At 44.5% G+C, this 57,671-nt stretch carries 51 protein-coding genes and 1 pseudogene (2 of these 52 running past the window's edge); 39 read left to right on the top strand and 13 right to left on the bottom strand.

The genetic code is table 11. The annotated features are described in order from the left end of the window. From MKX41_RS19115 to MKX41_RS19085, 7 genes are all read left to right on the top strand, one after another. A protein-coding gene (locus MKX41_RS19115; protein ID WP_076300484.1) for a phosphotransferase crosses the window boundary here: on the top strand, positions 1 to 714 show its 3' portion. The gene continues 216 nt to the left of window position 1, outside the view; the window shows 714 of its 930 coding nt (coding positions 217-930); the start codon falls outside the window, past its left edge; it ends in the stop codon at positions 712 to 714. A 294-nt stretch (positions 715 to 1,008) separates the two neighbouring features. Continuing rightward, the gene (locus MKX41_RS19110; protein ID WP_340972668.1) at positions 1,009 to 2,673 is read left to right on the top strand and encodes an extracellular solute-binding protein; all 1,665 of its coding nucleotides are present in this window, start codon (positions 1,009 to 1,011) and stop codon (positions 2,671 to 2,673) included. A gap of 89 nt (positions 2,674 to 2,762) precedes the next feature. After that, on the top strand, positions 2,763 to 3,668 hold the full coding sequence (locus tag MKX41_RS19105) for an ABC transporter permease (RefSeq protein ID WP_042191391.1): 906 nt from the start codon (positions 2,763 to 2,765) through the stop codon (positions 3,666 to 3,668). A 34-nt stretch (positions 3,669 to 3,702) separates the two neighbouring features. Then, the gene (locus MKX41_RS19100; protein WP_042191389.1) at positions 3,703 to 4,587 is read left to right on the top strand and encodes a carbohydrate ABC transporter permease; all 885 of its coding nucleotides are present in this window, start codon (positions 3,703 to 3,705) and stop codon (positions 4,585 to 4,587) included. A 46-nt stretch (positions 4,588 to 4,633) separates the two neighbouring features. Beyond that, positions 4,634 to 6,367 carry a sensor histidine kinase gene (locus MKX41_RS19095; protein ID WP_076286024.1) on the top strand — a complete coding sequence of 578 codons (1,734 nt, stop codon included), beginning with the start codon at positions 4,634 to 4,636 and terminating at the stop codon, positions 6,365 to 6,367. A 13-nt stretch (positions 6,368 to 6,380) separates the two neighbouring features. Then, on the top strand, positions 6,381 to 8,063 hold the full coding sequence (locus tag MKX41_RS19090) for a response regulator (RefSeq protein WP_340972666.1): 1,683 nt from the start codon (positions 6,381 to 6,383) through the stop codon (positions 8,061 to 8,063). 92 nt (positions 8,064 to 8,155) lie between these two features. Next, positions 8,156 to 9,430 (top strand): Gfo/Idh/MocA family protein, encoded by a 1,275-nt coding sequence (locus MKX41_RS19085; protein ID WP_340972664.1) that lies wholly within the window; start codon positions 8,156 to 8,158, stop codon positions 9,428 to 9,430. A gap of 227 nt (positions 9,431 to 9,657) precedes the next feature. Here the strand turns inward: MKX41_RS19085 and MKX41_RS19080 are convergent, their stop codons facing one another. Then, positions 9,658 to 9,843 carry a hypothetical protein gene (locus MKX41_RS19080; protein ID WP_042130754.1) on the bottom strand — a complete coding sequence of 62 codons (186 nt, stop codon included), beginning with the start codon at positions 9,841 to 9,843 and terminating at the stop codon, positions 9,658 to 9,660. Between the two features lie 523 nt (positions 9,844 to 10,366). Between MKX41_RS19080 and MKX41_RS19075 the strand changes: the two genes are divergently transcribed. From MKX41_RS19075 to MKX41_RS19010, 14 genes and pseudogenes are all read left to right on the top strand, one after another. Continuing rightward, positions 10,367 to 11,278 (top strand): dihydrodipicolinate synthase family protein, encoded by a 912-nt coding sequence (locus tag MKX41_RS19075; RefSeq protein ID WP_042191380.1) that lies wholly within the window; start codon positions 10,367 to 10,369, stop codon positions 11,276 to 11,278. 4 nt (positions 11,279 to 11,282) lie between these two features. Further along, positions 11,283 to 11,687, top strand: coding sequence for a GDSL-type esterase/lipase family protein (locus MKX41_RS19070; RefSeq protein ID WP_076286028.1), 405 nt, complete (start codon positions 11,283 to 11,285; stop codon positions 11,685 to 11,687). After that, a complete protein-coding gene (locus tag MKX41_RS19065) occupies positions 11,668 to 12,417 on the top strand; it encodes a carbohydrate ABC transporter permease (RefSeq protein ID WP_179086731.1) in 750 nt (249 codons plus the stop codon). The genes MKX41_RS19070 and MKX41_RS19065 overlap by 20 nt, the downstream gene beginning before the upstream one ends. A 24-nt stretch (positions 12,418 to 12,441) precedes the next feature. Next, complete coding sequence (locus MKX41_RS19060; protein WP_340972660.1) at positions 12,442 to 13,131, top strand: N-acetylmannosamine-6-phosphate 2-epimerase; 690 nt, start codon at positions 12,442 to 12,444, stop codon at positions 13,129 to 13,131. A 23-nt stretch (positions 13,132 to 13,154) separates the two neighbouring features. After that, positions 13,155 to 14,027 (top strand): ROK family protein, encoded by an 873-nt coding sequence (locus MKX41_RS19055; RefSeq protein WP_076286030.1) that lies wholly within the window; start codon positions 13,155 to 13,157, stop codon positions 14,025 to 14,027. Positions 14,028 to 14,050: 23 nt separating this feature from the next. After that, on the top strand, positions 14,051 to 14,905 hold the full coding sequence (locus tag MKX41_RS19050; RefSeq protein ID WP_076300453.1) for a MurR/RpiR family transcriptional regulator: 855 nt from the start codon (positions 14,051 to 14,053) through the stop codon (positions 14,903 to 14,905). A gap of 215 nt (positions 14,906 to 15,120) precedes the next feature. Beyond that, positions 15,121 to 15,594 (top strand): YhcH/YjgK/YiaL family protein, encoded by a 474-nt coding sequence (locus MKX41_RS19045; protein WP_076300454.1) that lies wholly within the window; start codon positions 15,121 to 15,123, stop codon positions 15,592 to 15,594. Positions 15,595 to 15,607: 13 nt separating this feature from the next. After that, entirely contained in the window at positions 15,608 to 15,784 is a 177-nt protein-coding gene (locus tag MKX41_RS19040) for a hypothetical protein (protein WP_179086734.1), read from the top strand. A gap of 347 nt (positions 15,785 to 16,131) precedes the next feature. Continuing rightward, positions 16,132 to 17,244 (top strand): amidohydrolase/deacetylase family metallohydrolase, encoded by a 1,113-nt coding sequence (locus MKX41_RS19035; protein ID WP_340972654.1) that lies wholly within the window; start codon positions 16,132 to 16,134, stop codon positions 17,242 to 17,244. Then, a complete protein-coding gene (locus MKX41_RS19030) occupies positions 17,210 to 18,313 on the top strand; it encodes a DgaE family pyridoxal phosphate-dependent ammonia lyase (RefSeq protein WP_340972652.1) in 1,104 nt (367 codons plus the stop codon). Before MKX41_RS19035 ends, MKX41_RS19030 begins: the two co-directional genes overlap by 35 nt. 1 nt (position 18,314) lies before the next feature. Continuing rightward, the gene (gene dagF, locus MKX41_RS19025) at positions 18,315 to 19,067 is read left to right on the top strand and encodes a 2-dehydro-3-deoxy-phosphogluconate aldolase (protein ID WP_340972649.1); all 753 of its coding nucleotides are present in this window, start codon (positions 18,315 to 18,317) and stop codon (positions 19,065 to 19,067) included. Next, on the top strand, positions 19,060 to 20,076 hold the full coding sequence (locus MKX41_RS19020; RefSeq protein WP_042191359.1) for a sugar kinase: 1,017 nt from the start codon (positions 19,060 to 19,062) through the stop codon (positions 20,074 to 20,076). Before dagF ends, MKX41_RS19020 begins: the two co-directional genes overlap by 8 nt. A gap of 8 nt (positions 20,077 to 20,084) precedes the next feature. Further along, positions 20,085 to 20,798, top strand: coding sequence for a GntR family transcriptional regulator (locus MKX41_RS19015; RefSeq protein ID WP_076286037.1), 714 nt, complete (start codon positions 20,085 to 20,087; stop codon positions 20,796 to 20,798). 2 nt (positions 20,799 to 20,800) lie between these two features. Further along, positions 20,801 to 20,944, top strand: a pseudogene (locus tag MKX41_RS19010) (LuxR C-terminal-related transcriptional regulator); the annotation flags it as partial. Between the two features lie 105 nt (positions 20,945 to 21,049). Here MKX41_RS19010 and MKX41_RS19005 read toward each other — a convergent pair. The 3 genes from MKX41_RS19005 to MKX41_RS18995 all read right to left on the bottom strand — a co-directional run bounded on the left by MKX41_RS19005 (position 21,050) and on the right by MKX41_RS18995 (position 22,580). Then, positions 21,050 to 21,259, bottom strand: coding sequence for a hypothetical protein (locus MKX41_RS19005; protein WP_081951193.1), 210 nt, complete (start codon positions 21,257 to 21,259; stop codon positions 21,050 to 21,052). Between the two features lie 287 nt (positions 21,260 to 21,546). Beyond that, the gene (locus MKX41_RS19000; protein WP_042191355.1) at positions 21,547 to 21,873 is read right to left on the bottom strand and encodes a branched-chain amino acid transporter permease; all 327 of its coding nucleotides are present in this window, start codon (positions 21,871 to 21,873) and stop codon (positions 21,547 to 21,549) included. Then, positions 21,870 to 22,580: an AzlC family ABC transporter permease gene (locus MKX41_RS18995; RefSeq protein ID WP_042191353.1), complete on the bottom strand. Its 711-nt coding sequence runs from the start codon at positions 22,578 to 22,580 to the stop codon at positions 21,870 to 21,872. Before MKX41_RS18995 ends, MKX41_RS19000 begins: the two co-directional genes overlap by 4 nt. Before the next feature lie 102 nt (positions 22,581 to 22,682). Here MKX41_RS18995 and MKX41_RS18990 point away from each other — a divergent pair, with 102 nt between their 5' ends. The 5 genes from MKX41_RS18990 (at position 22,683) to MKX41_RS18970 (ending at position 28,131) form a co-directional block, all read left to right on the top strand. Next, positions 22,683 to 24,080 (top strand): aminotransferase-like domain-containing protein, encoded by a 1,398-nt coding sequence (locus MKX41_RS18990; RefSeq protein WP_339266870.1) that lies wholly within the window; start codon positions 22,683 to 22,685, stop codon positions 24,078 to 24,080. Positions 24,081 to 24,324: 244 nt separating this feature from the next. Further along, on the top strand, positions 24,325 to 25,317 hold the full coding sequence (locus MKX41_RS18985) for an ABC transporter substrate-binding protein (protein ID WP_340972641.1): 993 nt from the start codon (positions 24,325 to 24,327) through the stop codon (positions 25,315 to 25,317). Beyond that, positions 25,298 to 26,074 carry an ABC transporter ATP-binding protein gene (locus MKX41_RS18980; RefSeq protein WP_340972639.1) on the top strand — a complete coding sequence of 259 codons (777 nt, stop codon included), beginning with the start codon at positions 25,298 to 25,300 and terminating at the stop codon, positions 26,072 to 26,074. The genes MKX41_RS18985 and MKX41_RS18980 overlap by 20 nt, the downstream gene beginning before the upstream one ends. Then, positions 26,068 to 26,820 carry an ABC transporter permease gene (locus MKX41_RS18975; RefSeq protein ID WP_042191349.1) on the top strand — a complete coding sequence of 251 codons (753 nt, stop codon included), beginning with the start codon at positions 26,068 to 26,070 and terminating at the stop codon, positions 26,818 to 26,820. The genes MKX41_RS18980 and MKX41_RS18975 overlap by 7 nt, the downstream gene beginning before the upstream one ends. A 180-nt stretch (positions 26,821 to 27,000) precedes the next feature. Further along, entirely contained in the window at positions 27,001 to 28,131 is a 1,131-nt protein-coding gene (locus MKX41_RS18970) for a low temperature requirement protein A (RefSeq protein WP_340972637.1), read from the top strand. A 100-nt stretch (positions 28,132 to 28,231) separates the two neighbouring features. Here the strand turns inward: MKX41_RS18970 and MKX41_RS18965 are convergent, their stop codons facing one another. Further along, positions 28,232 to 29,179, bottom strand: a complete 948-nt coding sequence (locus MKX41_RS18965; protein WP_340974978.1) for a serine hydrolase domain-containing protein — start codon at positions 29,177 to 29,179, stop codon at positions 28,232 to 28,234. Positions 29,180 to 29,348: 169 nt separating this feature from the next. Between MKX41_RS18965 and MKX41_RS18960 the strand changes: the two genes are divergently transcribed. Continuing rightward, on the top strand, positions 29,349 to 31,718 hold the full coding sequence (locus tag MKX41_RS18960; RefSeq protein WP_340972634.1) for a YcdB/YcdC domain-containing protein: 2,370 nt from the start codon (positions 29,349 to 29,351) through the stop codon (positions 31,716 to 31,718). Positions 31,719 to 31,878: 160 nt separating this feature from the next. Here MKX41_RS18960 and MKX41_RS18955 read toward each other — a convergent pair whose 3' ends face one another. The 4 genes from MKX41_RS18955 to MKX41_RS18940 form a co-directional block, all read right to left on the bottom strand. Next, complete coding sequence (locus MKX41_RS18955) at positions 31,879 to 32,700, bottom strand: TerC family protein (RefSeq protein ID WP_042130725.1); 822 nt, start codon at positions 32,698 to 32,700, stop codon at positions 31,879 to 31,881. 355 nt (positions 32,701 to 33,055) lie between these two features. After that, positions 33,056 to 33,946 (bottom strand): carbohydrate ABC transporter permease, encoded by an 891-nt coding sequence (locus tag MKX41_RS18950; RefSeq protein ID WP_081393202.1) that lies wholly within the window; start codon positions 33,944 to 33,946, stop codon positions 33,056 to 33,058. 25 nt (positions 33,947 to 33,971) lie between these two features. Continuing rightward, on the bottom strand, positions 33,972 to 34,856 hold the full coding sequence (locus MKX41_RS18945) for a carbohydrate ABC transporter permease (protein ID WP_042130723.1): 885 nt from the start codon (positions 34,854 to 34,856) through the stop codon (positions 33,972 to 33,974). Between the two features lie 254 nt (positions 34,857 to 35,110). After that, positions 35,111 to 36,475, bottom strand: a complete 1,365-nt coding sequence (locus MKX41_RS18940; protein WP_340972625.1) for an ABC transporter substrate-binding protein — start codon at positions 36,473 to 36,475, stop codon at positions 35,111 to 35,113. Positions 36,476 to 36,813: 338 nt separating this feature from the next. Between MKX41_RS18940 and MKX41_RS18935 the strand changes: the two genes are divergently transcribed. The 5 genes from MKX41_RS18935 (at position 36,814) to MKX41_RS18915 (ending at position 44,052) form a co-directional block, all read left to right on the top strand. After that, positions 36,814 to 38,628: a sensor histidine kinase gene (locus tag MKX41_RS18935; RefSeq protein WP_052404400.1), complete on the top strand. Its 1,815-nt coding sequence runs from the start codon at positions 36,814 to 36,816 to the stop codon at positions 38,626 to 38,628. Further along, positions 38,629 to 40,278: a response regulator gene (locus tag MKX41_RS18930; RefSeq protein ID WP_340972622.1), complete on the top strand. Its 1,650-nt coding sequence runs from the start codon at positions 38,629 to 38,631 to the stop codon at positions 40,276 to 40,278. Between the two features lie 71 nt (positions 40,279 to 40,349). Next, a complete protein-coding gene (locus MKX41_RS18925; RefSeq protein WP_042191334.1) occupies positions 40,350 to 42,041 on the top strand; it encodes a glycoside hydrolase family 13 protein in 1,692 nt (563 codons plus the stop codon). A gap of 154 nt (positions 42,042 to 42,195) precedes the next feature. Further along, on the top strand, positions 42,196 to 42,930 hold the full coding sequence (locus tag MKX41_RS18920) for a class I SAM-dependent methyltransferase (RefSeq protein ID WP_076286049.1): 735 nt from the start codon (positions 42,196 to 42,198) through the stop codon (positions 42,928 to 42,930). Between the two features lie 39 nt (positions 42,931 to 42,969). After that, positions 42,970 to 44,052 carry an MBL fold metallo-hydrolase gene (locus MKX41_RS18915; RefSeq protein ID WP_340972618.1) on the top strand — a complete coding sequence of 361 codons (1,083 nt, stop codon included), beginning with the start codon at positions 42,970 to 42,972 and terminating at the stop codon, positions 44,050 to 44,052. 777 nt (positions 44,053 to 44,829) lie between these two features. On the opposite strand, the gene MKX41_RS18910 is transcribed toward MKX41_RS18915, so the two are convergent. Beyond that, on the bottom strand, positions 44,830 to 45,438 hold the full coding sequence (locus MKX41_RS18910) for a phosphatidylglycerophosphatase A family protein (protein ID WP_339243346.1): 609 nt from the start codon (positions 45,436 to 45,438) through the stop codon (positions 44,830 to 44,832). A gap of 272 nt (positions 45,439 to 45,710) precedes the next feature. On the opposite strand from MKX41_RS18910, the gene MKX41_RS18905 reads away from it, so the two are divergent. From MKX41_RS18905 to MKX41_RS18895, 3 genes are all read left to right on the top strand, one after another. Further along, complete coding sequence (locus MKX41_RS18905) at positions 45,711 to 46,835, top strand: GerMN domain-containing protein (RefSeq protein WP_339248666.1); 1,125 nt, start codon at positions 45,711 to 45,713, stop codon at positions 46,833 to 46,835. Between the two features lie 164 nt (positions 46,836 to 46,999). Continuing rightward, the gene (gene rph / locus MKX41_RS18900) at positions 47,000 to 47,758 is read left to right on the top strand and encodes a ribonuclease PH (protein WP_340972616.1); all 759 of its coding nucleotides are present in this window, start codon (positions 47,000 to 47,002) and stop codon (positions 47,756 to 47,758) included. 1 nt (position 47,759) lies between these two features. Further along, on the top strand, positions 47,760 to 48,401 hold the full coding sequence (locus tag MKX41_RS18895) for an XTP/dITP diphosphatase (RefSeq protein ID WP_340972614.1): 642 nt from the start codon (positions 47,760 to 47,762) through the stop codon (positions 48,399 to 48,401). Between the two features lie 118 nt (positions 48,402 to 48,519). On the opposite strand, the gene MKX41_RS18890 is transcribed toward MKX41_RS18895, so the two are convergent. Continuing rightward, positions 48,520 to 50,760 carry a glycosyl hydrolase family 18 protein gene (locus MKX41_RS18890; protein ID WP_340972612.1) on the bottom strand — a complete coding sequence of 747 codons (2,241 nt, stop codon included), beginning with the start codon at positions 50,758 to 50,760 and terminating at the stop codon, positions 48,520 to 48,522. Between the two features lie 77 nt (positions 50,761 to 50,837). Continuing rightward, positions 50,838 to 52,766: a glycosyl hydrolase family 18 protein gene (locus MKX41_RS18885; RefSeq protein ID WP_340972610.1), complete on the bottom strand. Its 1,929-nt coding sequence runs from the start codon at positions 52,764 to 52,766 to the stop codon at positions 50,838 to 50,840. Between the two features lie 599 nt (positions 52,767 to 53,365). Here MKX41_RS18885 and MKX41_RS18880 point away from each other — a divergent pair. The 4 genes from MKX41_RS18880 to MKX41_RS18865 all read left to right on the top strand — a co-directional run bounded on the left by MKX41_RS18880 (position 53,366) and on the right by MKX41_RS18865 (position 56,280). Then, on the top strand, positions 53,366 to 53,794 hold the full coding sequence (locus tag MKX41_RS18880; RefSeq protein WP_076300470.1) for an NfeD family protein: 429 nt from the start codon (positions 53,366 to 53,368) through the stop codon (positions 53,792 to 53,794). After that, entirely contained in the window at positions 53,794 to 54,729 is a 936-nt protein-coding gene (locus MKX41_RS18875; RefSeq protein WP_283908822.1) for an SPFH domain-containing protein, read from the top strand. The genes MKX41_RS18880 and MKX41_RS18875 overlap by 1 nt, the downstream gene beginning before the upstream one ends. A 101-nt stretch (positions 54,730 to 54,830) precedes the next feature. Then, entirely contained in the window at positions 54,831 to 55,286 is a 456-nt protein-coding gene (locus MKX41_RS18870; protein ID WP_042191321.1) for a cupin domain-containing protein, read from the top strand. Positions 55,287 to 55,443: 157 nt separating this feature from the next. Further along, positions 55,444 to 56,280, top strand: coding sequence for an aldo/keto reductase (locus MKX41_RS18865; protein WP_340972604.1), 837 nt, complete (start codon positions 55,444 to 55,446; stop codon positions 56,278 to 56,280). 63 nt (positions 56,281 to 56,343) lie between these two features. Here MKX41_RS18865 and asnB read toward each other — a convergent pair whose 3' ends face one another. Continuing rightward, on the bottom strand, positions 56,344 to 57,671 hold the 3' portion of the coding sequence (asnB, locus tag MKX41_RS18860; RefSeq protein WP_340972602.1) for an asparagine synthase (glutamine-hydrolyzing). It continues 517 nt past the right edge of the window; the window shows 1,328 of its 1,845 coding nt (coding positions 518-1,845); the start codon falls outside the window, past its right edge; its stop codon occupies positions 56,344 to 56,346.

Below are 57,671 nucleotides of genomic sequence, written 5' to 3'. Positions count from 1 at the left end.
TATTTAACACAACATGGAATTCAGACCCCAGCACTTTATGATCTGAACAAGGAAAGAGATCGTTACCCATTTGATTATGCGCTTGTTGAATATATAGATGGACGTAAGGCAGAAACCTTTTTCCAACTTTCCGAGTTAGCTGCTCAAGATAAAGTGTTTCAGCAGTTGGGGGATATGCTTACTACAATGCATACCACCGAAAGGCAGATTTTTGGGAAAGCCAATGCTAACGAGATCAGTACAGAACAATGTCATTCATTACAAATGAAAAATACGAAAGTACAGCTAGCTTACGCCTCTCAGCATATGGAGAAGATCGGGTCTAATCAAAGTAAATTGCTCGATAAGTTGTATGAGCTTGAATCAAGAATTAAGCCTAGAAAGCAGTATGGATTTATTCATGGGGAACTGGGTCCTGACCATGTATTGGTTAATGATAAGCTGGAGCCCTTTCTGATTGATATCGAAGGAGCAGCGTTCTTTGATATTGAGCATGAGCATAGTTTTTTGGAGATGCGTTTTGGAGATTTCTATCGGTATCTTAAGAACGATAAGCTTGATCCGGATAGGCTGTTATTTTATCAATTGCATCACCATATATCATTAACTTCAGCGGGTTTAAAGCTACAGCATAGAGGATTTCCCGATCAACAATTCGCAAAAGGTCTAGCTGAATATCAATCAGAACGTGCGCTTAGGTTTATCGAAAAATGAAGAAATGGAAATGAAGCAAGAAGCGGCGCGTCATCTCTTGTCAAATATCGTGGGGAGCTGAATATTCGAGTTAATACACGGTAACGTTTCAACGAAGGGGGAGTCAACCTAACCTAGGGAGACTCCCTCTCTCTTGTGCGTTCTAGGGACAAGCCTGACGGTAGTCAAGAGGTGTATACGAAAGTAAAGACTAGTATATAGATGGGGGTCCTTTCCTTTCCTATACTAGAACTAGGAAGAGAAGTAGCATGAAGTAGATGCACGACCTATTTTGAGACAATGTGGAGGGGTAATATGAAGAAAAAAAGTAGAATACTTCTGATCGTCGCATTGATCCTAAGTTTAACTATCACGGCATGCGGCAAAATCACAAATGAAGGCGAGAAGCAGCCTGAGAAGCAGCCTGAGACACCTGTGGAACAAAAAAATGAAGTGATTGAAGTTTCAACAGTTTCGGCAAGCGATCAGTATCTCAAATTCGATGAGGGCGAAAGCTTTGAGAAGAACTCGGTCTATGATGCGTATGAGAAAGATATCGGTGTGAAGCTCACGAATAAATGGGTGTCCGCCGATGACGTTCAATTCAAGGAAAAAGTGAAGATGTCCATCGCCTCCAATGATCTTCCGGACTTCATGAAGGTTAATGCTACACAGCTGAAAGAGCTGACCGAAGCGGATATGATTATGGATATCACGGACGTATATGACAAGAATGCGACGGATGAGACGAAGGAATTCTTGTCGATGGATGGTGGAATGCAACTGAAGACCGCCACTTTCGACGGTAAACTCATGGGGATTCCAAGTTCTTATAATCCGTACCAGTATCAGTTCCTCTATGTACGTACGGACTGGCTGAAGAAATTGAACCTGCCGGAACCGAAGACGATGGCGGATCTCTTGACGATCGCAGAAGCGTTCAAAACAAAAGATCCAGGCGGCACTGGGAAACCGTATGGAATTGTAATTAGCAAAGATCCATTTAACAACCAGTCCACAGCTGTTACAGGACTAATAGCATTCTTGAATAGTTACCATGCTTATGAAAATCTTTGGATGGAAGACGGAAATGGCAATTTGGTCAACAGTGACATTCAGCCTCAAGTGAAAGACGCACTTAAGGCGCTGCAGGAAATGTTCAAGAAAGGATTAATTGATCCTGAGTTCGTCGTTAAAGATGTGGAGAAAGCAGCAGAGCTCCTCTATAACAACAACGCAGGTATCGTATACGGCCAGTCTTGGGTACCGGCTCAGCTCGCTAAAGGCGCAGTAAAGGATGGTAAAGTCGTACAAGAGTGGGGCGTATTCCCGATTCCATCGGTGGATAGCGAACCTGCACTATCGCAGATAGGTTTGGGTGTTGACGAATATTATGTTATCTCCAAGCAAGCGAAGCATCCGGAAGGCGTTATTAAATTGCTGAACCATTGGATTGTCGTGGATAATCATCCGACGCCAGAACAGAAAGTGTATGAGTATGGTAAAGACCTGAAGGAGAAAGGCAACAACTACTGGCTTCTAAGCCCGCTTCGTGTTGGTAAACAAAAGGATAATAACGGTGAAATATTGCCAAAAGCGATCGAGAACAAAGACGAGAGCATTTTGGAGACGAAAGATCAAAAAACTCGTTACGAGCGTGCCATGAAGTATGTTGACGGTACCGATATCAACATGTGGTGGGAATATCTGATCTCAGGTCCAAAAGGTGCATATTCACTTATTCCTGAAATTCAGAACAATAAACAGTACCTACAAAACAAATTCTACGGCGCACCGACTCCAACCATGGCAGATCGACAAGAAATCCTGAAGAAGAAGCGGGATGAAGTATACTTCAAGATTATGATGAATCAAGTATCCGTGGATGAATTCGATAAATTCGTAGAAGAGTGGAAAAAGCTTGGCGGCGACGAAATGACCAAAGAAGTCAATGAATGGTACGCGACTCACAAACAATGATAGCAGGAGAATCGAGGGGTTGAACACAAACGACCTCTCTTTTCTTTAACCTAGTTCTTCATTTTTAGTCCTATAGCGAGGTGGATGGCATGAATGTATTAACGCGTATGTGGAAGAGGGAGTGGCCACTTCACTTGATGTTGGTTCCTGGGATCGTATTGGTCCTCATCTTCAGTTATATCCCGATGGCCGGCATTATGATGGCCTTTCAGAAATACGTACCGAATAAAGGGTTGTTCGGCTCACCATTTATTGGTCTTAAAAACCTTCAGTTACTGATGGATTACCCCGATATCGGCCGGATATTCTTCAATACAGTATACATTGCGGTGATGAAAATTGTAGCAGGTATGATCGTTCCGGTCACCATAGCGATACTTCTGAATGAGCTGCGGAAAGAATGGGTCAAACGGACCTTCCAGACGCTCGTGTACTTGCCGCATTTTCTATCGTGGGTCTTGTTAAGCGGTATTCTAATCGATGTATTGTCTCCATCTTCCGGTATTCTCAATCAAGTGCTTGGCTTGTTTGGTATAGACCCTGTTTTTTTCCTGGGAGACAACAAATGGTTCCCTTATGTCATGGTCATATCGGATGTATGGAAAGAGTTCGGATTTGGTACGATTGTCTATCTGGCTGCGCTTACCAGTATTAATCCGTCACTGTACGAGGCAGCGGAGATCGACGGCGCAGGACGCTTTAAGCAGACGTTACATGTGACGCTGCCGGGGATGCTTCCTATTATCGTTCTCATGTTTACGCTTAGTATCGGGAATGTACTGAATGCCGGATTTGATCAAATCTTCAACCTATATAGTCCTCCGGTCTATGAAAGCGCGGATATTATCGATACCTTCGTATATCGTATGGGGATTGAGCAAGCACAGTTCGGTTTCGCTACGGCCGTAGGACTGCTGAAATCCGTCATCTCTTTCATATTCGTATCTATGTCCTATATCTTAGCCTATCGTGTAGCGAATTACCGCATTTTCTAATGCTATCGGCGGTAATTCAGAAGGGAGACACATCGTGCGTACTAACAGATCATTCGGAAGAAAATTGTTTTTGATATGTAATTTTATTTTTCTGGCATCCGTATCTTTGTTATGCCTCATGCCTATTATTCATATTTTGGCGCTCTCGTTCAGCTCCGGGCAGGCAGCATCCGCCGGAAAAGTCATCCTGTGGCCAGTTGAATTCACAACGGCTGCTTATGCTAACGTATTTGGAAAACCTGAATATTTACGCGCATTCTGGGTATCGATTCAGCGGGTCCTTATGGGAACGACAATCAGCATGTTCCTGACGATTATCACGGCCTATCCATTATCCAAAGATTCTCGCCAATTTCGGCTGCGGACCTTCTATTCATGGTTCTTCGTATTCACGATTTTATTCAGTGGCGGGCTTATTCCAAACTATTTAACCGTGAAGAACCTTGGGATGCTCGATACAATCTGGGCTTTGGTGCTGCCAGGAGCGGTCACGGTGTTCAACGTTATTCTGCTGCTGAATTTCTACCGCAGTCTGCCCAAAGAACTTGAGGAATCTTCGCTGCTCGATGGGGCGGGTCAATTTACTACCTTATGGAAAATATATGTGCCGCTATCGTTGCCGGCATTGGCAACGACAGGTCTTTTCACTATGGTGGGGCATTGGAATAGCTGGTTTGATGGTATGATTTACATGAATCATCCCGAGAATTATCCGCTGCAGACCTTCCTGCAGACGATCATTATCAAAATGGATTTCCGCTTTATTAAACCTGAGAGGGCAGAATTAATGATCAAATTGTCCGATCGTACGAGCAGGGCAGCTCAAATATTCGTAGCAGCATTTCCGATTCTTATCGTGTATCCGTTCTTGCAGCGGTTCTTCATTAAAGGAATTGTGATGGGGAGTGTCAAAGAATAAAATAGGGCACTCAAAACTATGACATTGCATTGCAGGAGAACAAACGATGAAAATCCGATTCTTGATTAAAGATTCCTCTATATTCCAGAAAATAATGGCTGCCTTTCTGGCAGCCTTGTTTCCGCTCATGGCGATTACCTGGTTGATTAATGAGAAGGGTTCGGACAATATTCGGAGTGAAATTTCCGAGTCTATTCTAAATACGACTCGCTTCTATCTGGATTCACTCGACAAGGAAGCAGACCGGATCAGCCGTTATTTGCCGAACTATGTGATGGACAAAGACTTGATGGAAATTGCAACTACAGGCAATTACATGAGTTATTACGATCGTGCGCAAAAAATATTAGATATCCAAAGACGGCTTGAATTGATGAAGAACTCAAGTCCATTTATTCAAGAAGCAAGGGCGTATATCCCTCTTATCGACCGAACGATTCTTAGCAATAAATTTGAAACTTCGATGAATAAGCAGGAATATGCTTCTATGCAGCAAAACAAGAGATTATACGAAGAACCTTTCATTTACTGGAACGATCGATTATTTATTTCCATGCAATACCCCATTAATACCGTTAAAAATCCGATTTATATCGTAGCGGTTGAATTATCGACTATCAAAATCAGAGAAACGTTATCTCAAATCGGCAGCTCGCGTGGTGGACAGAGCGTATTGCTCAATCTGGAACGTGGTTGGGAGATCGAGAGTGACATGGATCCGGAACTGCTGGAACAAATGAAATCCTTCGCTGCGGATAAGCGGGAATTGCAAAAAGACGAAGGATACGAAACGATTATGTATAATGGTAAGCGGTTTCTTACGGTATATAAATACTCCAGTCTCTGGAATTCCTATTCGATTATGTGCATTCCCGAAGAGACGATTTTGGGTTCTCTTGAGATCTATCGAACATTGTTCTGGTGGGCTTGCGCGCTAGCTGTGGGTATTGTCGTTTTCTTCTCCTACTTTCTATTACGATTTATCTATCGGCCATTAATGAAACTTGTGCATTCCTTTCGGCGCGTTCAGCAGAATAGGCTGGAACCGATCGTGATCGATCGTGGAGCAGATGAGTTCGGGTATTTGTACCAAGCTTTTAATAATACGATCCGATCCTTGAAAACACTAATCGAGGAAAATTACGAGCAGCAAATCAGGAACCAGCGTTCCGAACTGAAACGATTGCAATCGCAAATTAATCCTCATTTTTTATATAACTGTTTTTTTGTATTGTGCCGGTTAATTAAATCCGAGAATCAGAAGGAAAAGGCTTATCAATTCTGCCTGTACATCGGACAATATTTTCAGTTCATTACTCGTGATGACGAGGATGATATTCCGCTGGGGCTGGAGGTCAATCATTCTCGCACGTATGTAGACATGCAAACCATATGTTACGGAGACCGTATTCAAGTCAAGTTCGAAGGTGATGTTCCCGATCTCTTCGTGCCGAGGCTGATTCTGCAGCCGATCATCGAAAATGCTTATAAGCATGCCTTGGGCAATATGATTCAGCAGGGTGAGCTATGGGTTCATTGTGAGCGGGTGGGTGATGTCTTCTCCATCTATGTCGAAGATAATGGCCGAAGCATCTCCGATGCGGAGATCGAACAGCTTCAGAAGCGACTGCGTCAATCCACCACTCGGATGGAGGAAACAACCGGAATCATAAATGTGCATCGCAGAATACAGCTGCGGTACGGTGAGGAATATGGCATTACAGTGTCACGTTCTGCTCTTGGTGGACTTCAAGTAAGAATCAATCTAAGCGCGAACTAGAGGAGGAATCAGCATGTACCGACTGCTAATCGTCGATGACCTTCCCATTATTGTCGATGGTCTTCTGGAGCTATTCAATGAGACCGATCATTTACAACTCGAGGTTATGAAGGCATATTCAGGTGAAGAAGCACTGGAGGTACTGTCTCATCATCGTATTGATATCGTGATTTCCGACATTAAGATGCCTGGACTGGAAGGGATTGAGCTGCTTCGGGAAATCAAATCCCAGTGGCCGGCCTGCAAAGTTATTTTCTTAACAGGATACAATGATTTTCATTATGCTAAGAGCGCAATTACGTACGGTGGGTTCGATTATATTCTGAAGGTCGAAAGTGATGAGAAAATTATTCAGTCCGTAGAACGGGCGATTGAGAAAATTGAAGAAGAAAATAACCAAGAACAGATGATCGCTAGAGCGCAATCCAAAATGAGACTGGCATTGCCCTCCCTGCAAAAGGAGTATGTGTGGGAGCTCTTTCAAGGCAAGCATGTATCGGATAGCCAATTAAAGCAGGCGTTCAAAGAAATCGATATCCGGCTTGATGCGACATTGCCGGTTTACTTGCTCATAGGCAGGGTAGACGCATGGAAAGAAATGTTCACGACGCCGGATAAAGCGTTATTGACTTACGCCGTACAGAACATTTGCGATGAGTATTTGTCCACGCAGGTCAGATGCTATTCCGTTGTATTCGAGTTATCCAAAATCGTCTGGATGATTCAACCGAAAATCCCGGATGGATCGTCTATCGAATATGGGGATCAGGATTGGATCAGAGCTCATCGGTATACGAGCGGAATTCTGGAGACTGTGCAGGGAAATTGCAAGCGATTGCTGAGTTTATCGGTTTCTTTCCTTCTTGGAAGTGAAGCAACGACATGGGATAACATATCTGATCGGTTTCACTCGATCAAATACGGCCTGGTACAAGGACATGGATTATTTAATGAGGTCATATTGACCGATAAAGACATTCAAAGAGAAGTGAACGGTGATCTGAGTGGGAACTACCACGATGCCTTCTATCACGCCCGTGTTCAATTGCTGATGTCTTGTCTCGAGAATAATCATCGGGAGCAATTCAACAAGCTGTATGCCGAACTAACGTCCATTTGGAATGATGAAGAGTCGCCGAATGAGCGGAAGATCGAACTGTATCATTCGCTTTCAGCTATTTTTCTGTTCTATATCCATAAGAATCGGGAAATTCGGGATTACATCAATACGCTGATGGATCTGGATAAGTTATATCGCTATGGAGATTCCGCATCATGGTCGGAGCTGATTCAATACTTCTCGCAAATGGCGGATTGCTTCTTCGAATGGAATGCGCTGCGGGGTACGCAATTGCCGACAGAGGTCGTGAATAAGGTACATCGATATATTGAAGAACATATTTCCACTGATATTTCCTTAAATGCGCTGGCCGATTACGTGAGCTTGAATCCATCGTATTTGTCCCGACTTTATAAGCAAATCACTGGAATAGGGTTATCTAAATATGTGAACGACTATCGTAACCTGATTGCCAAGGATATGCTGCTCAACACATCGATGAAAGTGAATGAAATTGCTGCTGCCCTGGGGTACAACTCAGCACTTGCGTTTATTCGCTTCTTCAAGAAGCAGAACGAAACGACGCCGCAAGATTTCCGTATGACAAGGATCCATATACAGAATCAAGGTCAATAAATGTATATGAAATGTCAGTAACGATCTCTTTTGCCTCCGTTCCTACCGCCTTACAATGGAAGTACACTAGGTGCGCAAGAGGAGGAGTAGTCTTGAGAACATTAACAGCTGTATTACTTGGCGCTGGCAGTCGAGGAAGATATATTTATGGGCCCTACGCGGAGAAGTTCCCGAATGAATTAAAGATTGTTGCCGTAGCTGAGCCGGATGATGAACGTAGAAATCGATTTGCAGAGATTCATAGAATTGCCCCAGAACATGTCTACGATTCTTGGGAGAAAGTATTCGATCAGGGTCAAATGGCGGACGTGATGATAATTGCTACGCTCGATCGGATGCATTATATACCAGCGATGAAAGCGATGGAGCTAGGCTATCATGTCATGTTAGAGAAGCCGATGTCTCCTTCCATGGAAGAATGCATCGAATTGGAGCAAGCTTCGCTTCGGTATAAGCGATTGCTCGTCGTAACTCATGTCCTGCGATATTCCCCGTTCTGGTCTGGGATCAAAAAATGCATCGAAGACGGTGAACTCGGAACGATAGGTACGATTCAATTAACCGAAAATGTGGGCTACATGCATATGACACACAGTTATGTCCGCGGGAATTGGCGCAATTCGGAGGAGACGAGTCCCATGATCCTGGCCAAATCATGCCATGATCTGGATCTCATCTCATGGCTTATGAATCAATCGTGTACAAGCGTGAGCTCGTACGGATCATTACTGCATTTCAGGGCGGAGAACGCTCCGGAAGGCTCCGCGGATCGCTGTATCAACGGCTGTGAGGTTGAGAAGGAATGCGCCTTCTCGGCGATGAAAATATATATTCAGCCCCCGGAACACCCTTGGGCACGCTATATGACGAATGATTTGTCGCAAGAGGGGATCTTGAAGGCGCTGAAGGAAGGACCGTGGGGTCGCTGCGTGTATCGCTGCGATAATAATGTCGTGGATCACCAGGTAGTCAACATGGAGTTCGAGAACGGAGCGAATGCATCGTTCATCATGTCAGGGCTGACACTGAGCGGCACGCGCCGGGTTCAAATTATGGGAACACAAGGCGAGATCATCGGGGATATGGACAAAGGATCTTTCACGCTGTACCGCTATGTATCGGGCGAGAAGGTTGAGATTGGCTGCAATGTGGAAGGCGATGGCCATGGAGGCGGCGATGACCGTATGGTAAGCTCATTCCTGCGGAATGTGCGTCAATTCGACAACAATCCATCGGAAGGTTTGACCTCGGCGACGGCATCCCTGCAGAGTCATTTGATCGCATTCGCGTCGGAACATTCGAGATTGAACGCAGGTCAGGCGGTCAAGCTTTCGGACTTGCAGAAGAAAGGACAAATGTCTGTATAAGATCAAATGATACTAGGAAGCCTCTTTCGAAGTGATGGGATGCCGTCATGGAGAGGGAGGTTTTTTAGTATGTATTTGATTCAAGAAATCGAGTCAATATGGAAAAGGTTTTTCGTTACATAATCTCAAGGCATAATAAAAGACCGCTCTACTGGAATGACTTCCGGATCTGCGGCCTTAGGACAAGATTCTATTATAGGGTCAATCTGTATCTAAAGGTGGTGAAATTAATGGAATTTAACAGTCTTGATACGAGCTTCTTCTTCATAGGTGAGTGGTTTTGGGGATCTTGGAGTGTGCAAGTGGCGTTGCACAGAATATTCCATTTTTTGATAATCCTCATTACCTGAATTCATCGTTGGATTCCAATTTTCCGTTACCCAATTTTTAAGTTCTTTAAGACCTGCTAGCATTTCCTCCAGCCTCCTTTGGCGAAGAAACAATATATTTTGTATTGTTCTGGTTACGCTTTCATTATATCATAGAAATTAGTTTTTTAAAGCTGTGTCCACGTGAAAAACACAGTTTTTAAGTGAACATTGTGTGTTAATTAGGGTTTGTGCTTCCTATGGAGAAAAGTGTCTCCTTGTAGGAGACACTTATATTAGATTTAAAAGGATAATCTATTGCCCTTGAGAGCCGCAAAGGATTTCTAGTAATTACCAATACGGCAGATGACTTTAAGGTCGTAGATAGTGTTACTCTGATAATAACTAGAGCTGCATATATCGTCCGATATTCTATTTTTAATTGGAAAATAAGGTCTTATTTTATGGGCATTTACTTAAATGAAACTATTTTTCTAGTATGATCGTTCTTCTGGTGGAAATAAATTTTATTTTTTAAAAAATAGAGAAAATAATTTACAGAACTAAATTTAAGTGATATCTTGAATATGTAGAAAAGAAACCGTTCACATCTTAAGGGGGATTATCAATGACACTCAACAAGTTCCACGGAATTATACCTGCCTTCTATGCTTGCTATGACGATCAAGGAAATATTTCCGAATCCCGGACACATGCCTTATGTGATTACTTATTTGAAAAAGGAGTTCAAGGTGTTTATGTGGGAGGTAGTTCTGGAGAATGTATCTACCAGAGTCTGGACGAACGCAAAGCGGTACTTAGCTATGTAGCTAGTAACCTGAAAGGTAAAATGACACTGATTGCTCATGTAGGAGCCCCTTCTACTAGAGATAGTATCGAATTAGCAAAACATGCGGCGAGCTTAGGATATGATGCACTATCCGCAATCCCACCTATATATTTCAAATTACCTGATAGTGCAGTAACTAAATACTGGAGCGATATTATGGAGGCAACTCCTCTACCGTTCATTATCTACAACATTCCTCAGACTACGGGATATACACTAACTCCAGCTTTATTCGAGAAACTGCTTACTAATAAAAAAGTTATCGGCGTTAAGAATTCTTCTATGCCACCTATGGATATTGAACGCTTCAAAAGAGTGGGTGGAAAAGATGTAGTGGTCTTTAATGGACCGGATGAACAGTATGTTGCGGGAAGAATCATGGGAGCCGATGCTGGCATTGGTGGTACTTATGCAGTTATGCCGGAGCTGTTCTTGCAAGCTAATACATTTGTACTTGCCGGCAAGTTTGAGGAAGCAGGACAACTTCAAAGTGAGATCAACGATATCATCATCGCGCTTTGTTCCCTCAAGGGTTCTATGTATGCGGAAATTAAAGAGGTTCTGAGATTAAGAGGCGTAAACATTGGTAGTGTAAGAGCACCGCTTGAAGGGGTAGCCGCTGAAGATGCTGGTCCAATCGCAGATATTATGAAATTGATTGATCAAGCGATCGAAAAATATTGTGGTTAATGCAATGAAGAGAACCATCGTATGCTTTGGTGATTCCAATACTTGGGGCTACGACGCAAAGACGGACCAAAGGTTTATTGATGAAATACGTTGGACCGGACTTCTACAATCAGAACTGTACAACACTTACCGGGTCATAGAGGAAGGGCTTCCTAGTAGAACTAGTGTTAGTGACGATCCGCTATTTGAAGGGTTAGCCGGAATATCTTATCTCTATCCATGCCTCATGTCACATGCACCACTTGATTTGGTAGTGATCATGCTTGGGACGAATGATACGAAAGAAAGATTTGCACTAACTTCTTATAACATCGCACAAGGTATTGTTAGGCTCGCTCATAAATCTAGAGGGAGCGGGGCAGGTCCAGCCGGAAAAGCTCCAGAAGTGCTTGTATTGGTTATTCACTAGTTCTCTTAAGAACAGTTCAGATGTTGTGAAGATGCCTCCAGACTGGTGGCCTAAATCGATCACATTCTCCAACTATGTGGATGTGTTTCAGAACCAACCGGCTTTAAGATGGACGTTTAATAGTATTTATGTCTCAGGCGTATCTACGATTATCGTTATTATTGTAGGCGCTATGGCTGCCTATGCATTCTCAAAGATCAATTTTAAAGGTAAAGATATCATCTTCATTATTTTCATATCGAGCTTGATGATTCCTAAGGAAATTATGATCGTGCCTTTATTCCGGATTACACAGCAATTTGGAATGGTGAATTCGTATAACGGTATGATTTGGCCGAACGTCGCGGGTGCATTTGGAGTGTTCCTATTAAAAGGATTCTTCGATTTAACCCCTAATGCTTTAAGAGAAGCCGGAAGAATAGATGGTGCAAATGAATGGAGAATCTTTACTCGCATCATGGTGCCTATTATTAAACCTGGTATTGGAGCCTTATTTATTCTGAATTTCGTGCAAGTCTGGAATGATTATTTGTGGCAGCTGGTTATAGGCCAAGAGAACAAAATGAAAACATTAATGGTTGGTACTGCAACCTTAATGCAGGATCTGAATCCTAATTTCGCATATAAAATGGCCGGAGCCACCATTGCTGCAATTCCGATGTTGCTAGTGTTCATGTTATTCCAACGTTTCTTCACCAATGGAATTACAGCAGGAGCAGTCAAAGAATAAATAAAAATGTGGAGTGGGTTACTGATGAATACTGAAAATAATGTACTTAAAAAGATAAAACATAAACTAGTCGTCTCCAGTCAAGCCTTACCTGAAGAACCGCTGCATAGTCCGTTTATAATGGGAAGAATGGCTTATGCAGCATACTTGGGCGGTGCTTCAGGTATTCGGGCAAATAGCGTAGCGGATATTCAAGAAATTAAGAAAACAGTGGATCTACCTATCATTGGGATCATCAAAAGGGTATACGAAGGTTCTGAAGTGTTTATTACACCAACCCTGAAGGAAGTAGATGAGCTTTACCGCGAAGGGGTAGATATCATTGCTATGGATGCGACAGACCGGACTCGTCCGGATGGATCAACTATCTCAGAACTATTTCCTCACATAAGAGAGACCTATAAAGATCAACTGTTTATGGCAGATTGCTCTACATTTGAAGAAGCTGCTAAAGCCGTTGATCTGGGGTTTGATCTTGTGGGAACTACCTTAAGCGGATATACAGAATACACCAAAGAGCGGTCACTTCCAGATTTCGAGCTAGTCAAGCAAATCGTAAGCAACTTCTCTGTGCCTGTGATAGCTGAAGGCGGTGTTTCCACTCCTGAAGAACTGAAGAAAATGTTTGATCTAGGTGTTTTTTCAGCAGTAGTCGGCTCAGCGATTACAAGACCAATGGAGATTACCAAAAGGTTTGTAGACGCTATTCAGTAGATTGCCGGAGAGGGTAGATAAGGATGAGAATTCTCGCTGTAGATATTGGCGGTACCAATACCAAGATGTGTATATGCGATAAACTTGGGAATGTTCATAACTTTAAGGAGTATGCAACTGAGAGCCACTTGGGAGGGCCGCATGTAATCTCAAGATTGCTTGATAAGATTGCAGAAAATGATGATTTTGATGCCATTGCTATAAGTACAGCCGGTCAAGTCAATGCTGAAGAAGGAATTATAGTCTATGCTAACGAAAATATACCTAGCTATACAGGGATGAAGATTAAGGAAATTGTAACTAATCATTTTCATAAACCTGTTATGGTAGAGAACGATGTGAATTCAGCAGCATTAGGCGAGGCTTATTATGGTGCTGCCCAGAACTTTAACAATTTCTTATGCTTGACGTTTGGCACGGGCATTGGTGGTGCCATTGTATTGAACCGCCAAATCTATAAAGGAGCAGATGGGGTGGCGGCCGAATTTGGTCATATCCTGACACATCCATTGTCAGATGCGGTGGAGGGACTGCCTTTTTATGAGAAGTATGCTTCAACCACTGCTTTAGTCAAGATGGCTCAGCAAGCAGATCCCGAATGTACAGACGGAAAAGTCCTTTTTGATAAAATTCACAAAGGGGACGAAGCTCTGAAACAGATCTTGGATTCATGGGTAACTGAGGTGTCCGCGGGTTTAGCCTCAATTATTCATATTTTCAATCCATCCGCTATAATTATTGGGGGCGGTGTTATGGAACAAGAAGATTTAGTTCAAAGGGTAGAGGAACGGACGAAGTCTTTAATTATGGAGAGTTTTGCGGGTGTAAGAATTGTTAAGGCCTCACTTGGGAATAAGGCAGGCTTGCTTGGTGCTTCCTCTTTATTCGCACATTAAATCATTGTAAAGGAGGGGCTTATTTGCGAACAATCAGTATTTTTTCTTCTATTCATTCCAAGTACAATAATTTGACGAATACGGAGAAGAAGGTAGCGGACTACGTCCTGGAGAACACGAGAAGTGTTGTCTATATGTCGATTACTGATCTTGCAGATGCGTGCGATGTAGGTGAATCAAGTATTTTTCGATTTTGCAAATCTTTAAGTTATAAAGGGTATCAAGAGTTCAAGATTGCACTCGCTCATAGTATCACTGTAGAGAATGAGATCCCGCAGCTTACGGATCAAATTCTAATGGACGACACTACTGAAGCTGTGGCTTCCAAAGTGCTGACCACAAATGTAAGTGCACTGAACGAGACCTATAATTTAATTGATATACAGAAGATCAATGAAGCTATTGATTATATGATAAACGCGGAACGAGTATCATTTTTCGGCGTAGGCTCTTCATTAATCACGGCGATGGAAGCCAAAATTAAATTTATGCGCATTACTAACAAAACGGAGTGTTTGATGGATTCACATCTTCAGATGATGTCTGCGGCGCTAATGTCTAACCGAGATGTAGCTGTAATCATTTCTTACTCCGGTTCAACGAAAGATAGTATCGAGGTTGCTAGAAAGGCGAAGGAACGAGGCGCTAAGGTGGTGTCCATTACGAGATTTGAAAAGTCACCTTTAACGTCGTATTCGGATCTTACCTTACTTTGTGGTGCTAATGAGGGTCCTCTGCAGGGCGGTTCATTATCTGCTAAGATCTCACAACTCTATCTGCTGGATATTTTATATGTGGAATATTTCAAAAAGACTAGTGAGCAGTCCATTATCAATAAAGAAACAACAGCTGCAGCAGTTAGTGAGAAGCTCCTATAAGTGCGAGTTCAAAAAGTATGGTTTTTAACACCGAGAAGATTGGATGAAGGTAGAAACTGAGGAGCGGAGCGTAGTGGAAGCTACGTGAGCACCGGAAGTTTCGCCTGAATTCAATATTCGATGTCGAGTAAGCTTCTTGGGCTACTTCGTGATCAAAAGCGGACTTTTTGAACAACCTCTGTAAGATAATTGAGATGTGAGGAGAATGAGACAATATGATCTTAGGTTCATTGTCATCTTGGGAAGAGCATAGCAGATACGAGAATTCAGTCATTGTAGAGGCTATTGAGGAATTGAAAGTCATCTTACGACACGAACCTGATCTCGGGCGAATCGAGATGCGCGGTAACGAGATATACGTTTCGATTATGGCGCTTGAGGCGAAGTCGCTAGAGGAACAGGTTGCTGAAAAGCATGAGGCTTATATTGATGTGCATTATCTGATCGAAGGTGAAGAAACGATCGGTTGGTCCCCTTTGCAAGAAGGGATCGAGGCTACTAAGCCTTACGATGCCGAAGCAGATTATGCGCTTTATCCTCCGTCATCCGATGAAATTTTGTTAACTTTGAAGCCGGGGATGTTCGCAGTCTTTTTCCCGCATGATGTACACAGACCTGGTATGGGTCAACCGGGCATGAAGATTAAGAAGGCTGTTATTAAGATACATGTAGGGTTATTAAGTTCATAGATTTTGTACAAGAGTGACAGACACATTCGATATTCTGAACGGTAAAAGTCAAGAAAGCAGCGATTCTCCTTTTTATTGGAGGATCGCTGCTTTGCGTTTCGGTCATTTGCAGCTTGCTTCTGTAGATTATGGGCAGGTAAAAGCCAAATCGACTTCTAGCACTACTGAAGAAGTGAAACGGAAGCTCTGATAGATAATTAGGGGAAATCTCCGTAAAATTCTGCGATTTTTGCTTATTTGACTAATAATTAGGGAAAATCTCCCTCTAATTCAACTGATTCGTTGGTGAATATAGATATTACCACGATTTTTAGGGAGGAATTCCCTAATTCTATTCATTAAAAGCAATTATCGGCTATAATCAGGGAGATTTTCCCTAATTACTCTCTACAAAGAATCCGTCCGATAATCAGGTTTCTCTAATTTTGTGACAACCACGTCTAATTTTACGTATAAACATTATAACGTTATATTTACTTAAATCGCTATTCGTGGTATTTTAAACATTATAATGTTATATGGAAAAAGGTGAGAACAATGGATGAAAGATACGTGCTCCGTCAGGTGAAACGAGTAAGCGGAGAAGAGATCGACATTGTAATCGAAAATGGCAAGATCGCTGAGATCACCCCGGCAGGTGAGGCGCATGGGGGGCAGGAGTGGGAAGGTTCAGGCGCGTACGTATCCAGTGGCTGGATCGATATGCATGTGCATGCCTTTCGCGAATTTGATCCGTATGGTGACGAGATCGATGAGATCGGTGTCCGGCAAGGGGTGACCACCCTAGTCGATGCTGGTAGCTGCGGGGCGGATCGGATAGGTGATCTGGCTCTGGACGCGTCTCAGGCTAAGACGAATGTGCTGGCTTTCTTAAATATCTCGCGGATCGGACTGCTAAGAATTGATGAATTGTCCAACTTGGAATGGATTGATAAGGAGAAGATCCTGCAATCCATCCGAACCTACGGGGAGATAATCGTGGGATTAAAGGCTAGGATCAGCAAAAGCGTTGTGGGTGCCAGCGGGATTGAACCACTGCATATCGCACGAAGCCTTTCAATGGAGACGGGGTTGCCGTTAATGGTACATATCGGTTCAGCACCGCCAGATATCAGAGAGGTTATGCCCCTTTTGCAGCGTAAGGATATCGTGACCCATTATCTCAACGGAAAAGAGAATAATTTGTTTGCTGCGGATGGTCAGCCGCTTCAGGTACTGACTGAGGCCATTGAACGGGGAGTTCATCTCGATGTGGGACATGGAACAGCAAGCTTCTCTTTTAAGGTAGCTGAGGCTGCTAAACGTAATGGTATTGGACTGAATACGATTAGCACGGATATCTATCGAGTGAACCGAATGAAGGGACCAGTCTTTAGCATATCTAATGTACTTTCCAAGTTTCTATGTTTGGGCTATGCTCTGGATGAGATTGTGGCAGCGGTTACTTCCAATGCGGCGGAATGGCTGGGCAGGCCGGAGCTGGGCCGAATTCAGGTGGGAGATCCTGCAAACTTGACTCTCTTCACCCTGCAGCATAAGTCTGCAGTGCTTGTGGATTCTGAAGGAGAAGAAAGAATGACGGATAAAGTAATCCATGCAAAAGGAGTGGTTATAGGTGGGGAATTCATTAAATGCGAAATACGGGCTTAAACGCGTAATCAATGCAAGCGGCAGAATGAGTATCCTGGGGGTGTCGGCTCCGTCTGACACAGTGATGGAGGCTATGAAGCAAGGCGGACAGAGTTATGTGGAAATAGCGGATCTGGTGGATAAAGCCGGAGATTACACGGCACGAATTCTCGGCGCTGAAGCAGCGCTTATCGTTAACTCAGCCTCCAGCGGTATTGCATTGTCCGTTGCGGCGCTAGTGACCCAAGGCAATCGGCGCCGCAGTGAACGTTTGCACCAAGAAGCCATTCCACGCAATGAAATCATCATTCTGAAGGGGCATAATGTACAGTACGGAGCTCCTGTGGAAACGATGGTCTATCTAGGTGGTGGGAAACTAATTGAGGTCGGTTATGCGAATGAAGGCCGTGCCGAGCATATAGAGGATGCCATTTGTGAGCAGACGGCTGCCATTCTGTACGTAAAGTCCCACCATGCAGTTCAGAAAAATATGTTATCCGTCGAAGAAGCATGGGAGATCGCAAACCGTAGGGGCATTCCACTAATCGTAGATGCCGCAGCGGAAGAAGACCTCTGTAAATATGTGAAATACTCTGACCTGGCAATTTATAGTGGTTCTAAAGCTATTGAAGGGCCTACATCCGGTATTATCGCCGGAAAACGTAATTATGTGGAATGGGTTACGGTCCAATTGTATGGAATAGGACGCAGTATGAAGGTTGGTAAAGAAACTTCCTTTGGTCTGCTGCAAGCACTAGAGGAATACATGGTCAAGGAAGACAAGAGTGACACCGAGAAAGCGTCTTTGCAGGGATTGATGGTGTTGAATGAACTTCCGGGAATTCGTGTAACCATTGTGCAGGACGAGGCGGGCCGTGCCATCTATCGCGGCCGGGTTCAGGTTGATCCACAGCAGGCCGGAATTACGGCGAAAGAATTGGTGGAGGGGTTGCAGAAGGGCGAGATTGCGGTCTACACTCGCGATTATGGAGTGAAGCAGGGATATTTCGATATTGATCCACGGCCGCTTCTGGGGGATGATCTGCACGTGATTGTAGACAGCATTCATAAATTAATAGGGGGACAATAAGATGACGATTTCACAACGTTTTTATAAGGGCCGCACCGCATTAAATGTACTCGCTAAAGATATCGCTAATGCTAAAGAAATTTATGAAGCGGCGGAAGGTTATGTACTGGTCGGTGTGCTCTCTAAGGATTATAGGACGGTAGAAGAAGCCGTAACCGCCATGAAGCAATATGGTCAAGAGATTGAAGATGCGGTATCCATTGGCTTAGGTGCAGGGGATAATCGCCAAGCGGCAATTGTGGCCGAGATTGCTAAGCATTATCCGGGTAGTCATATTAACCAGGCATTCCCGGTGGTTGGAGCTACACGCGCTAATCTTGGTGGGAAAGACAGTTGGATCAACAGCATGATCGCCCCTTCTGGTCATGCTGGTTATGTGAATATTTCTACAGGAGTCTTCAGCGCTGCGCAGAGTGAAGCGGCGATTGTACCTATAGCATCGGCAATTGCGCTTGTTCGGGATATGGGTGGTAATGCACTGAAATATTTCCCGATGGAGGGATTAAGCCGTGAAGAGGAATACCGCTCTGTCGCTAAGGCCTGTGCTGAGGCAGGGTTCGCACTCGAACCAACCGGTGGAATTGATATGGACAATTTCGAGGCTATTCTGGAGATTGCGCTTGAAGCAGGGGTGCCACAAGTGATTCCGCATGTCTACTCATCCATTATCGATAAAGAATCGGGCCAGACCCGGACCCAGGATGTGCGTGATTTGCTTGGAATTATGAAGAGGCTGACAGATAAATATGCCTAAACGAATCGGGGCATTCGGAGAAGTGATGATGCGTCTGCAGGTGCCGGGAGTTCAGCTGCTATCCCAGGGAAACAGCTTAAACTATTCATTCTCTGGTACCGGGGTTAATGTCAGCGCTGCACTGGCACGCTTCGGGCATGAAGGTTATTTGATTTCCCGTTTGCCGACTACTTCCTTGGGAGAGGCCGCCGCCGCGTATTTGCGGAAGCTGGGCATCTCTTCTAGCCTCGTTATACGAGGAGGAGAATATCTGGGCTTGTATTTCTTGGAGAACGGATTTGGTGCACGTCCAAGCAAGGTAACTTACAGCAATCGTCTGGAGAGTAGCTTCAATACGGCTCCTGAGGAAACTTATAATTATGAAGAGATTGCGCGAAGTCTGGATGTGATCCATTTCTGCGGCATTACGCTGGCTATGAACGATAGTGTACGTCATCATATGAAATCCTTGGCTAGAGCTGTCAAGCAGCAGGGTGGGACTGTGATCTTTGATTGCAACTATCGTCCGTCCTTGTGGGGACCGGAAGGCTATTCACAAGCGAAGCCGCATTACGAGGAGATGCTGCAGCTGGCCGATATCGTAATGATGAATGAGAAGGACGCAATCTTTATCTTGGGGATCAGCACTGAACAAGCTGAACGTGAAGAGCAGCTGATCGAACTGATTCCAGCAGTTGCGAAGCATTACGATATCTCGGTGATCGCAGGCACCCATCGCAGTATTCATGGCGACAACTCACATTCACTGCGTGGGTTTCTTTATAAGAATCAGAGCTTCTTCTTTTCGGATACGCTGAGATTTCTCGTCTATGATAGAATAGGGGCTGGAGATGCCTATACGAGCGGAATTGTGCATGGCGAGCTAACAGGATTTACACCTGAGCAGACAGTACGGTTTGCCGCTGCCGCTAGTATGTTAGCCCATACTGTCGAGGGCGACACTCCCATGGCTTCAGAAGCGGATATACTTCGAGCTATGACTCTATCCGTAGGCGATGTAGAAAGGTAGTGAACCTCTTGAGTTTGTCCCGAAAAGATAAGCCCTTATATATGCAAATTGCAAATATTATAAAGGATCGGATTCTACACGGAGTCTATCCTATTGGATTGAATATTCCTTCCGAGCCTCAGCTAGAGCAGGAATTCAATGTCAGCAAGATCACTGTACGCGGTGCCATTCAGGAGCTCGTCCAAGAAGGATTTCTGGAAAAGGGGAGCGGCAAGGGGACGAAGGTGATCCGTAATACCTCATCATCCAAGCTGTCCAAGTGGAAAAAATTCACGGAAATTCTAGTGGATGAAGGGCACCAAATTCGGAAGCAATGGCTGAAGGCGGAGCGAGTATATAATGAAGTCGAAAGCGAAGCCTTTCGTTTATTCGGCGAACGTTGTATACGCTTGGAACGCATATATAGTCTCAATGATATTCCATACGTTCATTACACGCATTATTTAGTAAATGGTATGGATGATTTGGATCTACTGGACTTAAATGCCCAGTCCTTGTATGAACTGCTTGAAGAGCGGAGCGTTTCCTTAGAGAAACTGCGTGATGAATTTTCCGTTGCCGTTCCTCCGCCTGATGTAGAGGAGATATTGCTCCTTGATAAGAAGTGTCCCTTGCTGAAGCGAACTCGTTATTCTTATGATGAGCTGGGCAAGGTAACTGAGTATAGTGTAGGCTTTTACAATACAGAGCTGCAGAATTATGTAGTGAACTATGAGGTGTAGTTAAAACGACTCGTGATATCGCGGGTCAATGATTCATTAGCAAGAAAACCATGCGCAATCACATCTCCAACATAATGCAGAAATTAAAAGTTAAAGGCCGTTCACAAGCGGTTGTCGAGCTGATTAGGCTTGGGGAGCTAAAAGTGACGCATTTATACCTTCTCCACCTTTACGGGTGTGGGGAGGTTTTTTGTTGTAGAGGAAAACTAAACCAAGCGATTGCTGTCCACTGATGGATGTCATCGCTTGGTTTAGTGTTTAAGATCGATATTCATGGTGTCAAAATCAACCTTGCATTTAGCTCTTATCATAAAATCAATACCAACAATTCCATCAAAGCCATAAGGCTCTTGTATCGAACCAAGCTGAATTGGTAAATCAGTCAAAGTAATATGTTCAATGAGTATGTCAGGAATCTGCTGCTCATAGCAAATTTCGCTAGTCCCCCCAACCCCATACATTCGTTTTGCTCGTCCATTAATAAAATCAATATGGATGCCTATTACAGCTAATGCATCGGTATCAAAGACGGTTGCCGCACTCCTAAAAAAAATTCTTCTATAACCTCAACGTCGTTTCTGCTCGTATGAAATACATACAACTCACGCGTCGGATGAAGCTTGTGTAGTTTTTTGTAGCCGCTCCAAGCTTCTTGCGGATTATCGTAGTCTTGAATGATCGATATATAATGGAAGTGAATGTTATAATTGTAGTTATATGTGCGGTTGATAAGACCTACATAAATTTCTTATATCTGAATCAATACCATATAAGCGATTGTACCGAATGCTATGGATAATAGCATATTTCTTCGCCAGAGATGAAGCAACGCGACGATTGCGACGGATATTAGCTCCGGTAATCCGTGATTACCGGACAATACGTTAGTGTTCTTTAGGCTATAAATAACAAGGAGTCCAATCGTTGCTGATGGAAGAACTCTACCTAGGTATTGAATGTACTTTGGGGTTGGACGTCCCGGTGGGAAAATAATGAACGGAATAAAACGTGTCATCATCGTGCCTAGCACAACCATGGCAATTGTAATGATTTGCTGAAAAGTAGACATCGTCATGCGGTTTCACCTACCGGTTCCTGTTGTTTACGAGTGATCGTAAGTGCTGCAATAATCAGGATCATTGCGGGGATCATGAAGCTGTCACGTCCAAATATGATAAGGCACAGTATGGAGATAACAACGCCTACTAGAGCACTTCTATGGGTGGATCCACTCTTCCATTGCTCAATAAAGATAACAACGAATAGTGCTGTCATCACAAATTCGAGACCTTCCATATTCATGTGAAAAATCGATCCGAATACTCCCCCGATACAAGCGCCTACGACCCAATAGCAATGATTTAGCAGCGTGACGAAGAACATATACCAACCGCGATCCACTCCTTCAGGGATCTTCGCGGAATAATTGATGGTGAATGATTCATCACAGAGACCAAAAATCAAATAAAGCTTCTTCAGCCCCGTACCTTTAAACTTCTCCAGCATAGATATGCCATAAAATAGATGTCGTGCATTAACCATTAAAGCAAACAATAATGCACTTAATGGATGATAAGCACCTAATAACAAGTGAACCGTTAGAAATTCCATCGATCCAGCATAAATAAGCGAGCTCATTAGAAAGGTATAGATCACATGAAACCCTGATACATTCATGTAAATTCCGTAGGCGATCCCCAAGAATAAAAAAGCGGCAAGAATGGGAAAGGTAGCGGGAGCCGCGGTGCGGAATGCTACATAAAGTTTGTTATTGTTACGCATGTTACTTACAACCCCTTAGCTTATGTCCATGTCATTGTAGCAGTGCGAATCCATACAATCAACGGTATAATTGTATGGATTACAATTTTGTGGGAGGACAATATGCCGATCAATTCTTTTGTTAATTACCCGATGTCGTGGCGACCTGACAGACATACGCTGAAGCGTCCGATCTATCATTCCATAGCCTCATTGCTTGAACAAGATATAGCTAGCGGTCTTTTGGTACCCGGAACGAAGCTTCCCCCTCAACGTGAGCTAGCGGATTTTTTAGATGTTAATTTCACAACAATTACACGCGCTTATAAGCTATGCGAAGCTAAAGGACTCATCTATGCTATTACAGGAAGTGGTACCTTTGTGGCAACGAATGCAACGCGCTCGATAGCAATATCGAAGGACAAAATTTCTCATGACTGTATTGATCTGGGGCTTGTTGCTTCGTTTGAGCAGAGTAACTCGATCGTAGCTCAGGTCGCAAGAAGGGTTATGCATAGAGGCAATATAGAGGAACTATTAAATTACAATGATCCTACAGGAATGCCACATCATAAACTGGCAGGCCTATCATGGATGCAAGCATTTGGGATACAGGCAAATATCAATAACATCGCAATTGCATCCGGTGGACTGAATGCGTTGGTCATTACGTTATTTGCTCTCTTCGAACCTGGACAACGGATTGCCGTTGATGTATTCACCTATTCTAATTTTATTGAGCTTGCCCGAATGTATCGTATTCAGCTTGTTCCGATTCCAGGCGATGCCTCTGGAATGCTACCGCAAGTGCTGGATAACCAGTGCCAGCTGCTGGATATACGTGGTATATTCCTGATGCCTTCTTGTACAAATCCTACAACCGTTATGATGACTGATGGGCGGAAGCGTGATATTGCTAACGTTATCCAGAAACATAACTTGCTGCTCATAGAAGATGATATTCATGCATTCTTAACGGCAGGTCATTTAGAAGAATACAAACAACCGATGTACTCATTGCTTCCTGATCAGACCATCTATATTAGCAGTACGACAAAATCTATTTGCTCTGGACTTAGGATCGCTTATATCGTATTTGGAGAGAAATTCAAAGAGAGAATTGAGCGGGCTATTTTCAATATTAATGTGAAGACATCCTCCCTAGATGCCGAGATTATTTCTGAGCTTATTGTATCGGGTAGTGCTGCTGAGATTGTCGCATATAAAAAAGAACTGGTCCAAGCTGCGAACAAGCTATTTTCGACATATTTTCCACAAACAGCAGCAGAAGGGCACCCCTTAAGTTTTTTTAAATGGATTCCATTATCAGGATACCGTACAGCCGCTGAACTGGAGTCAGAACTGTTACAACAAGGCGTTCGAATATTCCATTCCGATTGGTTTCTTAGTGGTGCCAGCACACCGGACAAGTATGTACGTGTAGCCTTATCGTCGTCATCCTCATTGGATGAGCTGGACACTGGACTGAAGATTCTGAAGCAACATATGTCCTTAGACTAGGATATGTCTGAAAGCTCAGCTTACAGAGAGATTCTCTGTGGGCTGATTCGGATTTTTTGCATCTTAGTATGTGATAAATATAACTATTTAAATTTATGAATATACAAGCTGTGATGACTGATGTAAAATTACACTACCTGAAGCGTTCTGGAACAGCTTAAGGGCTTTTTGCATGCTCTTTTGCAGATTGCAAAGAATAGGGGCATGTCTACTATAGAAAGATTAATGGAGGTAGGAGAGTTTTATGAAGAAAAAAGCATTAAAAAGAATGTTGATGTTGTCGATGATGGTCGTTGTCGTCGCTGTACTTGCAGTAGGTTGTGGTTCAAAGAATAACACGAATACAGCATCGACAGAGGGTAACGCAGCAGAGGCCTCAAAAGAAGCTGTTACTTTGTCGCTTGGCTTACTGCCTTCGATTGATGCGATTCCTTTTGTAATTGCTCATGAGCAAGGTTTTGATAAGAAGCATGGAGTGAACCTAGATATCCAAACGTTCAAGAGTGCAAAAGACCGTGATGTCGCCTTTCAAGCAGGCAAGTTAGAGGGGATCAGTGCTGATTTGGTTGCAATTTCTATCTACAATGAAGCCGGGCTGGATGTGAAGATCACTAGCACAACTTTTGGTGAATTCGATTTATTGACTGGGAATGACGCCATCCAAGATGTGAAGGATCTGAAAGGCAAAACCGTGATTTTGTCCAAAAACACTTCCACACAATATACTGTGGCGATGATGCTGAAACAAGCGGGTTTAACGGAAGATGATATTACGGTAACTGAGGTTCCGCAAATCCCTACCCGTTTAGAATTGCTTAAGAACAATAAGGCGGATGCAGCTATTTTGCCGGAACCATTTGTAACTATGGGTAAAGCTTCAGGCTTGCGCGTGCTTAGCTCCACGCATACAGCGGGAGTAAATCCATTTGTATTGGCTTTCCCACAAACCGCTATTAATGCTAAGGCAGATGCGATTCGCAACATGTATGCTGCTTATGACGAGGCTGTAGCGTATATGAAATCTCATGATCAATCCGAATATATCGATCTTGTGATCAAAGAAGTTGGTTATCCAGAAACGTTGAAAGATGAGATCAAGGTGCCTGATTATGTCCCTGCCAATCAAGTGGATGTGAAAGAAGTAGAAGCCGCATTTGCCTGGGCACGGGAAAAAGGTTTGCTTAGCAAAAATATCTCGGCTGAAGATGTGATTTCTGATGTCCAATTCAAGAAATAAAGGACTCGTCATTAAGGACCTTAAAGTAGAGTATAAGACAGGTCAACTGGCCTTAGGAAAGATGGATCTATCTTTACCGGAGCATGGGATTTACACGATCATCGGACCCTCTGGCAGCGGAAAATCAACTTTATTACGGGCGATTGCGGGCTTGCTGCCAAGCTATATGGGGCAAATTCTTTTTAATGAAAAATCCGTGCATGATAAAGAAACTCTGATCGGCCTGGTACCGCAAAACTACGGGCTTCTTCCATGGAAGACTGTACATGATAATATTCAAATCGCAATGAAAATCTCGCATACTGCGAGCACATCCAAGCAAGAACGGGAGAATCAGATTAATCAGTGGCTGTCATCGATGGGAATCTCTGATTTAGCTGATCGTTATCCTCTTTCTCTTAGTGGAGGACAGCAGCAAAGAGTGGCAATCGCCAGAGCGTTCGCCATTTTGCCCACTATTTTACTGCTGGACGAGCCTTTCTCCGCACTTGATGCGATTACGCGGGAAACACTACAGATTCTGTTTTTGGATAACTGGTTAGCGCATCCGGCGACTACCTTATTTGTTACCCATGATGTGGAAGAAGCTATTCTGCTGGGGCAGAAAATTATTGTTATGCCATCTAATAAAGAAGAAGCTCCGGAAATGATCGACAATCAATTGGTATTTCAGATGAAACATGAAGATAAGCGGGACAGTGTAGATTTCTTTGAGCAGACTAAGCGAATCAGAAAGGTAATGCAGGAGATATGGTGAGAAAAAATCGGATTCATCACATAATAAGACTGTTGTTTGTGTTCTTTTGTATGAATGTGGTTTGGTATATTGCCTATTTGCTTATGAATCATTCGATTTTGCCGAGTCCATTCGCGGTATATAACGCTATGTTTCACTTAGGTGGTCAGGAGATTGCTTTAAATGTAGGGTATAGCTTGTTCAGAATTTTTGCAGGTGTAGTGCTGGCATTAATCATTGGACTGCTCATTGGTCTTCTGATGGGACGTTCGCTGACTTGGAATAAGCTGCTTGACCCTGTGGTCTACTTGACCTATCCTGTTCCCAAAATCGCCCTGCTTCCCGTTGTGATGCTATTCTTCGGACTTGGTGAAACGTCTAAAATCTTAATGATCATGCTGATTCTCTTGTTCCAGATTATTATCTCCGTTAGGGATGGTGTGAAGGCTATTCCTGAGAATACCTATGATGTCTTAACGAGTATAGGGGCAAGTACAGTGCAGAAATTCTGGCATGTGACACTGCCGGGTGCACTGTCGGTCATTCTGAGTACGATTCGTATTTCACTTGGAACAGCGATATCTGTACTCTTTTTCACGGAGATTTATGGAACTGAGCATGGCATGGGCTTCTTCATTATGGATGCTTGGTTAAGACTGGATTATCCGGAGATGTATGCGGGAATTATGCTGTTCAGCTTGGTGGGGTTTGTCCTCTTTTTACTTGTTGATTATCTTGATTACAAGTTTATGAAGTGGCGGAATTAAATATAGTTGAAGATATAACTATAGCTTTCCTTTGTCGATTTTAGGCAAGGGGGAGCTTTTTTTGTGTGATTTTAGAGTGGAAACAAAGGGGCTTCAAATTAGTATATCAATTCGGTTAAGATGGATAAGTAATCGATAAACTGTATTAAATATACCCATCCAAACTAAGGGAGTAAAACGATGAATAAGCGCACATCGGGATTTGAGCACGGCACAGCAGCCTTTGCTGAGAAGAAAGTTACCTGGCTGGAGCTATTTTATGATCTGCTTTTTGTGGCTGCAGTTTCAAAAGCGAGTCATGTCTTGTTGCATGTAGAGGCGGGTACAATTCCACTTGAATATTTATCTAAATTTATCTTAATATTCATTCCGATCTGGTGGGCCTGGGTGGGACAATCGCTTTTTGTAAATCGGTTTGGACAGGACATCTTTTCACACCGAATATTTCTGATTCTACAATTATTTTTTGTATTAATAATGACGGCCAGCTTATCGGTTAACTTTGATCAATACTATATGCCATTTCTAATCGGTTATGTTGGCTTAAGAGCTATGACTGCCATTCAATATCTTACGGTAAATAAGAATGAAGCAGCTGATAGAAAGGACACTGCCCGTTACCTGGGAAGTCGTTTTTGGATTGGATTAGTGATCTCTGCTTTATCACTTTTCTTTGACTCTTGGATACGTTATGTAGTTTTGTATACGGGAATTACTATAGACATTTTGCTTCCATTAATCGGTCGGAGATACTTGGTGAAAAGCCCGATAAACACTCATCATTTATTAGAACGTTTCTCGTTGTTTACCCTCATTCTACTTGGCGAATCAGTGGTCAGTATACTTGCAGTCTTACAGTCTAGCCACTGGACGTGGCAATCTATTTTATTTGCATTATTAACTTTTCTATTAATTATAGCTATGTGGTGGCAATACTTTGATAATGTTGAAAAGAAAGTGGACAAAACCATAGAGACTGCCGGGCAAACTATAATTTATGGGCATTTATTTATTTATGTATCCTTAAGCATGATTGCAGCTTCAATCCAACTGCTATTTTTAGAACAATTAAATTATACATTTATGGTATGTTTTATTTTTGGATCGGTCCTGCTCTACTTCTTCTCTACCTCACTGGTCTTCCATAAATATAGACGTATACAGCAACGGTTAGGGATATTTCATTTGGCGTTATTATTAGGTATACTTGGCGTTTTTTTTGCAGTAGATTTGTTGTTCCTTATACCCAATTACCTGATCATTGGAGAAATGGTGTTATTTTTTGCTGTGTATGCAAAATTAACGACTTGAGCTTCGTTGTATCGAAGCTGAATAAATTGAAGAAGGAAGCCGGGTCATTGCAACCCGGCTTCCTTCTTTCATAATGGGAGTGTGCGGTATCCCCCTGTCGTTATTGCCCAAGAAGCGCTGGCACGATAAATCGGCCGAACACATTAGCTGGTGAGCCTTTCTTGTACTTATCCGCAGTAATGACTGCAACCAGCTCATAGGATGGAACCACAATAATATGCTGGCCCATGAAGCCAAGCGCAAAATAATAAGGGATCTCCTTTGGCTGCTGCTCCGTACCTGCATTGAATGAAGATACCCACCAGTGCCATCCATAGAAGCCCTTCTGCGGTAGCGTGGCTGAGACATAAGGGTGAGTGGACTTCTGAACGGTATCCGAATGAATGAGCTGTTGATCCTTCCAGCGCCCTTCTTGCAAATAAAGGAGACCGAATTTGAGCATATCCTCAGGCATCATATAAAGGCCAAACCCACCAGTATGTATGCCTTGCGGATCACTGTCCCAGCGGTAGCTTTCGATGCCAAGCGGCTGAAATAGCTGATCTTCAGCAAATGTTGCAACGTCTTGTCCAGAACATTCACGCAGGATAGCGGATAAAATCTGGGAGCAGCCGGAGTTATAGTTCATCTCAGTGCCTGGCGTATGAGATAGCGGCTGGGCGAGCACAAACTTTATCCAGTCTGCGGTTCTAGTCATAGTCGGAAAGGAATTTTGCCCCCCAAATTCTGTCCAGTTAAAGCCTGCTGTCATTGTTAATAAGTGACTGATAGTGATTTCTCTTTTTCGTTGATCTTGATCCTCTTTTAATAAAGGGAAAAATAGAGAAATAGGTGTATCAGGTGGCGGAACGATTTGTTTATCTATGGCTATGCTGACTAAGGCGGCGAGCACGCTTTTGGTGCATGAGTTAATTTTACCTAGCTCCTTAGCGATTTCTGGCTCGCGATAATGCTCCAGTATAGGCTTTCCATGTTGAACGATTAGACAACTGCGAATTTCTAGGCCAGTAATACCGTCTATAAGCGGCTGAAGGTTCCAATCAGTGATGTGAATGGCCCCCTTTCATAGATGATTAAGCTGTAGCTGCCTACCATTATAGCTTATATAGTATACATTACATAAACCTTGTAATTTCCTGTCGTTAATTAAATATGGAAAATATAAGTAATTATCTGTATAATGTTATGAATCACGTGTTAGAGGAGGATGAATTCTTTTGAAAAGCAATAATACTCACTTTGTTCATCAGACAGCTAAAACGGTATTGATTACTTCAGTGGCGCTCGCGTTATTATTACCCCCTGGCTTGGCCGCAGCCGATTCTACATCTGTTAGTAGCAACACTACGGTAACACAGGTTAGCACACAAGCACCGGTGACTACAACGAACTCTGATGCAGATCTTACAAAAGTGAAATTCACGCAGGAGCAAGCGATTGCGAAGCTAAAAGAATTATTCCCATCCCTAAAAGATGCAACGGTAAACAATGTACAACTGGGATCTAATCAAAGCTACCCCCCTCCAGCAAATCAAATGATCTGGAATATTCAGTGGCAGATTCAAGAGGGGAGTATGGGATATGGCTTTAGCAGTGAGGTAGATGCCATTAGTGGAGATATCATTAGTACGTATATTTCATACCCACGTGAGAATAACGAATCCTATTATCCACCGAAAGTATCGCAGACTCAGGCACTGGAGATCGCCAAGGCTTTTGTGGCTAAGGCAGCCACATCGGTTAAGAGCAGTGATCTGCAATTAAATGAGAATGCTGGTTATAATTATTTTTCGAACACTTTATTCGGTCCTGTTCAATACAGCTATTACTTCAGTGTCATGAAGAATGGTCTTCCTTCTGGATCGGATAACATTAACATAGCTGTGGATGGCAACGGTAATGTAATTCAATTCTCTAAGTTTTCTCAAGGGCTTGAGTATCCGTCTGCACAGCCCAAGATTACCTTGGAGCAAGCACAGAAGCAATTTGCGGAACAGTTTGATGTAGGCCTTTTTTTCACTCCTATTTATAAGAATGGAAAACCTAACAACTGGATCCTAGGCTGGCGTCCAGTGGATCAGTCTCTATATCCTATCGATGCATTGACGGGCAAGAGAATAGATTATGAAGGAAAAGAATACGCATCTACCCCAGTCGTGTATTCAGATGTAGCAAAGGGTAAGGATGTCTTTCAAGCAAGAACTTCAACTACAGAGCTTACTGCAAAAGAAGCGGAACAGCTTGTAAAGAAGGTTGCATATATTCCAGCAGATCGTAAATTGATCTCTCAAAGTTTAAGAAATGACTATCAGGATACGAATCGGAAGATCTGGCAGTTATATTGGGGTGGGGCTAGTGGAAATGAACGCTACATTGGGGCTGGCTTTCCAGAACAATCCTCTGCCGAGATCGATGCAAAGACCGGTGAAATATTACAGTACCAGGTTCAAGCTTATGGTGCTGCTCAGGATAAGAAGAAGGAAGAGGCAGCCCCTGCTGGAGGGAAGAAGCTTAGTGAGGCCGAAGCTAAGACTAAAGCACTTAGTATAATAAATAGCCTATATCCTCAGGCGAGTCAGAAGCTAAAGCTTGTAGAATATGGAGATAACTCAAACGTTACTTCAGACGGATCAGGATTTAGATATCAGTTTATTAGATATCATCAAGGCATTCCTGTGAGTGACAGTACCCTTACGGTTAGCTTGGATCTTTACGGCAGACTGATTTCTTACATGGGGAATCGGATAAACGGTATCGATGAAATCACATTATCTCCTGATGCAACAATTTCCAAGAAGGAAGCGCTCGAAAGTTATAAACCTAAATATCAGACTAAGCTGAAGTATACTCAGGTTGGTGGATACTATAGTTATAATAGCTATGCCGCGCCAAAGGTGAAGCTGGTATATGATACAACTTTTGATGAATCTAATGGATTATATCAGGTTTTAGATGCAGCCACTGGAAAATGGGTAGCGGTCTATGATTACCTCGGTCAGCAAGATGCTCAAATATCTGCAACGGATATCAAAGGTCATGCAGCAGAACAACCCTTATCAGAATTAGTAAAATATCATGTGATTACTCCGGATGCTGATGGTAAAGTAAACCCAGATCAAGAAATAACAGTTGGCGATTGGTTAACCTATCTTGCCAAGGCTTCTAATCCGAATTTCAGCAGTTATATTGCTAATAATGAACGGAAAACTGTGGCAGGTGTGAAGCCTGAGAATTCATTTTATGATGTTGTTACTTATGCAGCAGATCGTAAGTGGATCAACAAGGATCAAAGCCTGCAAATTGATAGTAAGTTAACCCGGGAACAGCTTGCTGTTCAGCTGGCTAATTTTTTGAAATACAACAAACTCACAGCCTATCTTGATAAAGATGTAACGGTAAGTCAGTTCAGTGATAGTGCATCTATAAACAATAAGGGTGCAGTGGCTCTTGTAGTGAAATTGGGAATCCTAAAGGATGACAACGGCAAGTTTAATCCGCAGCAGACGGTAACGAAAGCGCTGGCGGCTACGGTGATTATGAAGCTAGTGGAACTGCAAGGTAAGACTGATCAGATTATAGGTCAATAAAAATATATAATGCAGAGCCTGCTTCCCATTTGATGGTGGAAGCAGGCTTTTTTGTATGAGGAGCAAAATAGGGGATAAAAGAAAATAACCCGAAAGACAAACACCTTTACAGAAAGGGCGCGTCTTTCGGGTTATATTTGTTTTTGCTATTCAAATACAATTAATGGAGTTGTTTATCTACTTCTTTAACTGGATTCTCTCCAACATTCTCTTCTACCTTGCTGCTCATAAACCAACCGATTGCAGCGATGAGCACGAGTACAACATAGAAGGTAACCTTCCAAATGGTACTATGCGCGAAATCCTCGGAAAGAACACCAAGTGAAGGGTGTGCCAAGGTAATGACTGCGAGCTTAACGCCGACCCAGCCTACGATGAAGAAGGCTGCAATTTCAAGACCTGGACGGGTGTGAAGCAGCTTAACGAAGAAGGAAGCTGCAAAACGCATAATGACCAATCCGATAAATCCGCCGGCAAAGATGACGAGGAATTGTCCACCGTCAAGGCCTCCGATTTTTGGAAGACCACTTGCAGGTAGTGCAACCGCAAGTGCAACTGCGGCTAGGATGGAATCGACCGCGAAGGCGATGTCAGCAACTTCTACTTTAAAGACAGTAAACCAAAAGCTGGATTTCTTTTTGTTGACTGCGCCGTCCGTACCGCTTTCAGCTGCTTCATCCGTAACGGGCTTCTTGATTAATAGTTTTCGGAAGATATGGTTCCCCGCGATAAACAGTAAATAAAGTGCGCCGATGGCTTGTACTTGCCAAATATCAACCAGGTAAGAGATGACAAATAGTGAACCGAAGCGGAACACGAAGGCTCCGGCTAATCCGTAGAATAGTGCTTTTTTTCTTTCCTCATCAGGAAGGTGTTTAACCATAATTGCCAATACCAGTGCGTTATCTGCGGCTAGTAGTCCTTCAAGTGCTACAAGAACTAGTAATACCCAGCCGTACTCTAATAATAATCCCCAATCCATTACTGTTGTCCTCCCTTTTCTTATGCAAATATCTACTAAAAGATACTTACCTTACCATTTTAACCATTTTTATATAAAAAAGACCTTTACCAAACAGATTAGCCTTTGGAATAAAGGTCTAACCTGATTGGTAAAGGTCTCGCTAACAATGTTGAATTGCCAATAAAGCCGGAGAATATCCTCATATTCTCGTATTGACGACTTTATTTAACAGCTACTCCCCTTTACGGGATATATTAAATTTTTGATTTAATTCGTTGTGATTTTGCCTAAGGAGATCATATACGAGTTGAAAGTTAATGTCAATAAAATGTTGGAGGAAGAAGAGAAGCTAGAGTTCTCCACGCTTTTTGTGTTAGCCCTTAACCGCTCCAGCGGTAATTCCTTTTGTCATCTGTTCTGTGAAGAGCAGATAGATCAGGATGGTTGGAATCGCAATGATCGTCATTACAGCGAACTGAGCACCGTAGTTGGACGAGTATTCTCCGGCGAATTTCATAATGGAGAACGGAATGGTTTTGAGATCCTCCGAGGTGAGGAAGGTGTTCGCCATAATAAATTCATTCCATGTGCTGATGAAATTGAGTACACAGATGGTAGCTAGTGCGGGTTTCGTAATAGGGAAGATGATGCGGAAGATCACACCGTAAATGCCGCAGCCATCGATAACCGCCGACTCTTCAATCGCACGAGGGATAGTCTCTAGAAATCCAGTCATGATGAGCACACTCATTGGGATGACAATAGCCGAATAAGGCAGAATCAGCGTGTACATATTGTTCAGCATTCCGAGCTTGTTAAACAGGATAAAGTTCGGCAGCAGTGTCGCGTGAATGGGAATAATCATGCCCATCATGATAAGTGACAACACGATACCACTAAGCTTCCATTTCATACGGGTGAACGCATACCCCATCATCAGTGACACTAGTGCGGACAGCGCAACGGTAATTACTGTAATGATAAGACTGTTGGCAAAATAGCGTGGTACACGCCCATAGGTAAAAGCGTTTCTATAATTCTCCCATTGCGGGGGGGATGGCCATTTCAGAAAAGAGCTTCCGAAAAAATCACCACTCTTTAGCAGGGAGTAATCGATCAGCCAGATGAGCGGAAATAACTGAATCAAAGCAATGAGACAAAGAAACACCATCATTAGGATTTTGCCAGTTGTAGGTTTACTGCGCTTCTGTTTATGAAGCTTCAGATTGAGGGGCGAAGCGGCAGGTGCTAATGAATTATTCATATGATTTCCTCCGGTTACAGGGATTCTAAAACTCTCCGATATCTTTCTTCAGAACCTTGTTGAGTATTACGGTCAGTACAAGGCAGAACACAATAAATAGGATGGATATGGCATTACCGTATCCGTAAAGCGACGATGAGAAGGCTGTTTTATAAAGGTAGTTCCCTAAGAATTGCGTGCTGTTCGCCGGACCACCGTTGGTCATTAAGAACACGGTTTCCATTTGCTTAAGACAGGTTGTAACCGCGATGATAATGGCAACTCGCATCATAGGCGAAAGAAGCGGTATGATGATGCGCGTGTAGAGGGTATAATTGTTCGCGCCATCGATCTTTGCGGCTTCGCTTAGATCACTTGGAATGCCTTGCAGACCTGAATAATATAGCAGCAGTGCGTATCCAAAACCTTGCCACATTACAACAATGATGATGCACCAGATCGCAGTCTTCGGATCTCCAAGCCAATCATGTGTGAGTGAATCCAGCCCAACGCCGCTAAGCAACTTGTTAAGCAATCCGTAATTGGGATGAAAAATCCCGCTCCACAGCTTGGCTGTAACTACAACAGAAATTACTGCGGGGATGAAAAAGATCGTCCGGAATATTTTTTCGTATTTACCGGAATTGGTCAGGAATATCCCTATGAGAATTGCAAAGGGATGCTGTAAAAATACAGTAGCGGCGGTTAGTAACAGGGCATTGCCCAGTGAAGTCCAGAATACTTTGTCATGAAATAGGATTTCGCGATAGTTATCAAAGCCGATAAAATTGTACTTGCCGATCCCACCCCAGTCCGTAGAGCCGTAATAAGCGCTCATGAAGATAGGGATGCAAATCATAAAAGCAAACAGGAATAACCCGGGTGCGATGAGTAGAAATATCGCTTTTTTGTCGCTTAACACTCTGTGCATGGAAATCTCCGTCCTTTGAAAGAGTAATCTATCTACTACCATCGTAACGGGAAGCTAGACCGTGGAACATGCCGTATATTTCAGATGATTGTACACATTTTTTAAATTATGAAATGATAAATTCGTTGACGGCGAAGGCGTTTATACTCGAACAACAAACCCCCGGCCTCTGGGGGGAGTCGGGGGTTTGTACGCTACTATTTATGATGCTAATTCAGAAGCGTCAAGATTCATGTTCTTAGTAGTATTAGAGTTTATTTACCAGCCAATTTATCAGATGCAGCGTCAAGCGCTTTGGCGAATTCCGCTGTATTCATAGCACCGGAGAGCAGACTTTGGTGAGCTTCCATTACCTTTTGCTTAAACTCGTCGTTACCAATATCCTGTAGCGGAGTTCCGCTAGAAGAGGTCATCGAGCTGAAGACATCGACTAGTTCTTTTTGGAGTTGAGTTTCATTACCAGTCAAGAATTCATCGAATTTTTGCGCAGGTGTACCCGCGCCTGCTTGCCACAACATCTTGGACCAGTTCTCAGGAGCGAAGAAATATTTCAAGAAATCAACAGCAGCTTCAGGATGCTTGGAGTTTTTACTTACGGCATATCCACCACCGTACCAAGCAGCATCATCCGTTGATTTACCTTTATCCGAACCAGGGAAAGCGAATGCGCCTACATTATTACGGAATTCTTCAGAGAAGTTCACATCTGTAGCTAGGCCAGACTCCCAAGCGCCCATAAAGAACATAGCGGCTTGTCCTTGTCCGAACAAGTTACGCGCTGCACCGTAATCGGCGGTCAGCCAGCCGTCGGCAAAACCTTTAGCATTTGCGAAATCTTGCATTTCAGTTGCAGCTGCAACAAGACTAGGATCATTAAAGGATATTTTACGAGCAACAGCTTCATCCATCTTATTAAAATCACCATTTTGACGTTGAGCCACAAACTCATACCAGATTGGCAGCGTCCATGCATCCATACCGTTCATAGCGATAGGGTTAATCTTGTTTGCACGTAATGTTTTGACAGCTGCGAGCAGGTCAGCGGTAGTCTTTGGAACCTCGATGCCGTTGTCAGCAAAGATTTTCTTGTTATAAAACATAACCATATAGTCGGCACTACGTGGCAATCCATACAGTTTGCCATCTTTGCTGAAGCCGTCCATGGAACCAGAAACAAACTGATCACCTTCGAAGTCAGCGCTGTTCAGTTCAAGCAGTAAGTCATTATCGAGCAGAGGACTCAGGAAAGAAGGCTGACCCCAAGCTTGAATGATATCAGGCATCTGATTGCTGGAAGCATATACTTTGATTTTTGATTTATAAGGCTCATCTTGAAGCGCTTCCACTTCTATCTTGACGTTAGGGTGCTCTTTCATATAAGCGTCGATAATGTCTTGCTCCACCTTGCCTGAACCGTTTGCCCGATCCGCAAGTGCGGTGAAGAACTTCAGTGTAATTTTTTCGGCTGGTGCGTTCGCTGTGGCCTCGGCAGTAGCTTCGGCTTTGTCATTTGCAGGAACGTTTGTAGCTTTCGCATTGTTATTTCCGCCACCACAGCCTGCAAGCAGAGCTGGAAGCATTAGACTCATAAGCATTAGCTTGATTCCTTTACTTTTCATCAAAAACCCACCTTTTTAGAATGATGTATTTTGAAGAAACGATTGTTATCCATCAAGGAAGACGACAACGTCGTTTCTTCTTGAAATATAAGAATGTATAAGTTTCACGCTATACATTATCCTTATATTTCTCGCATAAACGCTGACCGTCTATAAGAGACGTCGAAGGCGTTTTTGCTTGCATCCTCATCTTAAGAGTTTCTGGCTAATAGAAACATGGTCCATATTTAAGAATGATGTAGGCATTTTTTAGCGAATGTAAAAAGCCGGTTCAGGGTGTAATGATTTCAGTTATACTTGGTTTACACATCTTTCTATTATATAAGAAGGTGGTTCTCATGAATCGAAACTTTCGCTTAGTCAGCCGTTATCGCCATCTTCCGCTCCAATTTAAGCTGTTGTTATGGTTCGTCCCCCTGCTTCTGGTGACCATATTCGCAATGGGCTGGAACTCGTATCAGATCTCTTCACAGCAGGTGGTGGAGAAAATGAAACAGTCGCAGGATCATCTTACCAAAAAAACAGCAGAGCAGATCGATGAGATGGTGCGAGGCATGATATCTTTTTCGAATACACTCTTTCTGGATGAAAGTGTGCAGCGGCTCTTAGCATCGTCTGAAGCACAAAAGGAACGTAATTCTGTATTTAAGACCGTTACCAATCTTATGGTTGCAGGCAATTCAATTCAATCGCTGATTCTGTATTCTTTAGACGATAACAATGGAGCAGAGCCTTTTGCTGCGAATCAGGCAGGATTGACGACAGGTATGAAGTACTCAGATTTTATCAAAACCTCGTATTATAAAGAAGCTATTAAAGCAGCAGGTAGCCCAACCTTTGGACTCTCCAGGCCGACTGACGGCATTTTTGTAGGCGATCATTATCATAAGATTGTGCTTTCCAGAATCATCATGAATATTTACACCTTAAAGCCGGCAGGACTCGCTGTGATCGGTGTGGATGCAGGGAAGATTGGGAGCCAATATCTGGACAATGCTGAAGATGATGTAGATATGTTCGTAATTGATCGGGATGGGCTGATTATTACGGCTTCGAATCCGAGCTGGATTGGCAAAAGAGATCTGGAACTTCCGTATTTTGCGGACAGCGACCCTAAGCTGACTGTGAAAAAAAGGCTGGAATCTACAGCGGATCATAAACAGTGGATTGTGTCACATCTGCAGTCGGAGACGACAGGCTGGTATGTGGTGGTGGCTCATTCCAAGCGGCAGCTTGTTAAAGAGCTCGGTCAAATTTTACAGGTCACGATGACGATTGCTGTTCTGTGTTTAGTAGTTAGCCTAATGGTTACCTGGCTGGCAGCTGCTGCTATCACGAAACCACTGAAGAAGCTTTCCCGTTCGATGCGCAGACTGCAGACAGGTGATTTCACGCAGCGGGTATTTTTTGAAGGAAATGACGAGATCGGCTTACTCGGGCATGGTTATAATCTAATGGTGCAGCGGATTAAATCGCTCATCAATGATGTATACGCCTCAAGAATGAAGCAACAGGAAGCAGAGTTGAAAACGCTTCAAGCCCAAATCAGGCCTCACTTTTTATATAACACGTTAAATACAATCTGTTGGGAAGCTGAGAAGAAGGGGGATAAAGAAATTGCTGATATGGTGTATTCTCTCTCTCAAGTGTTCCGACTGAGCTTAAATGATGGACGGGATACGTTTACTTTGGAGCAGGAAGTAGAGCTGGTGACCAATTACTTGTTCCTGCAGAAAAATCGCTTTAAGGAGCGTTTTGAATTCGAAATTTCTCTGGATGAGAGTATCAAGGATTTCACAGTACCAAAGCTGCTGCTGCAGCCACTAGCCGAGAACGCAGTGATTCACGGGATTGAGCCGCTGTCTGGAAGTGGGCTGATATCCGTTCGAGCTTACCGTATAGAGAAGACTATTGTGCTTGAGGTACAGGATAATGGTGCAGGGATCACGGCAGATAGGCTTCTAGAGCTACATCAACGTTTAGCGAGGGGAAATTCTTTACCTGAGGAAGACAATGTTGGACGCACAGGATTTGCGCTCATGAATGTGCAGGAACGACTGGCCTTATTTTTTACAGGAGCCTCTTTACAACTAGAGAGTGTGGAAGGGGCAGGCACACGTATTATTATTCATATCACTGTGGAGGGGCCATAAATGATGAAGCTGCTGATTGCTGAAGACGAAGATACGATCCGTGAGGGCATTGTGAATATGATTGATTGGAAGTCACATCAGATTGAGGTCATGGGTGAGGCGGGGAACGGAAGTGAAGCGCTGGCTTTGATGGAGAATGAACAGCCCGATCTTTTGTTAACGGATATTCGTATGCCACAAATGGGTGGTCTCGAGCTGATTGAAGTCGCACGGCGTAGAGGTTACGGCTTCCGGTCGATTATTTTATCGGGGTATAACGAGTTCTCTTATGCGAAGCAAGCGATCTCCCTGGGTGTTGTTGATTATGTGCTGAAGCCATGCCGACCTGAGGAAATTCTGAAGACGGTACTGAAGGCCAAGGAACTTATTGAAAGACAACGGAATCAGGAGGATGAACAGCTTAAAAGAGATCGTTCTTGGCATAAAAATGCACCGCTTGTCAAAAGCCAGGTTCTGTCTCAATGGATTTATCATCCCCCGGTTCCGCTAGAACGGCGACAGGAGCTGATCGGCGAGTTATCTATGGCGATTGGCTTTGAAGGACCACAAATTGGTCTGGTCAGTTTTGATTTTGACCCACCCTCTGCTACAGGAACAGGACAGGATTTTGTACTTCTACGTTACGCAGCGTTAAATATTATTAGTGAGACCTTGTCTCCTATCTATAGAGGAAAAATAGAGACTTTTCATGATGGCAATAACTTGCTATGGATTGGCAGCGGATTAGCCGGAACCGATTCTCGCAAGCCTTACCGAGCACCCCTCCAATTGAAAGAGCAGATTGAGAAGCTGCAGAGTAATTTGGAGAAATATCTCAAACTGTCGATCAGTATTGCCGTTGGCTCCTGTCGTTCGGATATTTCTGAAGCGCATCTGTCGTATAAAGAAGCCCTTCAGGCGATGGAATCGCGATTTTTGAACGGAAAAGGCGGTGTCTATTACTATACAGAAGGAACAGGAGTAATAGGTGGCGCTCCACAGGAAATCGGGATTTTAGATGATTCTGAATTAAATGTGCTGGAGGATGAAATGCTTGTGGCGGTGGGGGCTGGGAGCAATGAGCTCGCACTCGATCTGCTGGAGAAATGGCTGGAACGTTTTCGTAGCAATCCGGGATGTCTTAAGCAAGAAGTGAATATTCGGGCAACTGCTTTTGTAGTTCGATTAAAGAGACTGGCGCAGGAAAAACAAGTCGCTGGCTTCGAATGGAAGCAGCATTTGGTCAATTGGATGGAGCAGGCTCCACAGATAGAGACGTTGGAAGAATTGTCTACGATTTTGAATAAGGTCATGCAGAATGTGGTGGAGGCTTTTTCTAAACATCGTCCACTCCATCGCACAGTAGTCACTGCTATGGAGATCATCCGCAATAAATACAATACCAATCTGACACTAGAGTATGTCGCGAAAGAAGCCTATGTTTCTAATACTTATTTAAGCTCACTTTTCCGTCAGGAGCTTGGTGTGAATTTTCTCGATTACTTGCACCAATACCGGGTAGAAGAAGCGAAAAAGCTGCTCCGCCAAAATCTAAAGATGTACGCCGTTGCAAAATTGGTAGGGTACGGTGAAGAGCGTCACTTCAGTGCTACTTTTAAAAAATGGACTGGACTTACACCTTCACAATATCAAAAGGGATTAGGGAAGTAGGGGGGATTTGTTATCTACTAGGCTCTGTGTGGTTAAACTCTACATATAGCTAAATAGGAGGTAACCGAGTTATGAACCCCAAATGGTGGAAAGAAAGCGTCGTGTATCAGATTTATCCGATCAGCTTCATGGACAGTAACGGAGATGGAATCGGAGACTTGCAAGGTATTATATCCAGACTGGATTATCTACAGGACCTAGGTGTAGATGTGATCTGGGTCTGTCCTATTTATAAATCACCTAACCATGATAACGGGTATGATATCAGTGATTACTGTGACATTATGAAGGAATTCGGTACGATGGATGATTTTGACCGGTTGCTCAGGGAGTTGCACGCACGTGGAATGAAGCTGATGATGGATTTGGTTTTGAACCACACGTCACATGAGCATCCTTGGTTTGTAGAATCAAGGTCGTCGAAGGACAATCCTAAACGGGACTATTATATTTGGCGAAAAGGTAAAAATGGCGGCCCCCCGAACAACTGGGAGTCTTATTTCAGTGGCTCGGTATGGGAGCTTGATCCGCGGACGGATGAATATTATCTACATCTCTACTCCAAATACCAGCCCGATCTGAACTGGGAGAATCCTGTGGTCATTGATAAACTGCATGAAATGGTGGAGTGGTGGCTGAAGAAGGGTGTGGATGGATTTCGTTTTGATGCGATTGCACATATCGTGAAGACGAAAGGGTATCCAGATGCAGACAACCCGAACGGAACACCTACGGTAAGGGCCTACGGTATGTTCTCCAATCTGGAGGATGTGCATACCTTGCTACAGAATCTATACGATAAGGTGTTATATTTCTACGATATTATGACGGTAGGAGAGACTTCGGGACTCGGACCAGAGCAGGCGCTGGATTATGTAGGTGACGGACGCCGGGAGCTGAATATGACTTTTCAGTTTGAGCATATGTTTCTGGATGCCGCTTCGCCGGGTAGTGGGAAATGGGATGTGGTTCCCTGGAGTCTACTTGAACTGAAAAAGATCATGAGTAGCTGGCAGACAGTTTTACATGAGAGAGGATGGAATGCGAACTATTTATGTAACCATGATCAGCCGCGTTCGGTGTCTCGGTTCGGGAACGATCTCTTTTACCGGATTCCTTCGGCAAAAATGCTTGCGACCTTTATTCATATGCTGGAAGGCACACCTTATATTTATCAAGGAGAAGAAATCGGCATGACGAATGTCTGTTTCGATTCCATTGATGAATACCGGGATGTGGAGACACTTAATTATTATGAAGAAAAGCGAAAAAACGGTGTTCCAGAAGAGCAGATTATGTCTGCGATTCATCATAAAAGCCGGGACAATGCCCGTACCCCTATGCAATGGGACGATGGACATGCAGGTGGCTTTACAACAGGAACACCCTGGATTGAAGTGAATTCCAACCATATGGAGATTAACGCTGGCAATGCGGTTAAAGATCCGGATTCTATCTACAACTACTATAAACAGCTGATAGCGTTAAGAAAAAAATACAAGGTGATCGTGTACGGATCATATGAGCTACTGCTTGCAGAGCATACTGAGATTTATGCGTATTCCCGAACTTTAGAGGATCAACGATTGTTGGTTATTTTGAATTTTTTTGATAGAGAGCCTGAATTCGAATGGCCAGCGGGGTTCGATCCCGATCAGCTGGAGTTATTAATCAGTAATTACCCGGAGTCAAAAGATCAGGATATTCGTTCTTTCAAGCTTCGTCCTTATGAAGCAAGGGTATATTTGCAGCAGCGTGTGTAAAGGAAGTTTCAATAAGAGTTGTCATTAAAGCCCAAGAGGTCAAGATGATGACTCTTCTTTGAGTTTGTCAGCAAAAGACTGTACAATGGCGATACATTAGCATACATGAAGTGGAGTTGCGGGATGACGCCTGTAGGAGGAGAGGAGAGACAACATGACTGAATGGTATGAAAAGAGCTTCGGAGAGGATTACCTGATCGTGTATAAGCACCGGGATTTCGGTGGAGCACGTAAAGAAGTAGATCAGATGATCGCCTGGCTGAGACTGCCCCCAGGTTCGAAAGTGCTGGATTTATGTTGTGGGATGGGACGTCATTCTCTGGCACTTGCGAAGGAAGGGTACGAGGTTACCGGAGTGGATTTGTCGGAGGTCTTGCTGCGTGAAGCTCGGTCTCAAGTCGGGGCGGAGAAGGTAACCTGGATCCGTTCCGACATGCGCGATTTACCACTAGATGGAGGATTCGATGCCGTAGTTAATCTGTTCACTTCTTTTGGTTATTTTGAAAAAGATGAGGAGCAAGTAAAGGTTCTGCGTGAAATCTATCGTCTGCTGAAGCCAGGTGGCAAGTTCGTTATTGATTTTTTGAATCCTGCGCATGTGATTCGTCATCTGGTGCCGCATTCTACGCGTGAGGACGGAGAGAATTTGATAGATGAGTCACGCCGGATTGAGGATGGTTATGTGAAGAAAGACATCATTCTAACCACTAAGAATGACCCTACGCCTCGTCAATATCATGAGCGTGTGAAGCTTTATTCACTGGAGGAGTTCAAGGAAATGATTGAGAAAGCGGGCTTGCAGCTCGAAGCTGTACATGGCAGCTATGAAGATGAGGTTTATGATGCAGAAAGGTCCACGCGGATGATCTTTGGTGGAACACGTCCCTAAATGGTTTCCGGAAAAAGATTTAAAGGTGGTGAACGCTCCATGTCTAAGGCAGAGCTTACTTCATGGGACAAGAACATTCTCCAAGTCTCGGTACCCATGGACTCGCCTCTTCGTCAAGTGAACAGCTATATCCTCTCGGATGAAGATGGTAGAGTAACTATTATCGATCCGGGCCCGCGCAGCCCGGATACAGAGAATTGCTGGCTCGGGATTTTGCAGGAGCTGGACTTGTCGTGGATGGATATACGGGATATCGTCGTTACGCATCACCATCCCGATCATTACGGATTAGCCGGCTGGCTGCAGTCGCAGAGTGGTTGTAAGGTGTGGATGACGGAGCGCGCCCATGCGGAGGCAAGGTTGATGTGGGGCTTGGGCACTGTTGAAGATCTGGGGAATGACGTGGATGAAGATCCAGGTGAAGATACGGGAAATGGCGTAGACAATGATGTAGGCATAAATGAGATCTTACCGGATTATTTCATCCGGCATGGGATGACGGAGCAGTGGTCGAACGGGATTAAAGCCCACTTGGAAAGCTTTAATTCCCAAGTGGAGCCGCAGCCTGCCGTTTCTTATTTCAATGTAGCGGAGCCCTTCAAGATGGGCGGCCGTGAATGGCAGCTCATTATTACCGGCGGACATGCACCGGGGCATGTGAGCCTGTATCATGCTGACAGCGGGCTTATGATCTGTGGGGACGCTGTGCTCCCGCAGATCTCGCCCAATGTCAGCCTGCTGCCAGGCAGCGATCCACAGCCGCTGCAGACGTTCCTTCAGGGGCTGCGGGAACTGGGCAGCTACCCGGTCAGCATGGCGTTCCCGGGTCATCGCGAGCCCTTCGCTGGCTTCGCGCACCGGGTAAACAGCCTGCTCGCTCATCATGAGGAGCGGCTGGATACAGCGGCGGCGCTGCTCACCAGCGGTCCGCTCAGCGGATTCGCGGTGTGCGAATTCCTGTTTCGCAGCCGAGTAACGACTGTTCATCAGATGCGCTTTGCGATGAGTGAGACCCTGGCGCATTTGGCGGAATTAGTGCGCCGGGGACGGGCAGTCATGCTGGAGGCAGACGGCGGTTATTTATTCGCCGCAGCTGAAAGTGTTGGAGAACATATTAGCTAGAGAGTATCTTGCAAGATCGAAGTGAAGTAGATGAGTATAAAGTTTAAGAGCAGTCCTGATTGTGGGGACTGCTCTTTTTGTATTTGAGTAACCTTGTTCCTCCTTCCCTCTTTCCATCCTTCGATCGCTTCCATATTCATGCGTTAGCGTATGTATTCGGACTCAGATGACGCTATTCGTCGATTTTGGGGCTTTTGAGGTTAGTATCGGATCGGAAAGGCGTTATTACTAGTGTAGAGTAGTGGTTTTGGTCATTTTTGAGTGAGTAGAGTCTCTGGAGTCTGAAAGTGTTCAAATTAAGGGTGATTTGTGAGTATAGCGTCTCCTGAGTCCGACAACGTGGGCAAAACGCTTTAAAAGTCGTGCAACTAAATGATGTATGTCGTGCAGCTAAATATTGGTAGTAATTATAGGCAATTTCACCCTATAATTTTGGGTTTAATGATTTTAGAGCTGTTTATAGGGAATTTCTCCTTATAATTCTACTGATTTGGCTATAAATTGAGATTTTCATAGAGATTATAGGGAAGAATTCCGTATAATCTCTATATTTGAGCCAAAATCATTATTTTATAGGGAGGATTTCCCTATAGCAACCCCCCTGTAGAACCCCACCGTAGAACCCCCACTGTAGAACCCCCACTGTAGAACCCCTCGCCAACTACCCACAAAAAAGCGATTGTCTCAGCAGCCCGCAGGGCTGTGAAACAATCGCTTTTTCCTCAGAGTTTCATATAGTCGATCTGAAACTCATTATTCTGGTGTACCTAAAACTCCTCACTCCGGAGTTTCATCATATTCCTTAAGTTTCCTAGCGGCTTCTTCGCGATCCTCTGGTGTGTGAGGCAGATCCAGCTCAATTTCGCGCTCCGCTTGCTTGCGGTGTGCGATTCGGCTACTGGCTGCCGCCGCCACGGCTCCAACGATGTCGTCGAGATAGGTGTGGATTTGTCCGGTACTTTTGTCATTTAGCCTTTGAAGAACGCCTGGCTTCAGCTTGTCCACATAGCCATAGTTGGTAAATCCGATACTGCCGTATACGTTCACGATAGAGAAGGCAAGAATCTCATCTACGCCGTACAATCCCTCATCATTTTCGATCATATCTTGAAGTGGGGAGAACAGCTTGCCCTCTTCTGCCAGTACATCTAATTGAATGCCTGTTAGTACAGCATTTTGTACTTCTCGCTTGCTAAGCACCATCTCTACATTATGGATACATTCATCCATCGTTAAATTCGGATAGTATTTCTGTTGCAGGAACATAACGAGTTCCGCGATTTCTTCCAGGGTTACTCCACGCTTGTTCAGCCAGAATTTGGTCGCATCTGCGACGGCCTTGCTGTTCAGACTGTACGGAATTTTTTCGATTTTGTCATCAGCCATGTTCAGTCACCTCGTTGTTTAGTAAGTCATTTCATTACAGCAAACGTTAGTATGATGTTAAGGACTGTTGTTACCTCAGATTGTACGTTCACTGGAAGTATTTGTCCAGCGAGGGAAGTTTCAGCGAACTGAAATCCAGGCCCTACTTGAGATGAAGAAGTAGTTCACAGGCTTTTCCAACAATTTAGGATAAGCTGTTGTTATTTTTTGGACAAAGGTCTCGTATACATAGCAGTACAAATGATATCTAACCTTGAAAGGGGTAATAAATGATGAAACCTATGCAACAAATCCGCGGAATCTCCGCAGTATGCTTACTCGCAGTTCCACTGGCACTGTCCGGCTGTGGGCTGTTTGGTTCAGAATCGGCATCGATTGATGCTCCGCCACCAGAGGTTGAAGCACAAATGTTACAGACTAGTGGAAATACTACGTTGGATTCAGGTGTATTCGGTCCTGTGACACAGGATGATACACAGACAGCGGTTAAAGGCAGCACCAAAACTTCACAGGGCAATGCTTCTGGAGACCGGACAACTGTATTTTTGGAAGATGGTAATGGATTACTCGCTCCTGTATCCCTAAGCTTGCCAAAGAGCAAAGATTCCAGCGCACTCAAAAACTCGTTAATGGCATTAGTGAGCAAGGGAGAATATGCCTCATCAGTGCCTGAAGGCTTCCTAGGCGTTCTTCCAGCTGGAACGGAAGTTCAAAATATTACGGTAGATAAGAAGTCGAATTTAGCTGTCGTGGAATTTAATAAAGAATTCAATAACTATGATCCTTTAGAGGAACGTAAAATCCTCGAAGCTATCACTTGGACGCTGACCGGTCAAGATGACATTAAAAGTGTACAGCTCTGGGTAGATGGTAAAAAGCTCACAGAGATGCCGCTTCAAGGAACTCCGCTGGATCGTCCATTAACCCGCACAATGGGCATAAACTTGCCGAAGCAAGGTCCACTTCTGATGAACTCCAGTGCGGTTACTGTTTATTTTTCCACAACATCTCCTGACGGTATCCAATATTATGTACCTGTAACCCGCTTTGTACCCGCCGGACAAGAACAGCTGACTGCTGCTTTGAACGAATTGATTGCAGGTCCTGAATCCGGAAATGGTCTGGAAATGGTCATGACACAGGGGACGATACTTGATTCCGTTGATGCTGGGCAGAACGGTGTAGTTACCGTGTCCTTGACGGATGATATGTTCACAGATGGTAAAGGTGTACCCGCTGAAATGCTGGAATCGGTCGTACTGACGGTTGCGCAAAATTCGGATGATTCTCTGGTACAAATTCGCTTGAACGGCAAGGAATCGATTACGGATACAGATAATGTGGACTACAGCAAACCTGTTTCCGCACCTGAATATTTGAATGAGATCCCGTTATAGAATGACCCTGTAAGGTTTAAAAGATGCTTTTGTGCCTCCTCTTTGGTAGAATAAAAGTTGCTCAAAAAGACGTTACGTCCCAAGCATTGTGCTACTCGGTATTTATGACGGGGCAATGGGACTCACGCTAAACTTTTAGCTATACGATGTAGGAGGCAGAAAAGATGAGATCAAACGGGCGAAACGACGACCAATTACGGCCGCTGATAATAACAACCCAAACGAATAAATATGCTGAGGGCTCCGTGATCATTGAAATGGGAGATACCAAAGTCATTTGTACGGCTACTGTGGAGGAAAAAGTGCCTCCATTTCTTAAAGGGCAAGGAAAAGGCTGGGTAACCGCTGAATATTCGATGCTTCCTCGGGCAACTCAATCCCGTAATCAGCGTGAAGCTGCGCGTGGTAAGCTTACCGGACGGACTATGGAGATCCAACGGCTGATCGGACGAGCGCTTCGTTCCGTAGTGAATTTACAAGCGTTAGGCGAGCGTAGTATTACGCTGGATTGTGATGTGATTCAGGCGGATGGTGGTACGCGGACCGCTTCGATTACAGGTGCTTTTGTTGCTATGGCATTTGCTATTAACAAAATTGCACTTCAGCACAAGTTGCCTGTGTTTCCTATAACAGATTTCTTGGGAGCAATCAGTGTCGGTGTTGTAGGGGATAAAACGCTGCTCGATTTGAATTATGAAGAAGATTCCAAAGCAAAAGTAGATATGAATGTTGTTATGACTGGCGGCGGTGCCTTTGTTGAACTTCAAGGGACTGGCGAAGAAAGACCGTTCACTCGTCAAGAGTTGGATCTTTTGCTGGGTCTAGGTGAGAAGGGAATCTATGAACTGATTGCTGCGCAGAAAGAAGCGCTTGGAGCGATTGCTCTTAAAATCCCTTCCGGCCAGCCGGGCCAAGAGGTGTAGCATGAAGTCTGACGGCGGTATTCTTATTGTTGCGACGAAGAATAAGGGGAAAGTACGCGAATTCGAGCATGCTTTTGCCCCGCTAGGGCTGACAGTGAAAAGTATGTACGACTATCCGGATCTGCCCGATGTGGTGGAAGACGGAGCCACTTTTGCCGAGAACGCCTTTAAAAAATCCAAAGCCGTAGGTGACGCCCTTGGAATCCCGGTACTCGCCGATGATTCGGGTCTTTGCGTAGACGCTTTGGATGGCCAACCGGGTGTGTACTCTGCACGTTATGCAGGGGAAAATGCAGGAGATGAAGAGAACAATCTGAAGCTGCTTAGCGAACTTGAGAAGCTAAAACAGGGCGAGGATACCGGACAGCCTTTGCTAAGTACAGCTCGGTTTGTCTGTACATTGTCCTTATACGATCCAAGCACAGGACGGGAGTTAACTGCTGAAGGTGCAGTGGAGGGATGGATCACATCCGAACCTGCTGGTGGTGGAGGCTTCGGCTACGATCCGTTGTTTTACTTGGCGGAATATGAAAAAACAATGGCCGAGCTAACGCTCGAAGAGAAGCAGCGGATTAGCCACCGAGGAACTGCGCTAAGGTCGCTGACTGAGAAGCTAGCTGCTGCTAACGACTTGAATTCCTAATCTAAGCGCTCCATGCGGTCGCATGAGAGATAAAATAAAGAGCTTGCAAATCCAAGATACATATCTTGGTTTGCAAGCTTCTTTTGGTTTATTAGGTGAAACTTATCATATTAATGGATTAGTTCAGCTTCCAGAGTGCAGGTGTTGCTGTCGGTTCCCAGCCCAGAAGTGAAGTGTGGGGCTGCAGACATGTATACGTTAACCCGTTGTAGCTAACCTTATCACCCGCTTTGTATGCTACACCTGCTGCCCAGGCAGATATTCCCGGACTCGGTGTTGCAGTTGGCGTTGGTGTTACGGTTGGTGTTGAAGTAGGTACTGTAGTTGGTGTCGGCGTTGGTGCAACGGTTGGCGTTGGAGTAGGTGCTATAGTTGGTGTCGGCGTTGGTGCAACGGTTGGTGTTGGAGTAGGTGCTATGGTTGCAGTCGGCGTCGGTGTTACGGTGGGCTTCGGTGTTGGCGTTGCGGTTGGCGTCGCCGTTGGTGTTGCTGTCGGTGTCGGTGTCGGTGTCGGTGTCGGTGTCGCTGTTGGAGTAGGTGTAGGCGTTGGAGTGATGCCTCCATACAGTTTGTCGTATTCCTGCTGGGACGAGCTTCCGTTCAGCGTAATTCGCTGCGGACCTCCCGAGAAATTCAGCTTCATCATGCCCGGAACTTCCAATGTGGCTCCGTTTGCAATCGTTTGGGATGCCGTTCCGGTAATACGATAGCGGTTAAAGTCCCAAGCCGTCGAGATTTGCTCTACAGTTCCAGCTCCCCATGCAGAAGTAAGGGTTGTTGTTGTCGGTAGATCGAATTCCAGCTTCCAGCCACCGGAGATATCCGCGCCTGTGTTATTCGTTATTTTCAGGGAGTAGGTATAATTCGGATGATCGTAAGCGCCACTGAAGCTAAGACTGAAGTTCGTAGGTGCAGGTAGTTGTGGCTTCGGAGTTCCACCTGGCAGAGAGGCTGTCTTAAGCTGGTCATAGGCAAAATCGGTCAACGAGTTGCCGTACGTAAAGGTGCCATCACTCTTTTCAGAGTAGTCGCCGGTCAGTTCCCAGAACATCATCCCTCCCAAGCCTTTTTGCTTGATATAATCCAGTTTGTAGCCCAGTGACTCCTTATCTTCATACGTAAGAAAGACCTTCTTGTCTGCGTTAAACAAGTATGGAGTTTTGGTAACGGGATCGAAATAACGTTTGTTCGCTGGATCTTTGAGCAGATTCAGCACATGCCAGATTGGATTTGCGCCAGCCGGCTGCTCTGGTGCAGGATCATTCCAGATTCCGTATACGCCGTCGGCTCCACCTCCGGTTGTAGGAGCTGTACCATAAAGACCGGTGTTGTTGATGCCTCCATTTACATTCTTCCAGCCACGTGAGTAATAAGGAACTCCGATGACTATTTTTTCCGGAGGAAGCGTACCCAAATAGTATCGAACGGCCCAGTCGGTATTCAGAACCGGAGTGCCCAGCGCAGCTGTTTCAGTATCACGAGAATCCGGGTACAGGGCGGAATGCGGCCCAACATATCCATTCCAAGCGCCGTGGAAATCATAGGTCATAAGGTTCGCCCAGTCCAAATACTGGTTAGCTTCCCCAAGCTTCATTCCGCCCAGAATCCAAGAGGAGGCGGTTGCGGCAATGGTTAGGTCATATTTCTGATTGTCCTGTGCGCCTGCCTGATCCAGCTTTTCACGAAGCTTTTTCATGAGGAGAACATAGTTGTTGTAATTCACTGTGCGCAGCGGCTCAGCCACACCGAAGTCATTCGGGTTACCGGATTGACCAGTACCAGATGGGTACTCCCAATCAATGTCCACACCGTTGAATTGGTAGGTACGTAGAAAATCTACAACACTGTTGGCAAAGGTCTCGCGGCCAGTTTCCGAATTGGCCATGTTATAAAAACCACCAGAACCCGACCAACCACCAACCGAAATCAGGGTGCGGACATCGGGATATAACTGCTTATACTTTACGAGTTGATTAAAATGTCCTTTATACGGCAAATTAGTTAATTGGTCAGGGTAGTCTTTTTCGATAGCTGCTGTACGGTCCATCAGATCAATCTTGTTCGTTTGAGGGTTTACCTTGGCGAACGCATAGTTAATGTGAGTGATTTTGCCCCACGGTATTTTGTCGACAGTATAAAATCCTTTGTTCTCCTGATCTCCCCACTCCGGGAAGTAAGCTACAATTTTACGCGGATGATCTGCAGCCGGAGCTGGAGCAGTAGGCGTCGTCCCTGCTGCTAAGGCTACTTGCGACGATCCACCTGCACTTGTGTAAAGTGGAAGCAGAATGATGGCGCTCATTAAGGCCGCAATGTAGCGTGCGGATTTACTTCGCCTATTACGTGTACTTATATTCATTTAACATTCCTCCAAAAGGGATAATATGACTGTGGGAGTAGACAGGAACGGTGATCCTTTCGCGTTAATAATGAGTCTTAATTCAGCTTCCAGAGTGCGGGTGTGGTCGCCGGTTCCCAGCCTTGAAGTGAAGTATGGGGCTGGAGGCAAGTATACGTTTTGGCGTTGTAGCTAACGATGTCACCCGTTTTGTAAGCGATTCCTACAATCCAGCTAGAACTCCCAGGGGTCGGTGCAACAGTTGCCGTCGGTGCTACTGTTGCAGTTGGCGCTGGAGTTGCCGTCGGTGCTACTGTTGCTGTCGGTGTTACAGTGGCCGTTGGTGTTGGAGTTGCGGTTGGTGCCACTGTTGCCGTTGGAGTCGGAGTTGCTGTCCCGCATACGTTGATGAATTTCCAGACTCCAGCAGCACCGCTAAGGTCGGGACGATCGCCTTGAGTCCACCATTTAGCTTCATAGACTGAACCGTTGTAAGAAACTTGCTGGCCGCCAGTATATACGGCAGTCTGGTTCCACGCCGCTGCGCATTGTCCCGGAGTAGCCGTCGGCGTTGGAGTTACCGTAGGAGTCGGAGTTGCGGTTGGAGTTACTGTTGCCGTTGGTGTTGGAGTTGCTGTTGCGGTTGGTGTCGGAGTTGGTGTCGGCTGTATCACTCCTCCGCCAAGGTCGGCGTTCAGCTTGTTGGTCAGAGTTTTGTTCCGGTCACCACTTGTCTCCCAGAACATGGCACCCGCTAGGCCTTTGGATTTGAGATAACTGATCTTATGGCCAAAAGATTCTACGTCGTCATAGCTGATATAAGTTTGGTTCGTTGGATTATAGAGATAAGGCACTTTAGAAATGTCATTCCAATAACGGGTATAGCCGTTTTTGTTAATGTAATTAGCTTCGAGGTCATAGAAGTCATAACTCCCCTTTTCCCATGTGCCCGTGGACGAAATGCCAGCGGACAATTGATATTGGCCATTTCCTGCGGCAGGAGCACCTCCCCAACCACGGCCATAGAATCCCATACCAAGCACTAACTTGTTCGCGGGTACGCCATTGGCTAAATAGCTGGTTACCGCTTTATCGACGTTGAAATTTTGCGGTTCGGTCAGGCCTGATGCAGAAGCGGCTGGATCATAGTACAAAGGAGCATTGTGACCGGTGGTCTTATTCCAGCTCCCGTTGAAGTCATAGGTCATAATATTGATCCAGTCAACAATGGAAGCAATACCTGCAAGATTATTGTTATTGACGTACGTCGGTCCTGCACCGGAAGCAATGGTCAGCAGGTAGGTTTTGCCATCGGTCTGACCGGCAGCATTTAGCTTCTCACGAATTTTTTGCAGTAGAAGTACATAGTTTTCCTTATCTTCGGGACGATAACTGTTGCCTGCGAGCCCACCGCTGACTGGGTACTCCCAGTCGAGATCGACCCCGTCCATTTTATATTTACGAATGAAGTCTACCGCTGAGTTGGCAAAAACCTCACGGGTTACGGCTGTTGCCGCCACATCCGAGAAACGATTCGACCAGGTCCAGCCCCCAACGGAGATCAACGTTTTCAGGTTCGGGTTCTTTTCTTTCAGCTTCCATAGCTGCTTCAGATTACCTTTGATGGGGTCATCCCATTTGTCATCCCCGAAGCTCTTTCCGGTGTCAATCCACGGGTCACCCAGAACAATCGTGCCGTTCGGAACGTTAATGGTCTGTGCTTGCTCATTTTGACAGCTCCATGTTACCGGATTAGGGCCGGTAGGGTCAGGGTTGCCGTGAATGCCATTCCAACAAATATCTGCGAAGGCGTAGTTAATGACATTCATTTTGGTAGGATCGATATCTGATACATTGTAAGCCCGCCCGTAAGCGGCCCAAGAAGCGTAATAACCAACCAGTTTATAATCCTGTGCGGCGTTGGCCGTTTTGGCACTACTACCCAGGGCTGAAAAAAGTGTAAGAACAAGCGCGGCGATCATCGCGATCGCAAAGGTCTTACGTGAACTTTTTTTCGTGAATATCATTGATTTTATACCTCCAAGGTTCAATGTGTAGTTCGAAATTCTTTTCGGCAAGAAACCCTACCTTCACCTCCCATAATTTGAAATTCACCTGTACCTTCACCCTTGCATATCTCTCATTCTACTGACACCCATTTCATAGATTTAGCAGCAAAAAAATAGCGGTTCACATAAAGCTCGCACAATAAGTAAGCGCTTTCTAAACTGCTGTTTTAAGGATTATTTTTTGACAAACTTGTAGATGTAACATTGTTGAAGGGGTGTAGGGTGAGTAGAAGAGTGGGTTTGGAGTTCAATAATTAGGATTAATTTCTTATTTATGGGTGAAGGCATTTCTTATTTTCAAGCATAGAGAGCGATTATGCTAGGGATAAAATTCAGTAATATAGGGGGACATTTTTCTAATTCATGGATACTTGTTTAGGGAACTTTGATAGAAAAGGTGTATGTCCTCTTTTTAAGGAAACTCATGCAGAACACATAACCTCCGATGTTATGAATATAAATTATATACATGCCTGCAATATTTTTACGGAATTACGCAACGCATCGCTGTTTCTTTTCGTTATAGTAGTATCATAAGGAAGGTGGTGGGTTCACCGATGGTTGTGTTTTGGTTGATCGCAGCCGGTGTCCTGTTTGTTGTAGAGATGATGACGCTTACTTTTTATCTGCTATGGCTTAGTATTGGTGCGTTGGCCGCAGGATTGGTGTCGTTGATTGTTCCTGAAGCCATTTTGTTTCAGGTGATCCTCGGATCACTGGTTGCACTTGGTCTGACTATATTCTCGAAACCACTGGTTTCTAAATTTCGCAGTTCACGTGGGTTCAAGGATACAGGCACAGAAATCGTAGGCAGGCAAGGAGTCGTCATTGAGCCGATTGAGCAAGGGCGCTATGGGCAAGTGAAGGTAGGCGGAGATACGTGGAGCGCGAGCTCTGACCAGTCTTTGGGCAAGGACGAAGTAGTCAGAGTAGTGAAGAGAGGCACGACCATTATCGAAGTAGAACGATGGGGGGACATGAACTAATGGAATGGGCAATTATCGGAATTATTCTTGTCGTGGTCGTAGTTTTTGTGGCATTAACGATCAAAATCGTACCGCAACAACGGGTAGGTGTAGTGGAACGTCTGGGTAAATTCAATCGTCTACTGACGCCGGGTCTGAACATTCTGATACCTGTGATTGATCAGGTACGTACTTACCATGATCTAAGGATTCAACAAGCGAATGTGCCTCCGCAAACGGTGATCACGAAGGATAACGTGCAGGTGCAGATTGACACGATTATTTTCTATCAGGTAGTGGGACCAGAGGAAGCTACGTATGGCATTTCCGATTATGTATATGGGGTAAGAAACATTTCAACGGCAACTATGCGGCAAATTATTGGTAAGCTGGAATTGGACGAAACGCTGTCTGGGCGTGAAAAAATCTCAACTGATATTCGTCTGGCGCTTGATGAGGCTACAGAGAAGTGGGGCGTAAGAATCGAGCGTGTGGAAGTCATCGATATCAAGCCGCCGCTCGATATTCAAGAAGCAATGGATAAGCAGATGAAAGCGGAGCGGAGCAAACGGGCGATTGTTTTGGAAGCGGAAGCTGCCAAGCAAGATATGATCCTGCGTGCTGAAGGGGATAAGCAGAGCAAGATTCTGAAAGCGGAAGGCGACAAGGAAGCACGTATCCGCCAAGCAGAGGGTTCAAGACAAGCACAGGAGCTGGAAGCTCATGGTGAGGCGAAAGCAATTCAAGCCGTGGCTGAAGCAGAAAAATCACGCATTGAGCTGATTCGCTCAGCAGGTCTGGATGAGCATGTGCTCGCATATCGTTCCTTCGAGGCTCTGGCTGAAATCGCCAAAGGTCCTGCAAATAAAGTGTTCTTGCCAACAAGCGCTGTTGAAACGCTGGGAAGTCTTGGGGCGATTGCTGAGGTATTCAAAGCGAGCAAGGATAGCAAATAGATTTTACAATTCGTGCTTCTTCCGTTAAAGTAAAAGCAAAAACAACCCTATGCATACGAAGCTATTGTTGCTCATGCAAACTTTGAAGGAGAGAAGCTACCGTGACACAAAAAGAAATCTCACCGTTAGTTGAACTGCTCGGATTACAACCCCATGTTGAGGGCGGTTGGTACAAAAGACTTTGGAACTCCGAATTTGAAATTCCGCAGGAAGTGCTTGGGGATAGCTATTCCGGATCGCGCCATTCGGCATCTTCGATTTATTTTTTGCTACACGAGGGGGAACAATCTGATTGGCATACTGTTTTGTCCGATGAAGTTTGGTTCTGGCATTCCGGTAGTCCAATAGTGCTTAGTCTCGGAGGTAATGGAGATAAGCCTGAGGATGTGCAGGAAGTTATTCTGGGTCTCGATATTGCTGCAGGTCAACAGCCGCAGGTCGTAGTTCCAGCAGGCGTATGGCAGGCGGCTCGCCCGTTAGGATCAGAACCAGTACTTGTATCCTGTATCGTTTCTCCTGAATTCCATTTTGATGATTTCAAACTGATTGAGAAATAAAGAAGAGCGGGGGCTTTATATATGCCTCCGTTTTTTTATGAGGATTTTGGGAATGATGAAGCAGTCTGCTATACTTTTGTGGTAGCGCTTGCTTCTGAAGCGTGAATTTAGGTTAAGTAAGATTAATGAAATAACAATAAGCTTGGAGGGTTAAGCGATGAGTGAATTGAATGCACCGTTCTCGGGAGGTCCGACTTTAAATGATGGAGTGACCATGCCGTGGCTAGGCCTTGGCGTGTATCAGACTAAAGATGGGGAAGAGGTTATTCACGCGGTCAAGACCGCAGTGGAGCTTGGATATCGCAGTATTGATACGGCTGCAGGTTACAATAACGAAGAAGGTGTAGGTCAGGCTATTCGTGAATGTGGAGTGGCCCGTGATGAACTGTTTATTACGACGAAAGTGCGCAACCCTGATCAAGGCTATGAATCAACGCTGAAAGCGTTCGAAGTTAGCCGGCGCAAGCTGGGGCTGGACTATATAGATTTGTATCTCATACATTGGCCGGTGGCAGGAAAGTATCGGGAGACTTGGAAGGCTCTGATTCATCTGCAAAAAGAGGGTCTCATCAAATCTATCGGTGTGAGCAATTTTCAGATTCATCATCTGAAGGATATCATCGAGGACACTAGCGTAATTCCAGTGGTAAACCAGGTGGAATTCCATCCGCTATTGACTCAGCGCGAGTTGCTGAAGTATGCCAATGAGCAAGGGATCCAGCTTGAAGCGTGGAGTCCGCTTATGCAAGGAAACCTAGATCTCCCCCTTCTTAAAGAGCTGGCTGGAAAGTATGATAAGACCCCTGCTCAAATTGTACTTCGTTGGGATTTGCAGCAAGGCGTAATTACGATTCCAAAATCGGTACATGCGGATCGAATTAAGGAGAATGCGGGATTCTTTGACTTCACGCTTAGTGATGAGGATGTTAAAGCCATCGAAAATTTGAACAGAGACCATCGTTTCGGTCCGGATCCGGACAATTTTAATTTCTAAAAATTACGAATACAAGCCAAACAGCAAGCCACCGATACGGGGACTTGCTGTTTGGCTTGTCGCTTATTGGATGGAGACGTTATATTTACGCAGCCAGAGATCTACTTGAGCTAGGTAAGCAAACAGCTGAGGACCGGACATGAGCTGACCGAACCAAGGCAGATTGGTAGAGGATTCTGGGGAAGCGGCGATCTCACGGATTTTGGCAGCATCAATTAAAGGAAGTATAGGCGAAGTTGAGTCATCTAGAATGTTCAATACTTGTGTTCGTACTGCGTTTAAATAGGCTGGATTATGGGTTTTCGGGTAAGGACTTTTTTTACGATATAGCACATCATCTGGAAGAATTCCCTCAAGCGATTTGCGCAAAATCCCTTTTTCACGACCGTTCAGGTTCTTGATTTCCCAAGGAATATTAAAGACATATTGAACGAGGCGATGATCACAATAAGGAACACGTACCTCTAGTCCGGCGCCCATACTCATTCGGTCCTTACGGTCGAGCAAAGTAGGCATGAAGCGGGTGATGTTTAAATAGGACATTACGCGCATTTGTGCTTGTTTACCTGTCTCCCCATCTAATGTTGGGACTTCGGCTACTGCATCACTGTATCTGTCACCCAAATATTCCAGCGGCCGAATCCATTCATTAACTTCAGGGGATAATAGACTTGCACGCATTTTAGGAGCAACTGACCAAGGAAAAGTGCCCGAGGAGAGCATCTCCTCCCGATGGAACCAAGGATATCCGCCAAAAATCTCATCGGCAGCTTCGCCGGAGATGGCTACAGTAGCATTCTTTTTAATCTCACGGCAAAATAAATACAAAGAAGAGTCCACATCGGTCATCCCAGGTAAATCGCGTGTGTACAGCGCATTATCAAGTGCTTCTACAAGCTCTGGTGTATCAAATGAGATATAGTGATGGTTCGTATTTAATTCATCGACCATTCGCTTAATCCATGGACCATCTGCTCCGGGCTGAAAAGTATGGCTCTTGAAGTGCTTGTCGTTGTCGACATAATCGACGGAATACGTATCCACTCGTCCCTGGCCGTTTCGGTTGTAGTAGTCCACTGCAAGTGCTGTCAGCGCACTGGAGTCCAGCCCTCCTGACAAGAGCGAGCAGACAGGAACATCTGAAACCAGTTGGCGTTCGAGCGTATCCTGCAGCAGTTCACGTACTTTAGCGGCTGTCTCTGCTTCATTGTCAGTATGTTTTGTGCTTTCCAGCTTCCAATAAGCGTAACTACGTAGACCTTCGCGACTATAAATCATGGCATGCCCCGGACGAAGTTCCTGCATATCCTTATAAACACCGTGTCCTGGCGTACGGGCTGGACCGATAATAAAAATTTCCGCTAACCCTTCGGGCCCGACTATTGGCTGTA

It is taken from the genome of Paenibacillus sp. FSL R5-0475 (assembly GCF_038004585.1).
In the GTDB taxonomy this organism is placed as follows: Bacteria; Bacillota; Bacilli; order Paenibacillales; family Paenibacillaceae; genus Paenibacillus_AQ.
Note: the sequence above shows the minus strand (reverse complement) of the source record. Positions and strands in the feature narration are given on the sequence as shown.

Bases quoted from the DNA above. Each gene is read 5' to 3' on its own strand.
- MKX41_RS19110 (WP_340972668.1), top strand. From the start codon at position 1,009: ATGAAGAAAAAAAGTAGAATACTTCTGATCGTCGCATTGATCCTAAGT.
- MKX41_RS19105 (WP_042191391.1), top strand. From the start codon at position 2,763: ATGAATGTATTAACGCGTATGTGGAAGAGGGAGTGGCCACTTCACTTG.
- MKX41_RS19095 (WP_076286024.1), top strand. From the start codon at position 4,634: ATGAAAATCCGATTCTTGATTAAAGATTCCTCTATATTCCAGAAAATA.
- MKX41_RS19090 (WP_340972666.1), top strand. From the start codon at position 6,381: ATGTACCGACTGCTAATCGTCGATGACCTTCCCATTATTGTCGATGGT.
- MKX41_RS19080 (WP_042130754.1), bottom strand. From the start codon at position 9,843: ATGCTAGCAGGTCTTAAAGAACTTAAAAATTGGGTAACGGAAAATTGG.
- MKX41_RS19075 (WP_042191380.1), top strand. From the start codon at position 10,367: ATGACACTCAACAAGTTCCACGGAATTATACCTGCCTTCTATGCTTGC.
- MKX41_RS19070 (WP_076286028.1), top strand. From the start codon at position 11,283: ATGAAGAGAACCATCGTATGCTTTGGTGATTCCAATACTTGGGGCTAC.
- MKX41_RS19060 (WP_340972660.1), top strand. From the start codon at position 12,442: ATGAATACTGAAAATAATGTACTTAAAAAGATAAAACATAAACTAGTC.
- MKX41_RS19055 (WP_076286030.1), top strand. From the start codon at position 13,155: ATGAGAATTCTCGCTGTAGATATTGGCGGTACCAATACCAAGATGTGT.
- MKX41_RS19045 (WP_076300454.1), top strand. From the start codon at position 15,121: ATGATCTTAGGTTCATTGTCATCTTGGGAAGAGCATAGCAGATACGAG.
- MKX41_RS19035 (WP_340972654.1), top strand. From the start codon at position 16,132: ATGGATGAAAGATACGTGCTCCGTCAGGTGAAACGAGTAAGCGGAGAA.
- dagF (WP_340972649.1), top strand. From the start codon at position 18,315: ATGACGATTTCACAACGTTTTTATAAGGGCCGCACCGCATTAAATGTA.
- MKX41_RS19020 (WP_042191359.1), top strand. From the start codon at position 19,060: ATGCCTAAACGAATCGGGGCATTCGGAGAAGTGATGATGCGTCTGCAG.
- MKX41_RS19005 (WP_081951193.1), bottom strand. From the start codon at position 21,259: ATGTATGGGGTTGGGGGGACTAGCGAAATTTGCTATGAGCAGCAGATT.
- MKX41_RS19000 (WP_042191355.1), bottom strand. From the start codon at position 21,873: ATGACGATGTCTACTTTTCAGCAAATCATTACAATTGCCATGGTTGTG.
- MKX41_RS18995 (WP_042191353.1), bottom strand. From the start codon at position 22,580: ATGCGTAACAATAACAAACTTTATGTAGCATTCCGCACCGCGGCTCCC.
- MKX41_RS18990 (WP_339266870.1), top strand. From the start codon at position 22,683: ATGCCGATCAATTCTTTTGTTAATTACCCGATGTCGTGGCGACCTGAC.
- MKX41_RS18985 (WP_340972641.1), top strand. From the start codon at position 24,325: ATGAAGAAAAAAGCATTAAAAAGAATGTTGATGTTGTCGATGATGGTC.
- MKX41_RS18980 (WP_340972639.1), top strand. From the start codon at position 25,298: ATGTCCAATTCAAGAAATAAAGGACTCGTCATTAAGGACCTTAAAGTA.
- MKX41_RS18975 (WP_042191349.1), top strand. From the start codon at position 26,068: ATGGTGAGAAAAAATCGGATTCATCACATAATAAGACTGTTGTTTGTG.
- MKX41_RS18970 (WP_340972637.1), top strand. From the start codon at position 27,001: ATGAATAAGCGCACATCGGGATTTGAGCACGGCACAGCAGCCTTTGCT.
- MKX41_RS18955 (WP_042130725.1), bottom strand. From the start codon at position 32,700: ATGGATTGGGGATTATTATTAGAGTACGGCTGGGTATTACTAGTTCTT.
- MKX41_RS18950 (WP_081393202.1), bottom strand. From the start codon at position 33,946: ATGAATAATTCATTAGCACCTGCCGCTTCGCCCCTCAATCTGAAGCTT.
- MKX41_RS18945 (WP_042130723.1), bottom strand. From the start codon at position 34,856: ATGCACAGAGTGTTAAGCGACAAAAAAGCGATATTTCTACTCATCGCA.
- MKX41_RS18940 (WP_340972625.1), bottom strand. From the start codon at position 36,475: ATGAAAAGTAAAGGAATCAAGCTAATGCTTATGAGTCTAATGCTTCCA.
- MKX41_RS18935 (WP_052404400.1), top strand. From the start codon at position 36,814: ATGAATCGAAACTTTCGCTTAGTCAGCCGTTATCGCCATCTTCCGCTC.
- MKX41_RS18930 (WP_340972622.1), top strand. From the start codon at position 38,629: ATGATGAAGCTGCTGATTGCTGAAGACGAAGATACGATCCGTGAGGGC.
- MKX41_RS18925 (WP_042191334.1), top strand. From the start codon at position 40,350: ATGAACCCCAAATGGTGGAAAGAAAGCGTCGTGTATCAGATTTATCCG.
- MKX41_RS18920 (WP_076286049.1), top strand. From the start codon at position 42,196: ATGACTGAATGGTATGAAAAGAGCTTCGGAGAGGATTACCTGATCGTG.
- MKX41_RS18915 (WP_340972618.1), top strand. From the start codon at position 42,970: ATGTCTAAGGCAGAGCTTACTTCATGGGACAAGAACATTCTCCAAGTC.
- MKX41_RS18910 (WP_339243346.1), bottom strand. From the start codon at position 45,438: ATGGCTGATGACAAAATCGAAAAAATTCCGTACAGTCTGAACAGCAAG.
- MKX41_RS18905 (WP_339248666.1), top strand. From the start codon at position 45,711: ATGAAACCTATGCAACAAATCCGCGGAATCTCCGCAGTATGCTTACTC.
- rph (WP_340972616.1), top strand. From the start codon at position 47,000: ATGAGATCAAACGGGCGAAACGACGACCAATTACGGCCGCTGATAATA.
- MKX41_RS18895 (WP_340972614.1), top strand. From the start codon at position 47,760: ATGAAGTCTGACGGCGGTATTCTTATTGTTGCGACGAAGAATAAGGGG.
- MKX41_RS18890 (WP_340972612.1), bottom strand. From the start codon at position 50,760: ATGAATATAAGTACACGTAATAGGCGAAGTAAATCCGCACGCTACATT.
- MKX41_RS18885 (WP_340972610.1), bottom strand. From the start codon at position 52,766: ATGATATTCACGAAAAAAAGTTCACGTAAGACCTTTGCGATCGCGATG.
- MKX41_RS18880 (WP_076300470.1), top strand. From the start codon at position 53,366: ATGGTTGTGTTTTGGTTGATCGCAGCCGGTGTCCTGTTTGTTGTAGAG.
- MKX41_RS18875 (WP_283908822.1), top strand. From the start codon at position 53,794: ATGGAATGGGCAATTATCGGAATTATTCTTGTCGTGGTCGTAGTTTTT.
- MKX41_RS18865 (WP_340972604.1), top strand. From the start codon at position 55,444: ATGAGTGAATTGAATGCACCGTTCTCGGGAGGTCCGACTTTAAATGAT.